This is a genomic window from Flavobacterium sp. (genome assembly GCF_046073885.1).
Taxonomy (GTDB): Bacteria; Bacteroidota; Bacteroidia; order Flavobacteriales; family Flavobacteriaceae; genus Flavobacterium.
Map to the genome: position 1 here is coordinate 57,672 of NZ_JBJTND010000011.1, position 57,671 is coordinate 115,342.

Consider the following 57,671-nt stretch of genomic DNA (forward strand, 5'->3'; position numbering starts at 1 on the left):
GGAAACAAAGAAGGAAAAGGCGGGGTTTATAATTTTGTGACCAAAAGAGGGTTGTGCGAAAAAAACGCGAAGATTTCTTGGACTCAAGTTGAAACCGGTTCTGCGGTTACATGGAAATACCCGTCATGTGTGTTGAAAGGTGATAATTCGATAGGTGAATTTTACTCGATTGCAGTGACCAACAATCACCAACAAGCCGACACCGGAACCAAAATGATTCACTTGGGAAAAAACACAAAATCGACTATCATTTCGAAAGGAATTTCTGCAGGTAAATCACAAAATAGTTATAGAGGTTTGGTTCGAATTAGTGCCAATGCCGAAAACGCGCGAAATTTCTCTCAATGTGATTCGCTATTGATGGGCAACAATTGTGGCGCACATACCTTTCCATATATCGAAAGTAAAAATGCTTCCGCAAAAATTGAGCACGAAGCAACTACTTCAAAAATTGGGGAAGATCAAGTGTTTTATTGCAATCAACGCGGTATTCCAACTGAGAAAGCCATTGCCTTAATTGTAAACGGATTTAGTAGAGAGGTTTTGAATAAATTACCAATGGAATTTGCCGTAGAAGCACAAAAATTATTAGAAATTTCGTTAGAGGGATCTGTAGGATAAAATAAACACATATGAATTTAACTAAAAATCAAAAAGTACTTTTAGGAATATTACATTTTCTCCCAATTATTGGGATATTGGCTTATCTAATTTATTTATTTTCATTCTTTTTTGCCAATATTGAAAATTTAGAAAACCAAACTGGAGAAACACCTTCAATAGATTTTTTCAAAAACATTATTGGAGCATTTGCGATATTAATTTTATCTGTTATAATTTCTATTGGGATAAAAATTTTTGATATCATCCATTTAACAAAATCAAATAAAAACGATTACGGAAATAAAATATTGATGTGGATTTTACTTTTTATTTTTGTTGGAGTAATATCAGAAATCGTATACTACTTCATAGAAATTTTACCTGAAAAAAAACAAGATTTTACTCAACAATAAAGACATAATTGTTCATAATAAATAAATCAAATGTTATCAATCAAAAATTTACACGCTTCAGTTGAAGATAAAGAAATATTAAAAGGGATAAACCTTCAAATTAATGCCGGAGAAGTACATGCGATTATGGGACCAAATGGCGCCGGAAAAAGTACGCTTTCTTCTATCATTGCCGGGAATGAAAACTACGAAGTTTCAGAAGGCACTATACTTTTAGACGGAGAAGACATTTCTGAATTAGCGCCTGAAGAAAGAGCGCATAAAGGAGTTTTCTTGTCGTTTCAATATCCAGTTGAGATTCCAGGAGTATCGGTGACTAATTTCATTAAAACTGCTATCAACGAGAAAAGAAAAGCCAACGGGCAAGAGGAAATGCCGGCAAATGAAATGTTGAAAATGATTCGTGAGAAATCGGAATTGTTAGAAATGGACCGTAAATTTTTATCTCGTTCGTTAAACGAAGGGTTTTCGGGAGGAGAAAAGAAACGTAATGAAATCTTCCAAATGGCCATGTTGGAACCAAAAATTGCGATTCTTGATGAAACCGATTCAGGTCTTGATATTGATGCACTTCGAATTGTTGCCAATGGTGTAAATAAATTAAAAAATGAAAACAACGCGGTACTTGTAATCACGCACTACCAGCGCTTGTTAGATTATATTATCCCAGATTTTGTTCATGTTTTAATGGATGGAAAAATCGTAAAATCAGGTGGAAAAGAATTGGCTTACGAGTTGGAAGAAAAAGGATACGATTGGATTAAAAACGAGTTGGTGTAACATGGATTTGAAAGAAAAATTAGTATCCTCGTTCATGGCTTTTGAAGAACAAATTGATGTTCATTCAACGCTGCACGATACGCGTACGGCAGCGATAAAAAACTTTGAAAATAAAGGATTCCCTACAAAAAAAGAGGAAGCTTGGAAGTATACCTCGCTGAATTCGATTTTAAAAAATGACTATTCTGTATTTCCAAAAAATGAAAATTCTATTGAATTTGCCGATGTAAAAAAATATTTTTTACACGAAATAGACACTTACAAAGTGATTTTTGTTGACGGAAAATTTTCTTCTTTTTTATCTTCTACTACTCATGACGGATTGGATGTTTGTCTTATGTCATCGGCATTAACCAAGCCAAAATACAAGATGGTTATTGACGAATACTTCAATAAAATTGCTAACAAAGAGGAGTCATTGACTTCCTTAAATACCGCTTTCGCAAATGAAGGAGCGTACATTCACATTCCAAAAAGTAAGGTTGTTGAAAAGCCAATTGAGATCATCTATTTCTCTACTGGTGTAGAAGCTGCCTTAATGGTGCAGCCGAGAAATTTGGTTGTGGTTGGTGAAAATGCGCATGTTCAAATAATTGAAAGACACCAAAGTTTAAACGAAAACCCGGTGCTGACGAATTCGGTAACCGAGATTTTTGCCCAAAAAAGAGCAATTGTAGATTACTACAAAATTCAAAATGATTTGCAATCTGCTAACTTGGTTGACAACACCTATATTTCTCAAAAACAAGAAAGTAGAGTTTCGGTTCATACCTTCTCATTTGGAGGAAACATTACTAGAAACAACTTGAATTTCTATCATTTTGGAGAGCGAATCGATTCTACTTTAAAAGGAATTACCATTCTTGGCGATAAGCAACATGTTGATCATTATACACTTGTAAATCACGCAACGCCTAATTGCGAAAGCCATCAAAACTATAAAACCATTCTTGCTGATAGTTCAACAGGGGTTTTTAATGGTAAAATATTTGTTGAAAAAGAGGCACAAAAAACAGATGCTTTTCAGCAAAATAATAACATTTTAATTGGCGATAAAGCAACAATTAATGCCAAGCCACAATTGGAAATTTTTGCAGATGATGTAAAATGTTCGCACGGTTGTACTATTGGACAATTAGACGAAAGCGCTATGTTTTACATGCAACAACGCGGAATTCCGAAGAAAGAAGCCAAAGCCTTGTTGATGTACGCCTTTTCAAACGAAGTGATAGAAAGTATTAAAATACCCGAATTGAAACAACGAATTACTAAAATTATCGCTACAAAATTGGGCGTTAATTTAGGATTTGATTTGTAATTATTTTATACTCTTAACTACCTCGCTTAACAACCCATTGAAGTCAAATTTTTCGCTCAATCCAAGGTGAACAATTACTAAATCTTTGCTTGGGAATATAGCAACCATTTGCCCTTGAAATCCGCTGGCATAGTACATTTCTTTGGGTACATCTGGGAAATAACCCCCTGAGTTTAACCAAAATTGCGCGCCATATCTTCCATTGGAAGTATTGGTGGGTGTTGCTACATATTTTGCCCAACTTTCCTCAAATAATTGCTCTCCATTCCAATTGCCTTTGTGTAGATATAATAGCCCAAATTTTCCCCAATCTCTTGCGGTTGCCCAGCCGTATGAAGAACCTACAAAATTTCCAGCCATATCAGTTTCTATAATTGCCGAATGCATGCCAATTTTGTCTAATAAAGCGCTGTACCAAAAGTCCAAATACTCTTGGTGTGTTTTAAATTGATTTCTGATAATTCCACTTAATAAATTGGTGGTTCCCGAAGAGTAATTCCAATGGGTATTTGGTGCAAAAGCAGCCGGTTTTTCTAATTGTGATCGGGACATGTCTTCTGCTTGAAAAAGCATTTTAGTAGCGTCACAAATCTTATCGTATTTTTCTTCCCACTCTAAGCCAGAGTTCATATGAAGCAAATCATTCAACGTGATTTTAGCACGATTATCTTTCTTCCATTCAGCAATTGGAGCGGGTTTATTTATGTCTAATTTTCCTTGTTTTTGCAAAATTCCAAATAGGGTTCCAGTGATGCTTTTAGTCATCGACCATCCTAAAAGTCTGGAGTTTTTATTGAAATTGGCATCGTATTTTTCGGCAATAATATGATCTTTATAAACAACTAGAATGGCTCGAGTTCGTTTGTTTTTTTCTCCTTTTTTATCAAAAGAATTGTCAACTGCAGCATTTAATTTTTTGTAATCAATGTTCGAAAAAACCGTGTCTTTAGGTTCTTTATCACCATAAGGGAAAGGTAAATTGATATGGGCATTTGTTCTTCTCGGAACTTCATAAGGCTTGCTAGTATCGAAATGTTCATTAATCAATGTTGCACCTAGACCTACTCGGTAAATTGCTTTGCGCTCTTTGATTCCGTAAATGCTTGAAACAGCAAATTTTCCCGCTTCATTAATAGAATTTGCAGCTAAATTCACCAACGGAATATCATTGTCTCCTTGTTCAATAATTTGTAAAGGGCGGTTGTCTAAAAAATGTCCAGAAGCTGTACTTTTAGCCGAAAACCCAGAAATCAAATCCAATTTAGGATAAGTAGTTATTCCAAAATAAACGAATAAAACAACTATAGCAAGCGCAAAATATTTAAGAAATTTTTTCATTTTTCGATGTTAATTGGGAATGCAATTTAGTAATAAATACACCAACAAAAAGTTTAAATAATTATTAACGGCAAGTTGCTAAATATAATTGGCATTTTTATTACTTTTGTATTTAGAAAAATTCTAAATAACAATGTTAGATATACAAAAAATACGCGCTGATTTTCCGATACTTTCTGAGAAAGTAAATGGCAAACCACTCGTATATTTCGATAACGGAGCAACTTCTCAAAAACCTCAAGTCGTTATTGATGCGATTTCAAAATATTATCAGGAATACAACGCGAACATTCACCGCGGTGTTCACACCTTGAGTCAATTAGCAACCGACGCTTATGAGGTTTCAAGAGGGAAAATACAAAAGCACCTCAATGCTAAATTTCCGCACGAAGTTATTTTTACATCGGGGACAACCCATGCCATTAATACAGTTGCCAGCGGAATTTCATCTATGATTAAAGCTGGCGATGAGGTATTGGTTTCTGCAATAGAGCACCACAGCAATATTGTTCCATGGCAAATGTTATGTGAACGAACCGGTGCTATTTTGAAAGTAATTCCGATGAATGATAACGGAGAATTAATGCTTTCAGAGTACGATAAATTACTTTCGGATAAAACCAAAATTGTTGCCGTTAATCATATTTCCAATGCTTTGGGAACAATTAATCCAATTGAATATCTAATTGAAAAAGCGCACCAATATGGCGCTGCAATATTAATTGACGGAGCGCAAGCAACGCCACATTTAAAACCCGATGTTCAGGCATTAGATTGTGATTTTTATGTTTTTTCTGGACATAAAATTTGCGGCCCAACTGGAATTGGAATTCTATATGGAAAAGAAGCTTGGTTAAACAAATTACAGCCTTTTCAAGGTGGTGGCGAAATGATTGCGAGCGTAACTTTTGAAAAAACCACCTACGCCGAATTACCTCATAAATTAGAGGCGGGAACTCCAAATATTGAAGGTGGAATTGTATTAGGAACTGCTATCGATTATTTGAATGAAATTGGCTTCGACAACATTGCTGCATACGAGCAAGAATTGTTGGATTATGCCACCGAAAAACTACTTGAAATTGAGGGGTTGAAAATCTTTGGAACTGCAGCAAATAAAGCATCTGTAATTTCATTTAATGTAGCAGAAATCCATCCGTATGATATTGGCACAATTATAGATAAATTAGGAATAGCTGTAAGAACAGGTCATCATTGTGCACAACCAATTATGGATTATTTTTCTATTCCTGGAACGATAAGAGCAAGTTTTGCTTTTTACAACACCAAGGAAGAAATAGATATCTTTGTAGACGCCCTAAAAAAAGCAGTTAGTATGTTAGCTTAAAACCAAAATTATGAAAACTATCGCACTATTATTTTTGACTCTTTTTATGACAAAAGGGTGTTCCAATGAAGAGAAACGACAACTTGCAACTGCCGAGATTGTTTATACGACAACCTCTAGAGGGAGCTTCCAAAAAATTACCATCCACAATCAAGAAGTTTCTATCAATAAAGACAAAAATGATGAGGGTCTGGGAGTTACTTCAAAAATTTCAGATGCAAATTGGAGCGATTTAGTACAGTTGTTTGGCAAACTTGATTTAGAAAAATTGAGCACTTATGAAGGGCCAACTCAAAAGCGACTTTATGATGGTGCTGCAATAGCAAATTTAAAAGTGACTAATAAAGAAAAAGAATATAATTCCGCTAGTTTTGACCATGGAAACCCTCCTATTGAAATAGAAGATTTTATCAAAAAAGTACTATTAGTAGCAACAAAAGAATAAATGACTATACAAGAAATACAAGCCGAAATAATAGATGAGTTTTCAATGTTTGATGATTGGATGCAACGCTATGAATTTATTATAGAACTAGGAAAATCATTGCCATTAATTCAGGAGGAATATAAAACAGAAGACAATATTATTCAAGGATGTCAATCGAAAGTTTGGGTTCATGGAGAGTTGGCTGAAGATAAATTGGTTTTTACGGCAGATAGTGATGCCATTTTAACGAAAGGAATTATTGCCATTTTAATTCGGGTTTTTTCCAATCAGAAACCTTCAGATATTTTAGAAGCAAACACCGATTTTATTGATGAAATAGGACTCAAAGAACATTTGTCACCTACCCGCGCCAACGGATTAGTTTCAATGATAAAACAAATAAAAATGTATGCCTTAGCCTACAGTCAAAAATAAATTAAAAAATAAAAAACATATTGCCCAAATCATATCAATTATGGAAGAATACAAGGACGAAATTAATTTAGGAGAATCGGTTGTAAAAGTTTTAAAAAGCATTTACGATCCAGAAATCCCAGTAGATATTTATGAATTGGGATTGATTTATGATGTGATGATTAATGAAGAAAACGAAGTAAAAGTATTAATGACTTTAACCTCGCCTAATTGCCCTGTAGCCGAAACCTTACCTCGTGAGGTTGAAGAAAAAGTAACCAAAATAGATGCCATTAAATCGTGTGAAGTAGAGATCACTTTTGATCCGCCTTGGAGTAAAGATTTAATGAGTGAAGAAGCCAAATTAGAATTAGGAATGCTTTAAACAAATGGAAGAAATAATAAATAAAGTTGCTAATTCTTCGCTTCAAGTTTTTGATTTGGAGGATTATTATGTTGCGGGTATTCGAACGCAGTTGGATATTTCGCAATGGCTTTATGAGGGATTTCTATTAAAAGAAAAAGACTTTCGTGAGGCATTGAAAAATCATGATTGGACTCAATATCAAAACCATTTGGTTTCAATTCATTGTTCTTCTGATGCCATTCTTCCTGCATGGGCAAGTATTTTAGTCACAACTTATCTATCTCCATTTGCCCAAAAAGTAGTTCTAGGAACTACTATTGATATGGAAACTTATTTATATCAAGAGGCACTATCCAAGATAGATTATTCTATATATCAAGATAAGCCAGTCATCTTAAAAGGGTGTTCTAAAAAACCCGTTCCCGAATCGGCTTATGTGATGGCAATTCAAAAATTACTACCATTTGCTAAAAGCATTATGTATGGAGAAGCCTGTTCGGCAGTTCCTTTATTTAAAAGTAAATAGGAATAATTAATATTTTTATGTATCTTAATATTAGTATAATTCTTAATGATAATACCAAGCCCTCAATCAAAACAATTTTTTATTTCTAAATTTTAATTTGTAGCACTTATGAAAAAAGGGGTTTTAGTTTTTAGTTTCTTATTATTAGTAACTAATTTTTATGGTCAAACTAGCGAGAAAGAATTTCTCAAAAAGACAGAAGAGATTATTTCCAAAATAGATGCTGATAGGCCAAATGGATGGTATAAAAAAGGGATGTTTACCTTCTTGGCGAATCAAGCCACATTTGAGAATTGGCTGGCGGGAGGGCAAAGTAATATTTCAGGGAGCCTAGGTTTAAATTATGACATTAATTACAAAGGAGATAGTTGGACTTGGGATAATAAAATAATTGCTGCCTATGGACTTACAAAAATTAAGTATCAAGAAATGCAAAAATCGGATGACCGACTCCTATTTAGTTCCTTACTAGGAAAGAAAGCAGGTGGCGAATGGTTTTATTCGGCTTTTTTAAACTTCAAAACCCAATTTGATTCGGGGTTTGAATCGGGAGTAAAAACCTCTCATTTTTTCTCACCCGCCTATTTTCAATTTGGGCCAGGGATGTTGTGGAAAAAAAGCGATAATTTAAAAATTAACATTGCGCCTGCAACTTCAAAAATTATTCTTGTTGATTCCCGATTTACGCAAAATGGTTCTTCTTTTGGAGTTCTTCAAGGACACTCTAGTCGATATGAATTTGGAGCGGCTGTTAATGCCTATTATAAATTCAAATTAATGGAAAATGTTGTTGTGGAAAACATTTTGAATTTATATTCAAATTATTCCGAAAGCCCAGAGAATATTGATATAGATAATACTATTAATGTAACAATGAAAGTAAATAAATATTTAACGACCAATTTTGCGCTTCAAACTATTTATGATGATAATGCTTTTCCAGGATTACAAATTCGCCAAGTTATTGGCTTGGGAGTAAATTATGGATTTTAAAAACATAAAACGCCCGTTAAGGGCGTTTTTTTATTCTTTATCTTCAAGAGCATCTTTGTAATCGGGGTATAAAAACTTATTGTAAGGAAATCTTGTTATATGTATTTCTCTAACCGCCTCATAAACAACCTCTCTAAATTGTTCAAAATTTTCTTTTTCGGTGGCTGAAATGAAAAGCGCCTTTTTCTTTCCTACATTATTCATCCAGGTTGCTTTCCACTCCTCTAGAGTATAATGTTTGCTAGTTTTTTCAGTTATTAAATCATCCGGCTCAATAGTAAGGTGTTGATAGGCGTCTATTTTATTAAACACCATAATCATTGGTTTGTTATCACTTTTTATGTCTAATAATATTTGATTCACCGATTCGATGTGATCTTCAAAATCGGGATGCGAAATATCTACAACATGAAGTAATAAATCCGCCTCACGGACTTCGTCCAATGTACTTTTGAAAGATTCAATTAATTGGGTGGGTAATTTTCTAATAAACCCAACGGTATCGGAAAGTAAAAAGGGCATGTTTTTTATCACTACTTTTCTAACTGTAGTGTCTAAAGTTGCAAAGAGTTTGTTTTCTACAAAAACATCACTTTTGCCAATGGCATTCATTAAAGTTGATTTACCGACATTAGTATATCCAACAAGTGCAACACGAACCATTGCCCCTCTGTTACTTCTTTGAATCGACATTTGTCTGTCGATCGTTTTAATTTTATCTTTTAATAAACTAATACGATCCCTTACAATTCTTCGGTCGGTTTCAATCTCTGTTTCTCCAGGGCCACGCATTCCGATACCTCCTTTTTGACGTTCTAGGTGCGTCCACAATCCTGATAAACGCGGAAGTAAATAAATACATTGTGCTAATTCTACCTGAGTTCTTGCATAGGAAGTTTCTGCTCTTTGCGCAAATATATCTAGGATGAGGTTGGTTCTATCTAAAATTTTACAATCAATTATTCTAGATATGTTTTTTTGTTGAGAAGGAGAAAGCTCATCATCAAAAATAATAGTAGATACTTCATTTGATTTTACAAAGTGATGAATTTCTTCAATTTTTCCAGTACCCAAAAAAGTTTTCGGATTAGGTTTGTCCATCTTTTGCCAAAATCTTTTTATTACTTCGCCGCCTGCAGTGAAGGTTAGGAATTCTAGCTCATCTAAATATTCGATTAGCTTTTCTTCGCTTTGATTTTGTGTAACAATTCCAACAATTACTGTTTTTTCGAAATTTATTTTTTCTTTTTCTAACATAATAATTTATCTGTTACAAAATTAAGTAATTGTTGCGGTTTATGGGAAACTTTAAAAAATAAAAAGAATAAAAAAACTAATATTTTGCTATTAAATTAAAATTTAAATGCTTTTTTCATATTTTTTTTTAAATTTGGAGATTAAATAAAATCTATCAAGCATAAATATAATTAAAATTAATAAATAATAATGAGAAAAATTACCTTTTTACTATTCGCTTTATTGATTTCCTTTGTTGGATATTCTCAATTTCCAACCCCTGGAACAGAAGGCTTTGAGAGCACAACAGGTCCAGATTTACCTCTTGCAACAGCGGTTTCTCCATGGACATTGGGAACAGGTGTAGCTGGAAACCAATGGGCTGTTTTTGACAATGGAGTTGCTGGAACACCAAAGAAAAGATGGGACCGTGCAACTACCAATTTTTATGCGGGAACTCAGGCAGCTTTTATTAATAGAAAGCAAATAGGTTTAGGAAACACCTCTCAAGATTTTTTGGCCACTCCTTTAATTACTGTACCAGCAAGTGGTCAGTTAACATTTTGGACTAGATTAGGTTTTAATGTGGGTGATGTTGTAGATTATGTAATTAAGGTAAATACAAATACCGCTGCAGGTTCTCAAACAAACCCAGCCAATTATTCTACTACAGTTCAATCTTGGAATCAAACCAATCTTGTTGCTACCTATAATATATATGAACAAAAAACGGTAGATTTATCTGCTTATGCGGGTCAACAAATATACTTAGCTTTTGTTAGAGTTTTTACTCAGCCAACAGGATCCTTAGGAGGGAATAGCTGGTATGTTGATGATGTAAAAATTGTTCAACAATGTTTGGCACCAAATAATTTAACTGCAACAAATATTACGCAAAATAGTGCTGACTTAAACTGGTCTAACCCTAGTGGATCTACCTCTTGGGAAATTGAAGTAGTTCCTGCAACAGGAACTCCTACAGGGGCAGGAGATATTTATAATGGTGCTTTACCTTATCCTGCAGTTGGATTGACACCAGCTACAGGCTATGTTTATTATGTAAGATCAAAATGTCCTGATAGTGATAGTGTTTGGGTGGGACCATTCAATTTTACTACATTAACTCCTGGTTTATATTGTGCCTCTGCAATCGTTGTTCCGCCAGCCTTACCTTACAGTACCACAGATACTACTGCAAATTATAGTGATACTACAGATACCACACAACCTGCCGGATGTATTACTTCTGCTACGAATTATATGACTGGTAACGATGTGTTCTACACCTACACCGCAGATACAACAGGAGCAATTAGTATTACAATGACACCACAGGGTGCAACCGCTACCAATTCAAGTATGTTTGTTTATGATGGTTGTGCAAATGTTGGAGTATCCTGTTTAGCTGGAGTAGCAAATGCTACGAATGGAGTAAGAGACATCCCAAGTTTAAATGTAACAGCAGGGCAAACCTATATTATTGTTCTTTCTTCTACTTCTGCAACACAAACGTATCCATATAATCTGGTTATCCAACAATTAAATTGTGCCGCTCCTACTGGTTTAGCAGTTTCTGGGACAACATTTGATGGAACTAATTTATCTTGGACAAGCCCTGCGGCAACTTCATGGGAATATGTTGTTCAAACCGCAGGTTCTGCGATACCTTCTGGATCAGGAACAACAACTACCTCTAGCACTGTAAACCCTATTACTGGATTAAATGCTGATACAGCATACCAATATTGGGTAAGAGCAGATTGCGGTGATGGAACATTTAGTGCTTGGACAGGACCATTTTTATTTACAACAGCTGTTGCACCACCAGTTTGTGGTGGTCAATTTATTGACGATGGAGGTCAAGCTGGAAATTATACTAATAATGCAAATACAATTTATCCAATTTGTCCAGTAACAGCTGGAGACCAAGTTACAGTAACTTTTACAGCATTTAATACTGAATTAAACAATGATACTTTAAAGGTATATGATGGAAATGGAACAACAGGTACCTTATTAGGTACTTATTCTGGAACAACTATCCCAGCTCCGATAACTTCATCATCACCTGACGGATGTTTAACTTTTGTATTTACATCAAATGGAACAACAAATGCAGCTGGATGGGTCGCGAATGTTACATGTTCGCCTGCACCTGCTTGTCAGAAACCAATCTTATTAAATACACCAACTGTACTTTATAATTCTGTTCAATTAGCATGGACTCAACCAGCTAATCCAGACACTACTGTATCAACAGCTTGGGAAGTAATTGCATTACCATGTGGATCTCCTGCTCCTACAGCATCTTCTACAGGGGTAATTGCAGCGCCAACAAATCCTTTTACTGTAACTGGATTGGCACCATTAACTTGTTATGATTTTTATGTTAGAGCAGTTTGTGCTACTAATAGTGAATGGACAGGACCTACAAATGCTACAACTCCAATAGCACCACCTATTTGTGGAGGAAATTTTGTAGATACAGGAGGATTAACTGGGAATTACGCAAATAATGCGAATTACTCTACTCCAATTTGTCCAATAAACCCAGGTGATCAAGTTACCGTAACGTTTACAGCTTTCAATACTCAATTAAATAATGATATTTTAAAAGTATATGATGGAAATGGAACTACTGGAAATCTTTTAGGAACCTTTTCAGGAACCACAATTCCTCCAGCAATTACATCATCCTCACCTGATGGTTGCTTAACATTTGTATTTACATCTAATGCTACTACAACTTCCGCTGGTTGGTTGGCAGATGTTACTTGTGCTCCAGCACCAGCTTGTCAAAAACCAATTTTATTAAACGCACCATCATCTACAGTATTATATAACTCTGTTCAATTAGCATGGATACAACCTGCTAACCCAGATACAACAGTTCCAACTGCATGGGAAGTATTAGCTTTACCATGTGGATCACCTGCTCCAACTGCTTCTTCAACTGGAGTAATTTCAGCATCTTCAAATCCATTTACAGTTACTGGTTTAACTCCATTAACTTGTTATGATTTTTACGTAAGAGCAGTTTGTTCTTCTACTAGTGCAAGTTCATGGACTGGTCCAACAACTGCAACAACTCCAATCGCACCACCTATTTGTGGAGGAAACTTTGTAGACCCAGGAGGAATTGGATCAAACTATGCTAATAACATTACAGCTGCTACAGGTACAACTACAATTTGTCCTACAAATCCAGGCGATCGAGTTACAGTTACTTTTACATCTTTCAATACAGAATTAGGTAATGACCTATTAAAAGTATACAGTGGGAATGGTACTACAGGATTATTGTTAGGAACTTATTCAGGGACTACTATACCTCAACCTGTAACTTCTGTTTCACCTGATGGATGTCTAACTTTTGTATTTACATCTAATGGAACTACAAATGCTGCTGGATGGGTTGCAAATGTTAGTTGTGCTCCAGCTCCGGCATGTCAAAATCCAGTAGTAATTAATGCTCCTACAGTTCAAAGTACTGCAATAACATTAACTTGGACACAGCCAGCCAATCCTGATACTACTGTAGCTTCTGCATGGGAAATACTTGCATTACCTTGTGGCTCACCTGCGCCTACAGCAACTACAACTGGCGCAATTTCAGTTTCTACAAATCCATACACAATTACTGGTTTATCAATATCTACTTGTTACGATATTTACATTAGAGCAGTTTGTTCGTCTACTAGTTCTAGCCCTTGGTCTCTTCCAAAAACCGTAACAACTACCCCTTGTGATAATGCATGTAATTATATTTTCACTGTAAAAGATTCATTCGGTGATGGATGGAATGGAAATACTATGAGCGTAATTCAAAATGGAGTTACTGTAGCTACCTTAACTGGGCCAACAGCTGCTCAAGGAACTACTCCTCAGAATGTTTCTGTAACTTTATGCCCTGGGCCTTTCCAATTATTTTGGAATGCAGGCGGTACGTTTGCTACAGAAGTTGGTGTATCTATTACAAGTTTCTTAGGTGATGTAATTTACACACATGCTCCTGGTTCTGGGTTACAAAATACTTTACTATTCACTGATAATACCATCTGTACTCCACCTACTTGTCCTAAACCTACTGCAGTTTCTGCAGGATCTACTTCAGATACTACGGCAACAGTAACTTGGACAGAAAACGGAACGGCAACGCAATGGGAAATTATTATTTTACCTCAAGGTTCTCCAGCACCACTTCCGGGAGCAACAGGAACTATGGTAAACACTAACCCATATACCCTTACTGGATTAACAATAGGAACTTTTTATGATGTTTATGTGAGAGCAGTATGTTCTCCTACAGATTCTAGTTTCTGGTCAACTGTAACACCATTATATATTAATCCACCATTACCAAACTGTGCAGGGGTTAATTTAAATTTAACAACAACAAGTCCAGGACAATTAGATATATGTCCAGATAATAACTGTGTTAACTTAACAGCTACCTATACAGATTCTCATGATACAAGCGCCTATAATGTTTATTCTACAACTTATGCGCCTCCATTCCCATTTATTGGAGGGACGCAAGTTTCTGTTAATGTAGATGATGTTTGGTCTGGAGATTTACCTATTCCATTTAAATTTTGTTTCTATGGAAATGCGTATAATGCTTTAAATATTGGTTCAAATGGTGTAGTTACTTTTAACTCACATGCACCAAATTCAAATTGTCCTTGGGCTTATACAGCACAGATACCAAGCACAACTTTCCCAATTTTAAATGCTATTTACGCACCATATCAAGATACTAACCCTAGTATCACTACACCTCCAGCAGCTCCAAATATTAATTATCAGGTATTAGGTATTGCTCCATGTAGAGTATTTGTAATTAATTTCACTAATGAAGCTCAATTTAGTTGCGGAATTAATGTTGGATTACAAACAAGCCAATTGGTGTTGTATGAAACTTCAAATGTTATTGATATTTATATTAAAGATAGAACAGCTTGTACAACTTGGAACTCTGGAAGTGGAGTAATAGGTATTCAAAATGCAGCTGGAACTAATGCTGTTGTGCCACCTAATAGAAACACGGGTCCTTGGGAAGCACATAATGAAGCATGGAGATTCTTACCAAGTGGAAACTCAAATGTAACTTTCCAATGGTTACAAAATGGAGCTCCACTAACACCTAATTTATCTACTTCAGTTTGTATTACACAAGACACAAACATGACTGCACAAGCAACTTATACAGCATGTGATGGAACGCAAGTAATTAAATCAGAAAATGTATTATTACATTTATTGACACCAGTTACACCTACCTTTGCTCCAATCGGGCCAATTTGTCAAGGATCAACTGCACCACTATTGCCATCGATTTCTAATAATACTACAGGTATTACAGGAGTTTGGTCGCCTGCTACTATAGATACTTCTGTATCAGGAACTGTTCATTATACATTTACACCAAATGCAGGTCAATGTGCAGTACCTACATCAATGGACATTACGGTAAACAATAATGTAGCACCTTTATTTACTACACCAGCACCAATTTGTACTGGTACACCAGCACCGGTATTACCAACATTGTCTAACAACACGCCAGCAATAACTGGAACATGGAATCCAGCAGTTGTTAGCAACACCACCTCAGGAACTTATACATTTACACCTGACGCGGGTCAGTGTGCTTCAACAGCAACTGTTCAAGTAACCGTTAATAATAGTTGTGCATTAGGAAGTTACGCAAGTGCAGTTTGGTTAACAAATTGTGCAACTTCTAATTTCTTTAATACTGTTGGTTCAGGCGCAGACTTAATAGGTCCTGCAGCCAATGTATTTGCCAATACTGATTTTGGAACTTACGTTCAAAACTCAAATAATTTTATTTTAAGAGGAGCAGAAGTTAAAACTTTTAAATCTACATCTTCAAACTTTTGTAGTGCAAGATTAAATTATAGAGTTTATCCTGCTGCAACTACACCGGGTGCTTTCCAAGTAATGGATTTACCTTGGTTGGAAGATTGTTCAGGAAGTACTTTCCCTTCAGGTGGGCCTTGTAACCCAGGAGATCAAAAATGGCAAAGAGTAGTTGCAAATGGAACTACTACTCCATATGCACCTGTAAATTTAACTGCATACCCTCCAGGAAACTATGTGCTTCAAGTATATTATGATTTAACTGGTAGCGATTCAAGTGCTTCAGGTTGTAACCAAAATTTCTTAATAGATAATAATGGTGCTTATTATACAGCTACCTTTACCATTCAAGCACAACCAAGTTATGCGAGTGTAAATCCTTCTACATGTGGAGGTGCAAATGGATCTATTTCGATTTCTGGTTTGGAACCAAATACTTCATACGGTCTTTCTTATAACCAGGGAACTACTCCTGTTGGTCCTAATAATTTAGTTTCGGATGCATCAGGTACAATTGTAATTAATGGTTTAATTGCAGGTAACTATTCCAACTTCTCATTAACTTTGAATGGTTGTACTTATCCTTATTCAACACCAATTGTATTAGTTGACCCTAGTATTCCAACTGTAACTGTTAATAGCCCAACAGTTTGTGCAAGTGCTTTGGCTACAATCACAGCAACTCCTAGTATAACAGGAAATTACTCTTATTCTTGGACTGTCCCTTCTGGATTTACAAACCCAGGAAATGTTGCTACGTTTACAACATCAGTTGCTGGAGTATATTCTGTGATTATTACAAATACAGTTACTGGATGTTCAAGCACAAGTGCTTCAGGAACAGTTGTTGTTAATCCTATAATAACACCTACATTTAATGCAATTGCACCTATTTGTTCAGGAACTGCTGCTCCAATATTACCAACAGCTTCTACAAATACGCCAACTGCTATTAATGGAACTTGGTCTCCTTCTGTTGTAAGTAATACAACAACTGGCACCTATACATTTAATCCAAATACAGGGCAATGTGCTGTATCTACAACCATTAATGTTACTGTAAATTCAGTACCGGCTCCAGTGGTTAATGTGATTACTCAGCCTACATGTGCAGTGCCAACAGGAACTGTAGAAGTTACTTCTCCGCTTTCGGTTACTGGAGGGGTAGCACCAACAGATTTATTTATCTCTGAAGCTACCGATTCTAATTCAGGATCTTTATCCTATGTAGAACTATATAATGGAACTGGAGCATCAATTAACTTATCTAATTATTCAATTAAAACTGCTAATAATGGAAATGCCTACGGATTTACATTGCCATTAAACAATGTTAATCTTGCTTCAGGCTCAACTTATGTAGTTGCTTTAGGTTATAATATGGGAACTGCATGTTCTAATCCTGGAGGTGATGGATCATTGGGAGCACAAAATAATGCTTCAGGATCTGTAAACTTCTCTGCTAATGGACATGACCATTATGGATTATTTAATGGCACTACATTAATTGATAGTTGGGGTGAATTTGGAAATAACAATTGGGCTCCTTCAAGTGTAGGAACTGAAGGTGCAGATTTTAGAAGAAAAAACAATGTTACTCCACTGCCAAATGCTACATTTAATAATAATGATTGGGATGCATTAGATTATGCTGGAAATACTCCTGCAGATTGTGCTAATAATGATTACTCAAATATTGGAGTTTATTCTATGAATACTTCTACAACTACTAGTTATCAATATAATGTAGATGGAGGTGCATATCAAACAAGTCCAATATTTACAGGTCTTACTCCTGGAGTTCATAATATTACTGTTCAAGATATGTTAACAGGATGTATTTCTGTAATTACTAATGTAACAATCAATACTCCTCCGGTTGGACCTACAGTTACAGTGAATAGTCCATCAGTATGTGGTGTAAACGCAACAGTTACTGCAACACCAGGAACACCAGGAACTTACACTTATGTTTGGACAGTTCCAGCAGGAGCAGTTAACCCAGGAAACGTTGATACATTTGTTGCAACTGTTTCAGGTTCTTATTGTGTTGTTATTACTAATACTGTTACTAGTTGTTCAAGTTCTAGCGTTTGTGGTACAGTAACTCTTAAACCAATACCAACAGTTACTGTTTCAAATCCAGTAAATTGTGGTGTAAGCGCTACAATTGCTGCAACTCCTGGAACAGCGGGTACTTATACTTATGCTTGGACAGTTCCAGCAGGATCATCTAACCCAGGAAACGTTGCTTCATTTAATGCTACTGTATCAGGGACTTATTCTGTTGTAATTACAAATACCACAAGTGGTTGTGCTAGTGCTTCTGCATCTGGCGTAGCAACAATAAATGCATTACCAACAGTATCGGTAAATAGTTCAGTTGTCTGTAACGGAACTTCTTCTACAGTAACTGCTACTCCAGGTACTGCAGCAACTTATTCTTATGCATGGACAGTTCCAGCTGGAGCTGCTAATCCTGGAAATGTTGCTTCATTTACATCAACTGTAGCAGGAACTTATTCAGTTATTATTACAAATACTTCAACAGGTTGTATAAGTAGTAGTGCATCTGGAACTATTGCATTTGTTCCTTCATTTGATTATACTTTATTTGGGGAGTGTGTTGATAATAATTTTACATTAGAAATTATACCTTCAGGAAATTCATTTGATCCAAGCACATCAACATTTGCCTGGACCGTTAATAGTAATACATCAACAATTGGTACTAATTCAACTTTTAATTCTACTGCATACTTTACAGATCCTGCAGTAACCACTCCAATGCCGGCTACATTCCATGTAAATGTAACTACAGTTGATGGTTGCCAGCAAAGTCATTCGATTTTAGTTGATAGAATTTACTGTGATATTCAAAGAGGTATTTCTCCTAACGATGATAATAAAAATGATTTCTTTGATTTAAGATTAATGAATGTTCAACAATTAGAAATCTTTAATAGATACGGAACAAAAGTTTATTCTAAGATGGATTATACCAATGAATGGATAGGACAATCAAATTCTGGTAGTGAACTACCTGATGGAACTTATTACTATGTAATTGAGTTTAAAAACAACCAACCTACAAAAACCGGTTGGATATACATCAACAGAGATTCTAAATAATTAGTAACGTAAAATGATAAATCTTCATAAAATGAAAAAAATATATTTCCTAATTGCGTTAGCATTATTCACAATTGTTGATGTAAATGCGCAACAAGATCCTCAATATACCCAATACATGTATAACATGAGTATTATGAACCCGGCTTATGCAGGTTCTAAAGAAAACATGACAGGAGGGATATTATACAGAAAACAATGGCTTGATATTGAAGGAGCTCCTACTACAGGAACCTTCTTTATTAACTCGCCTGTTGGTAAAAATGTAGGTTTAGGACTTTCTGCCATTAATGATAAAATTGGTCCTGTAGAAGAAACGAATGTTTATGCAGATTTCTCTTACACTTTAAATCTTGGTGGCGATCGTAGATTGGCATTTGGTTTAAAAGGTGGAGGAACCTTTCATAAAGTTGGATTGTTTTCGGAAATTGGTGACGGACACGTTCCTGATTTAAATGACCCTGCCTTCCAACAAAATTCTAGTAAATCATTTTTAAATCTTGGTTCTGGATTCTTTTATTATACCAATAAATATTATGTTGCAGTTTCACTTCCAAATATGTTAAAATCAAGTTATTTAGATTATAATGGAAGACGATTTGGAACAGAAACATTACACTACTTTATTACTGGAGGTTATGTGTTTGATATTAACCCAGACTTAAAATTCAAGCCATCTACTATGATTAAATCGGCAATGAATGCACCTATTTCTGTAGATTTATCTGCCAACTTCTTATTCAATGATAAAATTGAAGTTGGAGGAACTTACAGACTACAAGACTCTTTTGGTGCAATTGTAAATTATGCGGTTAATCCAAATTTAAGAATTGGATACGCCTACGATCACATTGTTTCAGATTTAAAGGTAACTACACCTTCTTCTCACGAGATCATGATTTTATTTAATTTGAATTTCCCGAAAAAAGTATCCCAATCTCCAAGATATTTCTAACATAAACCAAGTATAAAAATGAAAAATCTATATATAGTATTAAGTTTTTTAGCAATAAGCACTTCTATTATTGCTCAAAATCAAGACACCAAAATTGCTGATAAATTATTTCAACGTTATGAATATGTTAAAGCAATTAAAGAATATCAAAAACTGGTTGATGGAGGTAGTTCTGATGGATATGTATTTAAACAAATAGCTGATGCTTATTACAATATGTTTAATACAACAGAGGCAATAAAATGGTATGCAAAAGCTACTACTTCAAAGCAGGATGCAGAAACGTATTATCGTTATGCCCAAATGTTAAAATCAAATGGAAAATATGAAGAGTCAAACAAGCAAATGAGCAAATTTGCAGCTTTAGCTCCAAATGATTTAAGAGCTAAATCGTTCAAAGAAAATCCAAATTATGTTCCAAAACTTGTACAAGGAGTTACATACGCCGTAACACCTGTAGCAATTAGTTCAGATAAATCTGATTTTGGAGCGGTTTTATATGATAAAACACTTTATTTTACAAGTGCTAGAAATGGTTCTAGAAAAAATTATGGTTGGAGTGGTGAGCCGTTTTTAGATATTTACACATCAATTATGGCCGATTCAGGAACTTTTTCAGAGCCAGTTCCATTAGAATCAGTTAATCATAAAAGACATGATGGTCCTGTTACAATTAGTGCTGACGGAAACACTATGTATTTTTCAAGTGATAGCTTCAGAGAAGGGTTATATGAAAAAGACAAATCAAACCACTTAAAATTAGGTAGAAATAATTTATATGTTGCTACTAAATCGGGTGAAACATGGTCTAATATTAAGCCATTACCTTTTAACAGTAAAGACTATTCATTAAGTAACCCAAGTTTGAGTAGAGATGGTAAAACACTTTATTTTTCTTCAAATATGCCTGGAAGTATTGGCGGTGTTGATATCTGGAAAGTTTCTATTAATGGTAGCGAATTTGGTAAACCTGAAAATTTAGGTCCAAAAGTGAATACTGAAGGAAATGAAAGTTTCCCTTTTATTGCAGACGATAATACTACACTATATTTTGCATCTAGTGGTAAACCGGGATACGGAGGATTAGATATTTTTCAAATTGACTTAGCTAAAGGAACTGAGGCGGTTAATATGGAAAAACCACTAAATACCGAAAAAGACGATTTCGACTTTACTTTTAATAAAGCAAAAAACATTGGATTCCTTTCTAGTAATAGAAACGGTACAGACGATTTATTCTTAGCAACTCCACTTTGTTCCGTTGATTTATTAGTTATTGTTACAAATGCTAAGACAGGAGAAATATTGGACAATGCTAAAGTTGCAATTTTAGATTCTAAAAATAATGTAATTGCTACTGAATATTCAAACAATAAAGGAGAAGTAAACTTTAAAATAGAGTGTAACACTCCGTATTCAATTCAGGCATCGAAAGATGGATTTGAAGGAAATGTTTTTGCTGTAGAGAAAAGCAAAGGACCAACTGCTAAATTACCAGCGCCATTGCAACCAATTGATGTGATTATTACACCAACAGAAATTGTATTGAAACCAATTTATTTTGAATTTGATAAGAGTAACATCACACAACAAGGTGCTTTTGAATTAGATAAATTAGTTCAGGTAATGAAAAACAACGATAAGTTGGTAATATTTGCTAAATCACACACTGATAGTAGAGGAAGCGATACGTATAACCTTTCATTATCAGACAGAAGAGCACAAGCAACTGTTCAATATGTAATTTCTAAAGGAATACCTGCAGAGCGTATTAGCGGTAAAGGATTTGGTGAAAGCGAACCAGTTGTTCCTTGTAACCCATGTACGGAAGAAGAATATGCTAAGAACAGACGTTCAGAATTCCTGATTGTTAAATAATCAAAGAGTTCCTAATTATAAAAATGCCCTGATGAAAATCAGGGCATTTTATTTTTAAGCCATTAGTGAGGTAAAATTACATCAATAAACTAAATATATTTAAACCCGCTAATCGTGTCTTATTTTAGACTTAATTAGGCTTATTCACGGCATCAATAATCAATTATCATTTAATTAATCGAGACGTTTTCAATTTCAATTGAATAATAAGCTATGTCCACAATACACTTTTATATTTTCATGTCAATACATACATAAACAAAGAAAGCCGCTGTACAGCGGCTTTCTTTATAGAATAAAGCTAAATTAATTAGCAGTAATTAATACATTATCCACCTCCCATGTTGCCGCAGCAGAAGTGGTTGAAGTATATTTAAATGCTATTCTTACGTTACTTTGATTAGCAGCAGTACTAGAAATATTAATTGCTCCAGAATTTGTCCAAGCAAAATTACTATTTACAGGTGCCATAGTAGCTGAAACTAAGGTCCATGTAGCTGCAGAAGGAGCCCCGCCTGTATAATTTGTAGAAATATACACTTGAAGACTATTACCATTATATTTAGTAGCGCTATCGAAAATTAATTTTCCAATTGTTTTATTTGTGAAATCAATGCTTGGAGAAATTAACCAATCTTCATTGTTTTTATTTCCACCCGCGTATCCCGAAATAGTTGCACAAAACGAAGGATTACCATACGAACTTCCTGTCCAAATTTCATTTCCAACTACACTAACACTTGTCCATGCTCCAATTCCTGTTGTGAAATCTTCAATAAATTGACGCGGACTTGAAAGATGTAAATCAGCAGATTTTCTAATCATAAATTGATAATCGGAATTGTATTTAGTCATTACTCCACGAATACTTCCAGCTCCCGAAGGAACACTTTCTGTTGAAAAAGTTGCATACTGACTAACTCTAATGATTTTAGGAGCGCCACCATTTTGAGAATCTACAAATGTATGGTTGGTAGCATACCCTCCAGAGTTAATATCATAAAGCGTTCTCCCTAATGAACTTGATGAAAATTGAACATTATCAATTTCAATTAAGGTGTTTTGATTTACATCTAAAATAGCATTAGCTAAAGACATATGTCTTAATAAAGCACTTTCGTCTAAAACAGTATTTGATGGGAAAAGATAATTTAAATAATCTGTTCCTTCAATTCCAGCAATTCCCGAATTAGTTGTTGCATCCGCAATTCCTATTTGCATAGATCCAAATACTTTTGCAATTGCTAATCCTTTTAATTTGATATATACTTTTCTTCCTGGAGTAAATCCGTCTGCAAATAACATTGGTTTATTTACAGAAACACTAAATCCAATAGGAGCAGTGGCTCCACCTGATGGAACACTTTGAAAAGAAATAGATTTGTAGAAATTACCATCTTTATCACTTGAAGTAACATACGCCTCAATGATGTCGTCTGCAGTATATACTGTAGCTGTAGTTGTTACAGGTACTGCTGCTACTTGAATAGTTGGTGTTAATTCGTAGGTTTTTATGTTGGCCGTAGCGCCCCAATCTTCTTTATCTGCAATTGAACAACTTCCTGCAATAAATAATAAGGCAACAACAGCTACAATATTTAATAGATTCTTTTTCATTTTTATATTATTAATTATTAATAAACAATTCTTACATTATCTACTTGATATGCACCTGTTGATGGGTTTATACCAGTATATTTAAAAGCAAAATGTATGTTTCCAGTAAGATAAGATAAATCAATTTTTCCAGAATTCACATAAGCATAAGAAGATGTTAATGGATAAGGTAAAGTAGAAGTATAGCTAACTTTAGTCCAATGTGAAGCACCGAAATTGCCATTATAATCTTTTGAAATATAAACTTCAAGACTATTACTTGTTGAAGTTACATATTTATCATGACAGGTTTGAAATGACAAACTCTCACCTTCGTGTTGGTCTAAATCAATAGCGGGAGAAATTAACCAACTAATATTTGCCGCATCTCCACTGCCATATGCAGTAAATGTTGCATATCCATCTCCTGCATATACACCACCTGACCATAATTTTGAACCAATTTCAGCATAGGAATTCCATCCACTTGGCAAAGCAGTTCCTCCAGCATTATCGAAATTTTCGGCAAAATATACTTGCTTTAACGTAGGATATTCAATATCACTACTACTCGTACAACTAGAAAATACAACGGCAATTACCGCTATAAAAATTAGTTTCTTAAACTGTAATGTTTTCATATTTTAATAATTAAAAATTAATATATAAGTTGATCAAGAAAGTTCTTCCGTATCCATAAAAGTATTTAGATCCAAATACCGGAGTTGCTACTGCACCTGCGCTTGGGTTATTTGGGTTAACATGTGGAGTATAGTCTTGATCTAATTGTTTAAAGTTACCATTTCTAGCTTGTTCATAACCACCAGATTTATATTTAACATCAAAAAGGTTATTAATATTTGCAGTAAAACCAATTGTAGATTGTTTAATTTTCCATGATTTACCACCAATTAAATTAACTAAAACAAAATCATTAAGTTTTTCTTGTTTTAATAATTCTTCCCCTCTTACTGTGTTTGCTCCCGAATAAGGTACCCCAGGAGAAAAAACTTCATCATCATAAAAGTGCTCGGTTCTAGTAATTGGCGCAATATCTACGTAGTTTCCTCCTAGGTAATTTGCATTTGCACCTACCCACCAAAATTTAGGATCTCTATATTCTAAGCCAATTGAAGCCGCTTGTTGTGGCGTTCCAGATTGTCTGTAATTTCTAATTTTTGCATTTCCATAATCCAAAATTGGTTTAGGGTTGGTTGCAGATGCATTTGCATCAACACTCACCGCTACATCTGGGTTGCTGGTGTAAATATATTCTCCATAAGCAGCACAAAAAGTTGCTTTTAATGTAGAAGTAATAGGGTATTCTGCTCCAAATTCTAATCCAACATTTCTTTTGTCTATACCAGTTAAAGTTTCAGCTACAAATAAACCTGAAGTACTTCCTGAACCAATAGCATCAGCAAAGAAAAAACTAGTTTCAGTTTGGTTTTGTATTTGTGAAAAATAAGCAGTAAACCTAGTTTTTAATTTAGGTGAATTAATAATGTAGCTAATATCTGCACTAGATACCAATTCGCTTTGAATTCCATCTACCGTATTGTTATTTAGACGGGCATTATTGAAAACATTTTTAAGTCCAGGAGTTTTAGTCATATAGGCTCCATTAACAGATAAAAATTGTCTTCCAGTTATCTTATAAGTTATACCACCTTTAAACCCAAAATTATCAAATGAATATTTGTCACTTTTTCCATAAGAGTTCGTAGGATAATATCCGTTTTTATATAATCCTTCTCTTTGATATTCAGAACGAGAGAACGATTGAGTCATGAAAAAGTCAAATTTTTTGTAAACAAACTTGAATTGGGTAAATGCATCAATATTATTCGAAAACAAATTGTAATTGTATCCAAAAGTATCTCCAACATGAATTTGACGATTAGGATTATTCAAGTCCTGTTGTTGTTGATCTGCACCAACACCATATAAGGATTTATCTAAGTAATAACTTCCTCCTAATAAATCCAACATGTTTTGGAAATTATGCGATTTTAAGTTTCTAAAAGTAATTCCACCGTTAAATACGATATTTTCAGATAATTGTGAATTAATGATTGTATTTGCAGTGAATGTTTTATCGTCTGTACGATCTTCATATAAGGTGTAAACACTTTTTCCGTTTGGTTCATTTGCATTAATCATTTGTTGCCAATTCAATTGACCGTCTGCTAATAATGCTACTTTATTAGCTTCTGCTTGTGCAAAATCTGGACTCCAGTTTCCAGCAGAATCATAATAAGAGATTTCATAACTTGGCATGTTGTGATAATAAGTTGGATCTGGATTAGTTACACCTTGATAAGTTAATCTACTATTTCCAACTTTTCCAAATTGATAGGAAACATTGGTGTTGATATTTGTTTTAGGACTAACTTTCCAATAATCACTTAAAATAAAAATCGGCTCTTCAACGGTTTTCATTCTAGAGTTTCTTCTTTTACCATCCATATAACCCCAATATGAATTATACTGAGATCCTTTTAAGTCAATAACTTCTTGAGTATTTGGCGAAGTCTTCCCTTTTGTATCTTTATCATAAATGGTAGTAAAGTTGATAGAATGGTTTGAGCTGATTCTTTTTTCAACACTAGCCAAAAACGAATTTGCCGACATGGTAGTTCCTTCAAAATAACCATCATCACCAAATCTTCTTGAAGCAGAAATTGTATAAGCCCATCCGTTTTTTCTCATCCCAGAAGAAGTAGTACCCATAATTCTTCCATTATAATTGGTATTGGTACCAGCCATAGATATTCTATTTCCTGGACGGTATAAAGAAGCTCGGGTATTAATTTCATTAGTTCCTACAATTCCACCAAATGCATAGTCGGAAGGCATAAGACCTGTAGTAAATTCTTGATTTCTAGTGGCGTCATTTAACCCTCCCCAATTGCTATATTGTGGTCTTCCGTCAAAAGCTTTATTCATGATTACACCATTAATTAAAGTGGTGCCATATTCACTATCTAATCCACGAAGTCTGTAGTGTGCAGCACCCCAGTTAAATGCAACCGCTTGGTTAAATGCATCTCTAGAAGCTTGAAGCAAACTAGAAGTACTTTCAGACCCACTGTTATCATCGCTTAGATCATTATCATTAATAGAAATTAAATTAATTTGAAGCTCTTGAGTAATATCCTCCTCTAATACAACTACACCCAAATCTAAATTTTGCCCTTTTACAACATTTATTGTAAGCAATTGGTCTTTATATCCGGCGCTTTTTACATAAACTAGGTGACTTTCTTCAGAAACATTTTTAAGAACAAATTTTCCTGAAGCATCGGTGATTTCTGTTAAATTACTATTTTGAACAGATACAACAACATCTTGTAATGGTTTTTGTGTTTTTGAATCCACCACTTTTCCTGTAATATTTGTAACAGATTGGGCAAATACAAAACACACTTGCATCACAAATAACAAACTAATGACAAGTTTTTTCATAAATTGATTTAAATTAATTTTCTTTTAACTGAAGTCTTAATAAAAACTTAACAGCCTACAAATGTACATTAATTTAATAAAAATAGTACTTTTGGTGCAAAGTTTGTAAAAACTTCACCATAATTTAATATTCAATTTATGAAATTAAAAACCTTTTTTGTACTCCTGCTTGCTTTGATAGCAATACAAAGAGTAAACGCTCAAGCAAAAAGCTATATTTTACACACCGTAGCATTTTACAATTTTGAAAATTTATTTGACACCATTAATGATTCGAATATAGATGAAGAATGGTTGCCAGATGGAGCGCAAAATTGGACCTCCAAAAAATACAATCAAAAGCTTGAAAATTTAGCCCGAGTTCTTTCTGAAATAGGAACCGGATCCATTCAAGATAAAAAAAATCCAAATTCTCCAACCCTTATTGGAGGTGCCGAAATTGAAAATCGTGGCGTATTAGAAGATTTAGTAAAACAGCCAAAATTAGCAAGCTCCGATTATGGAATTGTACATTTTGATTCGCCAGATAAAAGAGGAATAGATGTAGCTTTATTGTATCAAAAGAAACATTTCAAAGTTACCAGCGCTATCAATATTCCATTAATAATTTACAAAAAACAAATGGATGCTTCAGCAAAAAAGAAAAACGAAGCCGATGATGCATCCGATGATAAATCGGAAGTTGAATTAAATTCCGAAAGAGTGTATACCCGAGATCAATTATTGGTTACTGGGTTTTTAGATGGTGAAGAAATCAATGTTATTGTAAACCACTGGCCTTCTCGTTCTGGAGGAGAAAAGAAAAGCTCTCCTTTTAGAGAAGCAGCCGGAGCTTTAAACAGAAAAATAATTGATTCCTTAGTGAAAATAAACCCTAATGCTAAAGTCATTACGATGGGCGATTTAAATGACGGGTCCTATAATAGAAGTGTTAAAGTAGCCTTGGGCGCCAAACTTAAGAAAACCGAATTGAAAGAATCAGGAGATATTTACAATCCGTTTGAGCAAATGGCCAAAGACGGAAACGCCTCCTTATTTTATAGAGATGCCGGAGACATCTTCGATCAAATCATGATTTCACAACAATTTACGTTACCTGATTACAATTCTTTTAGATATTGGAAAGCCGGAATTTATAACATGCCCTATATGATTCAAACGGTAGGACAATATAAAGGCTATCCCCTACGACATTCAATAAACGAAGTCGGTTTTAGCGATCACTTTCCGGTTTATATTTACTTAATAAAACAAATCAATTAAATTTTAAAGGTTAGCCGAGCTAACCTTTTTTATTTTTAGTATTTTCGTAAAAAAAAGACATGGCAACGTTAAAACCATTTAATCTTTCGCAGTGGATTGAGCAAAACCGACACCTATTGGTTCCTCCTGTAGGAAATAAAAATCTATATGTAGATTCGGGCGATTACATTGTTATGGTTGTTGCAGGTCCCAATGCACGAAATGATTATCATTACAACGAAACCGAAGAATTGTTTTACCAACTTGAAGGCGACATTACAGTTTATATTCAAGAAGAAGGACAAAAAAAAGGCATGCACCTTTCTGCAGGGGATATGTTTCTACTTCCTGCCAAAACCCCTCATTCTCCTAGCCGAACCGAAAATTCCATTGGCTTAGTAATTGAAAGAAAACGTGCCGGAAAAGGTTTCACTGATGGGTTATTATGGTTTTGTGAAAATTGCAATACCAAATTACATGAAGCTTACTTTGAGTTGCACGATATTGAAAATGATTTTCTGCCTCATTTTACAGAATTTTATAATTCTCAAGAAAAGCGAACCTGCACAAATTGTGGTACCATTATGGAAACCAACCCAAAGTTTGCAACAAAAGAAAACAAATCTTAATTCAATAATTTGGTCAGCCTGAGCTTGTCGAAGGCCAGTAGCCTTTCCAGCTCTCCATTTCAAGTCCTCACAAAAAAATAGTATTTCTAATGCGTAATAATGAGCTTCCGTTGGTCGCTATGATTACACAAGAAATAGATTATTTTTTTGTTCCGGGCTTTCCATTTCCATCTGGGCTAATTATCAATAATTCAAAATAAACTACTATTTTTGTATAAATTATAAAAGAACCAAACAAAATAACATACAATGGCAACAATTGCACAACAATTCGGAATGGTGGAAGCACTTGAAATTTTAGGCGTAAAAGCCGTAAACGAAGGTACTTCAACTGGAAACAATCATTTTTCTAACGGATCAATTATTGAAAGCTACTCGCCAGTAGACGGACAATTAATTGCAAAAGTAAAAACAACCACTCCCGAAGATTATGAAAAAGTAATGCAAACTGCTTCCGAAGCATTCAAAACATTCCGATTAATGCCTGCTCCAAAAAGAGGAGAAATTGTGCGCCAATTTGGAGAAAAACTAAGAAAATACAAAGAACCTCTAGGCAAATTGGTTTCTTACGAAATGGGGAAATCCCTTCAAGAAGGGTATGGTGAAGTTCAAGAAATGATAGATATCTGTGATTTTGCTGTAGGGTTATCACGTCAATTACACGGTTTAACCATGCACTCAGAGCGTCCAGGGCACCGCATGTACGAACAATACCATCCATTGGGAATTGTAGGAATTATTTCTGCTTTCAACTTTCCAGTTGCGGTTTGGTCTTGGAATACAGCATTAGCATGGATTTGTGGTGATGTATGCGTTTGGAAACCATCTGAAAAAACACCTCTTTGCGGAATCGCTTGTCAAAATATCATCGCTGAGGTATTAAAAGAGAACAACCTTCCTGAAGGAATTTCATGTTTAATTAATGGCGATTATACTGTAGGAGAATTAATGACGCACGATAAACGTGTTCCTTTAGTTTCTGCAACAGGATCTACTAGAATGGGTAAAATTGTAGCGCAGGCATGCGCCGCAAGATTAGGAAATTCATTATTAGAATTAGGCGGGAACAATGCCATTATTGTAACTCCAGACGCCGATATTAAAATGACCGTTATCGGTGCTGTATTTGGAGCCGTAGGAACAGCAGGACAACGTTGTACTTCAACAAGACGTTTAATTATTCACGAAAGTATTTACGATAAAGTAAGAGACGCAATTGTTGGCGCTTACGGGCAATTACGAATTGGGAATCCATTAGACCAAAACAACCATGTTGGACCACTTATTGATACGCAAGCAGTTCAATTGTACCAACATGCATTAGAAAAAGTAGTTGCTGAAGGCGGAAAAATATTAGTTGAAGGCGGAGTGCTTTCAGGGGAAGGTTACGAAAGTGGATGTTATGTAAAACCTGCTATTGCTGAAGCTAAAAATGAATTTGAAATTGTGCAACACGAAACTTTTGCACCGGTATTGTATTTATTAAAATATTCAGGTGATGTGCACGATGCCATTGCAATTCAAAACGGAGTAGCACAAGGATTGTCTTCTGCAATTATGACCAATAATTTGCGTGAAGCAGAAGCCTTTTTATCCGTTGCAGGTTCTGATTGCGGAATTGCAAATGTAAACATCGGAACTTCAGGCGCAGAAATTGGTGGTGCTTTTGGAGGAGAAAAAGAAACAGGTGGTGGTCGCGAGTCGGGTTCAGATGCATGGAAAGTGTACATGAGAAGACAAACTAACACAATCAATTACACTACAAGTTTACCTTTGGCACAAGGAATTAAGTTTGATTTGTAGTCTTACATAATGAAAAGAAATAAAAAAAGCGTCCAGAATAGGACGCTTTTTTTATTTTTATGGCAAGGGATAACTTACTTGGTTTTCTTAACGTATTGAGTTAAGATATAAATATGTTGTCCTTCAACACGGCCTTCAATAAGTGTAGCATCGTCCCAAACTAATTTGATGTTGTGCACTGCAGCACCACGCTTGGCTGTGAAAGTAGCTCCTTTTACATCTAAATCTTTAATTAACACTATAGAATCTCCGTCTTGAAGGATATTCCCGTTTGAATCTTTGTGTACAATTTTCCCCTCATCGTCATCATTTTCACCTGTTGCAGCCGCCCATTCTAAGGCATCTTCGTCTAAATACATCATGTCTAATGAATCTTGTTGCTTTAATCGAGCCAACATTCTCCAAGAAACAATTTGCACCGGAAGGTGTTCATTCCACATACTATCACTCAAACAACGCCAGTGGTTTTCATCGGTTGTTTCGGGATTTTCTATTTGACCTACACAGGTTTTACATGCTAATATACTATCTTCGGGAGTCGCCTTTGAGTTAGGCGGAATGTGATAAACAACTAAATTTTCATCGGTACCACACAATTCGCATATAGAACCGCTACGATCCTTCAATCTTTTTTCTGTTACAATACTCATTTTATTTTTATTAAATTATAAATTAAAGGAAGCGCCTATATTAAATACGAATTGGTTGTTTAAATTTTCATATAAAATTGGGCTCGTTTTATATTTTGCTATTGGAAATCCGATCTCAGAATATACCCCAAATCCATTGGTAAAGAAATAACGCGCTCCAAGATGTGCTCCAAAGTTGCGCAATCCCAGATCCAATCCTGGATAGATATCAATATTATTTTTTAATTTAAATACGTTGCCAATATTGGCATTAAATCGTGCTTTTACATCAAATCGATCTTCAAATTTTGGTGTCCCAAAATCTTCGCTTGTATTTAACAAATAGGAAGTAACAAAACCATACGACATGTTTTCACCAATTCCAAAATCGTTAGCAACCGAAATTCCAGAACCCCATTTTTGAATATTCGCTCCTACTTGAAATTTAATATCTCCTTTTCCTTTGTAAGCCTGTGCACTTACAAAGCCAGAAATAGCCAGAAACAGAACAATAAGTGTTTTTTTCATAAAGCGATTTGTTTAGAATACAAAGATAGAAATTCAATTGCAAAGTGCATTTTAATTTCTTCCCTTTTCTAGCGGATACAATTCAGGCAGCAAATCACTTTGCCAATATTCCTTTGTATCTACATCCATAATTGTTAACGGACCTTTAAATGCCGCTCCGGTATCTACATTCCAAATACAAGCTTTATTTACTGGAATCGTTTGATTTATTTTCGTGACAGGGGTATGCCCAATAAATATCTCTTTGTAGAGTAATAATCTTCTTGGGTAAAGTAAGGACTCTTTATCTAGGTTTTTATCTAACGCTAACGCAGTTTCCCATAGTGTTCGATCCCAATAAAATAATTTCGGGAAATATTCAAAAGCAATCCCATTCATATTGGTAAATCCTGCATGAATAAACAAGCGGTTTTGGGAGTCGAGATAATAATTTTCTAATGAAGAAAAAAATGCCTTATGAATCGTTTTCGTGTTTTCTGATACTGAAGCATAGGCTTTCACTGTAGCCTCCCCACCATGATTATACCACATGGATTCATTAAAATTTTCAAAATTTTCAGAGAGCCAATCCAGTACCAACTCATCATGGTTGCCTTTAATAAAAATACATTTTTGACGCTTCCCAAGTTCAATTAAATAATCAATTACCTGAGGAGATTCACTCCAACCATCTACATAATCACCTAAAAAAATTAAAGTATCTTTTTGAGTTACTTGCGCGCGATCCATTATTTGAAGTAAGGCACGCAAGCCGCCATGAATATCTCCGATAACTAGTGTTCTGCTCATAATGGATACAAACTTATACAAAGTAGGCCAAAAAACAGCAATTTGTATTTGTTTAAATTAGGTTAAATAATTTGGCATTTCTTTTTTCATTTCAAAAGAAGAAGTATATTTGAAAAACAAAAAATTTTAAATGTTATGAATTCAAAAAATCCATTTTTTAAATCTGATACTTTTAGTAGTAACAAAGTTCATGATGCAGTAATTATGGACATGGATCAAACCATGACAGTTGCAGGCACAATCAACAAAAGTTTTATTCTTTTATTATTGTTAGTACTGGGTGCTTTTGGTACTTGGAACATGGTTTCTAATGCTCAAAACCCTATGATTTTTACCATTGGAGGTGCTATAGTAGGTTTTATTTTAGTATTAATAACATCATTTAAACCGCATCTTTCATCTTATTTATCTCCTGCTTATGCAGTTTGTGAAGGGTTATTTATTGGTGGGATTTCTGCGATTTTAGACCAAGTTTACCCAGGTATAGTAATTCAAGCAGTATCGTGCACTTTTGTAACGTTTTTAGTTTGTCTTGGATTGTATAAATTTAAAATTGTTCAAGTAACCGAAAGATTCAGATCTATTGTAATCGCTGCTACTGCTGCTATTGCAATCTATTATTTCTTCTCTTGGGTATTGACCTTTTTTATTAGTTTTCAGCCTATTCACCATGGAAATTCTATGGCGAGCATTGGAATTAGCCTTTTTGTAATTGTAATTGCTGCTTTGAATTTATTTTTAGATTTCGATCAAATCGAAGAAGGTGCCGCTCAAAGAGCTCCAAAATATATGGAGTGGTATGGTGCCATGGGATTAATGATTACTTTGGTTTGGCTTTATGTTGAATTCTTAAGATTATTATCTAAATTATCTAAAAGATAATATTAAAATAGATTTGTATAAAAGCCGTTCTTTAGGGAATGGCTTTTTGTTTTTTATCCCTTTTTTATGTCTAATAACTATTTTTTTGCATTCTTATTTGTGCTGTTTAGTGCAGTGCCTTTACGTGCACAAAAAATAGAAGATTGGAATCCAAAAAAAATTGACACTACCTTAAATACCGCTGTTAACCTTTCAAAAAACACCCTCGAGAACAACAACTCTTTATTTCCGCTTTTAGCTAAATTGTATAAGATTAAACATTACAGCAAGGAAAACGCGGTGTTTGTTCATATTGGGGATTCTCATATCCAAGGGGATGTAGCTACTTCGGTAATTCGGAATGAATTGCAAAATTATTTTGGTAATGCCGGCCGCGGAATGGTTTTTCCGTATCAAGTTGGAAAATCAAATGCGCCTTATGATATTTTTTCAAGTAGTAACAGCGAATGGAAAAGCAGTAGATTGGCTCGCCCCGACACTACAATTACGTGTGGCGTTTCGGCTTTTGGAATGCAATCTCAATGTCCAGATCCAGAATTTAACTTTGAATTACGCCCTCTTAATGGTGTCAAAGATTCGTTTGATAAAGTACAATTGTTTTTAGGAGGTCCTGTATCCGAATTGTATTTGGAATACAACGATTGTGATGCCGAAAATGGCTGCTTTGCTTCGGCTCCAGATCATACCATATTAAATTTAAAGGCACTCACTTCGGGTTTCCGACTTGCGTTTCCTACCAACGACACCATTCATTTTTTTGGCGCTTCTTTAGAAAAAAGAGATGCTTGCGGAATTATTTATCACAGCATTGGTGCCAATGGAGCTAAATATTCGGATTTTAATAAAACTTCTCAATTTTGGAAACATTTAAAGAAATTAAAAGCCGATTGTTTTATTGTTTCACTAGGAACTAATGAGGCTCAAGACCTAAATCTAACTTCAGAAAGTTTTATAAATGATGTGAAAATTATGGTTTCTAAATTGCGTATGGCCTCACCGGATGCCTGTATCATTCTAACCACTCCTCCTGTTTCTTTTTTTAAGAAAAGTAAACCAAACCCAGCTTTAGAAACTATTACCGCTTCTCTTATAGAGTATTGTAATGCAAATAATATAGTTTATTGGGATTTATATTCTATTTCAAATGGGATAGAAGGTGCTTCAATTTGGAAGAAGAAACAATTGCTACGACAAGATTTAGTTCACTTTTCTAGAGAAGGTTATACGCTACAAGGTAATTTGTTTGTGGCTGCTTTCGCAAAAGTTTGGAACGAGTTTTTGTGTAAAAACTACTAAAACTGTAAATAGATCGGCATTACCGGTTTTGCGCTTTTAAATACTGAATACAGCACAATAAAAACATACATTCCTACCAAGTAATACACCATTGGAAAGTGTTTTTGTCTTTCGATAAATTTTTCTGAAATGCTATCCGGAATTAAATGAATGGCATAGCCAATTCCAATCATACTGATTACGTATTTATAATTTTCTACATATTCGTAGGCACCATCAAAAGTGAATTGATACATTATTTGATGGATGAATTGCAGTGCAGTATCCAAATTACTTGCCTTGAAGAAAATCCAACAAAAACAAACAAAATGGAAGGTAATTAGTGCAAAGAAAAAGTTACTCAACCCAGAAGGCAACAACTTTACTTTTCCGAAAAGGGAGGTCCACATTTTATTGATCATTAACCCCGTACCGTGAAGCGCTCCCCAAATGATAAAATTCCAGCTTGCACCATGCCAAAAACCTCCGATAAGCATGGTTAAAAATAGATTTATATTGGTTCTGAATTTACCCTTACGATTTCCTCCCATGGAAATATATAAATAATCACGCAGCCAACTCGAAAGCGAAATGTGCCATCTGCGCCAAAATTCACTCACCGATTTACTTTGATAAGGCGATAAAAAGTTGGTTGGGATTGTGATCCCCATCCATTTTGAAATACCAATTGCTACATCACTATACCCACTAAAATCGCAGTAAATTACAATAGCATATCCGTACAAAGCCACCAAACATTCCAGTCCATTATGAAGATGAGGTCCGTCAAAAACATAGTTTACGAGATTCACCGAAATATAATCGGAGATGATTAATTTTTTAATCAATCCAGTGATGATTAAATAAAATCCCTTTGAAAAATCGGTGTCACTTACAAAATAATCTTTCTTTAATTGCGGTATAAAATCTTTGGCCCGAACTATTGGACCCATTACTAGTTTTGGAAAAAATGAAAGGAATAATATATAGTTTACAATTCCTTTTTCGGGCTCAATTTCTCCTCGGTATACATCAATGGTATAACTCAGATTTTCGAAAGTAAAAAAGGAAATTCCTATTGGCAATAAGATGTGTAAGACATTAAATTTTAGTTCGGAAAAATTATTCCATACTTCAATAAAAAAATTGGTGTACTTAAAATAAAACAGTAATCCGAGGTTGAAAATAACACTCAAAAACAATAAAAATTGTTTGCCTCCCTTTTTTTGTACTTTATAGATCCAATTGGAAATTCCGTAATTAAAAAACGCAGATAGAATCACAATAGAAACAAAACTTCCGCTCGCTTTATAGAAAAAATAAAGAGAAAATAAAGAAAGTACTATAGCTCTGTGCTTATAGTTTTTTCTAAATAAGTAATAAAATAAGATGAATGCCGATAAGAAATACACAAAGAAACCATTGTTAAATAACAATGGATTATGAGCATCATACAAAAGCTGATCTTTTACGCTATTCCAATCTATTTCTATCATATAGAGTCGGCTTTTATTGTAGGTGTTTTCGGACCTGTTACGTTTATTTCTTTAGGTTTACTAATAGGAGCTTTTGGGGGTTTTATTTTTGGAGTATCCTGTTTTAGCTTAACAGTTTCTTTTTCATTTACTGTTGTTTTCTGAGAAACCGGCAGCTTAGATTTTTTATAAGCTACTGCTTTTTGATAATCACCTATAAGTGCCTTGAAAATGGTTTTACTTACTGCTTTTGCTCCCCTAAAGTTAAAATGAATATAATCTTTATTTGCCAATTGAACAATGCTGTCAGCCCATTTTACAATAGTTCCGTTGCCACCAATTGATTTATAGAAATTATAAAACGGAATGTTGGTATCATAAGATAAACGAGCCTGAGTTTGAATTAAAGAATCAATTCCGATGGCGGTTTTCCATTGTCCGTCATAATTAAAAGCTCTATCGGAACAGCTAAACAATAAAAACTCCGTATTTGGCATATTGTTTTGAAACTTCTTAATAACAGGGCGCATCCCTCGATAGTAATAATCGTAATTGGTGTCATTAGGTTGGAACATTAAATTCACTCCATATTGAAAAACAATTAAATCATAATATCCCGACTTATCTAATTTTGCCAATAAACCACTGTTTATTTTTTTAAGTTCAACTCCTGTAATTCCACGGAAAGAGTAATTGTCCAAAACTATCCCCGTTTGTGGCTCAGAACTTACTCCGTAAATAGGTGTGTTCTTTGCATATACAGTAAATTTTGCTTTATTTGAGGTTCCGGTTTCAACTAAAACTCGATTGAATTCGGAGTTGGCAGGAATTTTTCTTACAAAATCATTAATTTTTAAAGCAATGGAATCTCCTTTTCCGTAGAGCAGCCATTTTTCAGTTGCTTGAGCGCTATTTTTCTTCACATTGTCTCTAAAATCAACTTCCAAATTGGAGCTGTAAAAAGAATACCCGGACAGAAACAATCCAGCTCCATGTTCTTGTTTTTTAAAATTATCAACTTTAAAATCTCCACTAGTAAAAACTTTGGCGGTTCTTCTAAAATCGGATGAAACGCAAGATATAGGCACATAACCAACGCCTTTTTGTTGACCAAAATAATTTTGAAGTTGCTCTCGAACATCTTGAGTGATAAAATCGCCTTCTATTTGGCTGTCGCCAAACCATGCAATTCTAATTTTAACTTTTTTACCTTCTGCAAGTTGCATAAGTTTTTGGCTAATTTTAGGTAAAGCTGGAGCTAACGTATCTGCGTTAAAGCGAATGAGTGTATTTTTCTTTTGATAGGCATCCAATTCATTGATTACAAATCCTTCTATTATTGCAGTTTTAGAATGCGGCTTTGTTTTAATTGTGCCTTTTTTAGTTTTCTCTTTTACTATAATATCCGAGATTAAATTCACATTTTTAAAATAAGGATAATAGGCACCAATCTCTTTTGAAAAAACAGATAAAATCAGCTGAATGCTTGTGACCAATAAAATAAATAGGATTACTTTTTTGCTATGGTTCATGAACCTTAATTAGAATTGGGTTGTCTTAAATAGCTTTGTTTATCGGTTCAAAAAAATATGAATTTCTCGGCAAAAGTAAAAAAAAGGAAGCGTGTTTTACATTTTATGCAAAAATAATTTTGATATCAGTTTTAAAATTCAAATCGCAATTGCACTACGACCGTTTTTTTAATTTCGGTATTTAAATTATTCAAGGAGATACCTAGTAATCGTACCGATTCTTTCATGCGATCTTGGTATAATAATTCTTTGGCCGTTTCTAATATCAACCCTTTATCGGAAATAAAATAAGGCAGGGTTTTACTGCGTGTTTGGGTTGTAAAATCGCTGTATTTTATTTTTAAAGTAACTGTTTTACCAGATATAGAATGTTTTTTTAATCGCCTTTCTAACTCGGATGCAATGCGTTCTAACTTTTCCAACATGAAAATCTCTGAGGTTAAATTTTCATTAAAAGTATGTTCTGCACCAACCGATTTCGATATACGATTTGTTTTTACCTCGCTGTTATGAATGCCTCTTACTATGTTGTAATAAAATTTTCCGCTTTTGCCAAAATGCTGTTCTAGGTATTCTTTTGATTTTGATTTTAAGTCTTTCCCGGTAAATATTCCGTGTTTGTACATTTTTTCTTTAGTGACTTTCCCAATGCCGTAAAACTTCTTAATGTCTAATTGTTCTAGAAAATCTACTACTTCATCTGGATTTACCGTTTTTTGTCCGTTAGGTTTATTGTAGTCACTTGCTATTTTTGCCACAAACTTATTGATAGAAATACCTGCCGAAGCGGTTAATCCTACTTCCTCAAAAATTCGTTTTCTTATTTCTTGAGCAATTAGGGTGGCGCTGGGATTTCCTTTTTTATTTTGGGTAACATCCAAATAGGCTTCGTCTAGAGAGAGTGGTTCTACTAAGTCGGTATAATCCAAAAATATCTTCCGAATCTTCTTAGAAATTTCTTGGTACCTTTCAAAGCGAGGTTTTACAAAGATAAGTTCGGGGCAATTTCGCTTGGCCTGAATGCCACTCATTGCACTACGAACACCATATTTCCGAGCTTCATAGCTCGCCGCCGAGACCACACCTCGCGTTTCGCTTCCGCCTACGGCTAATGGTTTCCCTTTGAGTTCTGGATTGTCCATTTGTTCAACCGAGGCATAGAATGCATCCATATCTACATGGATGATTTTGCGTTGTATGTTTTCTTCACACATACTACAAATTTAGTTTTTTAATAGTATTTTTGAAGCAAATAGTTGGAATTATGATTGAAATAGAACGTAAATTTTTAGTTACTTCAATGGATTTTATTTCAGAGTCTTTCAAGCAACACAGCATTGCTCAAGGCTATCTTAACTCCAATCCGGAACGCACAGTGCGCGTACGAATAAAAGGCGAAAAAGGATTTATTACGATTAAAGGAGCTGGCAATGAAAGTGGTCTTTCTAGAATGGAATGGGAAAAAGAAATTCCATTTGAGGAGGCTCAATCGCTTTTGCAATTATGTGAAAAAGGAGCTATTGAAAAAACCCGATATGAAGTTAAATCTGGGGATCACATCATTGAAATTGATGTATTTCAGGGAGAAAACCAGGGTTTAATTTTGGCCGAAATAGAGCTTCAAAATGAAAATGAATCCATTGAAAAGCCAAATTGGTTAGGGGAAGAAGTAACGGGAGACATTCGCTTTTACAATTCCTATCTTAGTTTACATCCCTTTAAAACTTGGTAAACTAGTTTTGTAAAATATCTAGCGAAACATTTATATAACCTGCTCCACTGCTTGATGCAATGGTAAAGAACGCTTTTTTAGATAAATCAATTTCACGCCCTCTTACAAATGGCCCCCTGTCGGTAATTTCTACTACAACCGTCTTTCCGTTTGAAATATTGGTAACTCTTATTTTGGTTCCAAATGGCAAAGTTTTGTGAGCGGCTGTAAGTTTATTCATATCATACACTCTTCCGCTTGCGGTTCGACGTCCATGAAATTTGTTTGCATAATAAGAGGCTCTAGCTGTTTTTTTGTAGGGCTTAAATTTATCTTTATTAGCTGCTAATGAATCAGCAATAACTAAATCTTTATCAGAAAGTTTTACTTTTTTAACCGAATCTTTACTTATTGTTTTAGTATCTTTTTTCCCAATTAGAATGGACTGTGCAAAGAAACTGGTGCCTAGAAGCACAATAAATAGTACAAGAAGTTTTGGAATTCTTTTTTTCATCTTTGATGTGTTTCAATTTAATATTGATTCTTTTCGTCTAAGGATAGACCCAATAGAATTTATTAATTAGAACCATAAATGCCAAGGAATTCTGGCTAAAATTAGTAATAACCCTATTCCATAAAAGATGGAAATAGTTTTAAATTTTGCTTCGCTTGTAGTTGCTTTTTTATGTTTAGACCAACCAATTGTGATTAATATTATAGCTAAAATATTTACATAAGGATGATCAGCATTTACTACTCCTAATTTTTGTTCAGGTAAAAAATAAAGCACCAATCCTACAAGTAATTGAACGTGAGAAAAAATCAATCCAAGTAAAGCAATTGTTCTGTCTTTAGAAGAGAATTCCTTTTTTGAAACCATTCCTAATACCGAATTAAGAACTGTTATTACTAATAATAAAAGCGCTAAATAAGCCCAACCAGAGTGAAATTTTTGAATAAACGCGTACATATAATTTTGTTTTGTTTTAACAAATATACAGAAAATATAGAATAAAAAAACCTCTTCGGTTAAGAAGAGGTTTTAAATATTAGGAAAGGGACTTATTAGAAATTATAAGTAATTCCAAAGTTCCACGTTCTTCCATATCCGAAGAATACTTTATTTGCTGTAGCAACACCATTATAAGTTGCACCTGCTTGCTGGTAAGTTTGAGTACCAGATTTGATATCATCTGCAAAAATGTTAGTGCTAGACTCAGCAATATAGATTTTATCAAATACGTTGTTCATGTTAAATCTGAAGTTTACAGAATCAGACTTATCTTTACCAACTAACATCTTATATGAGAAACCTGCATCTGCAATACCAAAGTTTGGCAATTGTAATGTTCCTTTGTTTACTTCTGTACCAAAATTGTTTGGAGAAATATTTGCATATAATTTATCATAATAGTTGTAGTTAGCATCTAATGTAAATCTTTTTACAATTTCATAACTAGCTCCAATTGCAGCAGTTAATTGTGCAGCATTACCAACTTTTACTTTATCTAAATATAATGTTTGTGCTGTACCCCCTGAAATAGGATTGTTATTTACGTCAAAACGATTACTTGTAGCGTTACCTGAATAAACCCAGTTTCCAACAGAAACCATTCCGTTTAATTTTAATTTAGATAATAATTTAGCATTCATATCTAATTCAACACCAGTGTGTGTTTCATTTACTCCAGAGAAAGTGTAATATCCACCTGGGTTATTTGCTTGGTCTGAATCTACACCTGTTGTAAATCTGTTTTGCCAAGTTGTGTAATATAAATTCAAGTTTGCATTAAATACAGATGAGTGGTATCCGTAACCCGCTTCTGCTGATTGAATTTTTTCATTAACTAAGTTATCATTAACAATATTAGCATTGTTTGGATATACAGCATTTAAGAAAGGTTGTTTAGAATACATTCCAGCGTTAACAAAAACATTCATTTTAGAATTTAAGTTATAGTTAACTCCAGCTTTAATGTTACCTCCAATTAAGTTTTTATAACCTGTTTTTGCTAAAGGATTAGAAGCTAAATATTTAAAATAATCATCTCTTTTATATCCTTGTTGAGAAACAGCACCTTGAATAAAGGCAGAAATATTATTTTTCGAATACTCTAATTGAGTAAATGCACCATACCAATTTACATTAGAGGTATTATAGTAGTTGATTTTTTGTTGGTAATCAGTATCAACAAATGGATTTCCACTTGGTTTAGGAGCATAAACTGTAGAATAATAGTTATAAACACCTAATTGATTTGCATCTGATTTATCTTTGAAATTATTAGCACCGAAAAGGTTTACTAAGTTTTGGTAGTGAATGCCTTTGTATAATCTTCCTTCTACACCAAAATCTAAAGTTAAATTATCAGTTAATTTTTTATCTAAATTAATCACACCACCATACCAGTCATGAGAATTAACAGAAGCAATTTGAGAAACCCCAGTACTTAAGTCAGTAGCAGAACCAGTAGCAGAACTGTTTGTAAAGCTTCCTGCAGAAGCAGTTCTAGTTCCAATTGGAGTAACTTGACCTGAATTCCAAGCGCTAATTAAATCAAAATTGATTAAACCATTAGCGTCTCTTAAAGCATTATTAGCAGAATATGGGTTGTTACCTTTAATACCTCCCACAGAAGTTGTTCCTCCACCACGACCCCAAGAGCCATAAACTACAGTAGATAATGAAGTTTTTTCATTTATTTTGTAATCCCAGTTAAAAGAGGCAACTGGCTTGTGGTAATAGTTAGTTTTTAAACTTGCTTGTTGTCCGTTTAAATAACCCCAATCAGCATTGTATTTAATGTTTGGCTCATCAATACCATTTCCGTATTTAATATATTCAGTAAGAGCAACAGAAGTAGACCTTTGGTTATGCCATTGAGGTGCTCCTGTGAATGTAATTTGGAAATTATGTTTTTCGTTTAATTTGTATCCTAATGCAATAAAGTAATTAGCACCTTCAAATTTGGTTCCGTCTGCAAACATGTTTCCAGCTGTTCTGCTTAATAAAACAGAAGCAGATAAACCATTTTTCATAAGACCAGTATTGTAAGCAGCTTGTGTTTTTAAATAGTCATTATTAGCAACCATTGTTGAAACAGAACCACCTTCCTTCATATCTGAAGTTTTGGTTATTACATTAATTGTACCACCTACAGATGAAATAGCTAATTTAGAAGCTCCAAGACCTCTTTGAACTTGCATTGCAGAAGTCACATCAGATAAACCTGCCCAGTTACTCCAGTATACAGAACTATTTTCCATATCGTTTACTGGAACTCCATTAATCATTACTGCAATATTTTTTTGATCAAATCCACGAATTACTACTCTTGAATCTCCAAATCCACCACCTGCTTTACTTGCGTAAACTGAAGGAGTGCTTTTTAAAATTTCAGGAAATTCTAAGTTTCCTAATTTTTGTTGAATTTCTGAAGCTCTAATAGTAGAAACTGCTACTGGAGTTTTTCTGTCTTTAGCAACGTCAATTACACTGCTTTTAACAACGATATCTTCCAATTGATTAGATATAGACACTAATTTAATAGCACCTAAATCTACAGTTTCACCTTTGTTAACTTTAAAGCTAACAGTTTGTGTTTGAAATCCTACATAAGAAATTACTACTTGACCTGAAGCAGCAGTAGTATTTAATGTAAATTTACCATCCATGTCTGTTGAAGCTCCTGTTGTAGAACCTTTAACAATTACATTTACACCTGGTAGAGCACTTTTAAGCTCATTGTCTAATACAGTTCCTTTGATTTTCCCTTGAGAAAACATGGTCGCAGCCATTAATAGAAACATCATAGAAAATAAATTCAATGTGATTTTTTTCATGTTTTTTGTTTTGTTTAAATTTTTTGCAAATTTCATATATAATTTCATCTTAAATGTTAAATAAATGTTAACAAAAAGATTTTCTGTGTATAATTACTATTTAACCAATCATTTTTATAAAATCTCTAAATAATTAATAACAAATTAATTAAATCAATAAAAAAACCTCAACACTAGTATTTAATATTGAGGTTTTTAAACGAGATTTTATCAATTATTATTTTTTTAGAAAATGATTCAGCAATAATGATGTAGAACTATCGTGTTGAGCTATTGTATTACTATTAATTTCATCTAATATGGAGTTGGCCAATTGTTTGCCTAATTCAACTCCCCATTGATCGTAACTAAATATATTCCAGATAATTCCTTGTACAAATATTTTGTGTTCGTACATAGCCACTAAACTTCCTAAACTTTCAGGTGTTAATTTATCGATTAGAATAGTATTTGTAGGTTTATTCCCGGTAAATACTTTAAAAGGTTTTAAATAAGCTGCTTTTGCTTTTTCTATACCTTGTTTGTCAAATTCTTCTTGCACTTTTTCTGGAGTTTTTCCATTTAGCAAAGCTTCAGTTTGTGCGAAAAAATTAGACATTAATTTATTGTGGTGTTCTTGATCTCCATAGAGCGGGGTTACATACCCAATAAAATCGGTTGGAATTAATTTGGTTCCTTGGTGAATTAATTGAAAAAACGCGTGTTGTGAATTGGTTCCAGGCTCACCCCAAATAATGGTTCCCGTTTGATAATTTACAGGCTTACCATCTCTACCAATACTTTTTCCGTTACTTTCCATGATGCCTTGTTGTAAATATGGAGCAAGTTTTTGTAGGTATTGGGTATAGGGAATAATCGCTTCGCTTTCAGCGTCGAAAAAGTTGTTATACCAAATGCTTATTAATGCTAATAATACCGGAATATTTTTTTCGAAAGAAGCTGATTTAAAGTGTTCATCCATTTGATTCGCACCTTTTAATAATTTATCAAAATTATCAAAACCAACAGCCAAACTTATTGATAATCCCACGGCAGACCAAAGTGAAAAACGACCTCCAACCCAATCCCACATTGGGAAAATGTTATTGGCATCTATTCCAAATTCGGTTACTTTTTGAATATTTGTGGAAACGGCAACAAAATGTTTGGCTACATCTTCTTGTTTAGCAGATTGTAAAAACCAACTTCTAATGGTCTCCGAATTGGTAAGTGTTTCTTGCGTGGTAAAAGTTTTTGAAACAATCACAAAAAGAGTGGTTTCTGGATTTACTTTTTTTATGATTTCATTTACATGGTCACCATCTACATTGGAAACAAAATGAACGTTCAAATGATTTTTATAATATTGTAACGCTTCCACTACCATTGCAGGGCCTAGGTCGGACCCCCCAATTCCAATATTTACCACATCGGTAAAAGGTTTACCTGTGTAACCCGTTCTTATTCCCGAAATAACTTCATGAGAAAATTTTGCAATGCTGTCTTTCACCGCATATACTTCTTCCATTACATTTTTTCCATCAACGATAAATGAGGCCGATTTAGGAGCTCGTAATGCAGCATGTAAAACTGCACGATTTTCGGTTTGATTAATCAATTCTCCATTGAAACATTGCTCAATTGCTTTTTTTAATTGCACCTCTTCGGCCAATTGCAAAAGCAAATCAATAGTTTCAGAGGTAATGTTGTTTTTAGAATAATCAACTAAAAAATCATTCCATTTAAGATGAAAATTAGAAGCTCTTTGTGCATCATTTTGAAATAGTTCTTTAATGGAATTGTTTTCCATTTTAGAAAAATGATTTTTTAAATTTTGCCAAGCTTGTGTATTGGTTGGATTGGTGTTTGGTAAAGCCATACTTTTTTATTTGAGGGACAAAATTAGATAAAAGAATACATAAAAAGTTATCAATTGATTAATAAAATACGATACTAATAAATGCAAACGATGTAGTTGATTCTTTTTTATTATTTGGATTTTTTTCTAAAAGTAACTTCGGCAACACTATCTAATTCTCTTTTTAGTGGGCGTATGATTTCTTTATATCGAGGTAAATTTCTTCCCTCCATAGTTTGAGAATTGGGTAATTTTAACTTTAAAGCATCTACTTGTACTCCGTTTTTCCAGAATCGATAACACACATGAGGCCCCGAAGCCAATCCGGTGCTTCCTACTTTTCCAATAATATCTCCTTGTTTTACACGTTGCCCTCTGCGGACTAAAATCCTCGACATGTGTAGGTATTGGGTGGAGTAGGTTTTGTCGTGTTTTACTTTTACAAAATTTCCATTTCCAGTGGTATAACCTGCTTGTTCAACAACACCTGCCGCAGTGGTCATAATAGGAGTGCCGGTAGGCGCTGCATAATCAGTACCTTTATGAGCTTTCCAGATAAGTTGTACAGGATGGAATCTGTTTTTAGTAAAATGAGAGGTGATATTTACAAATTTAAGCGGTGCTTTTAAGAAAAAGTTTTTTAATGCTTTCCCGTTTTCATCGTAATAATCTGTTTTTCCATTTCGTTCTTGAGCAAATGGGAAGGCATAAATTTTTTCTCCTTTGTATTCAAAAAATGCCGCTCTTAAACTATCAACGCCATCATAAACAGTATCGTTAATGTATCTTTCGGTAAAGCTCAAGGCAAATTTATCGCCTTTTCTAGATTTGAAAAAGTCAATAGACCATGCAAAAACTTTGGTCAACCTGCCCGAAAGTGTAGGTTCTATTTTCATACTTCTTAAAGTTTGGGTTAATGAACCGGTTAGTTCACCTGCTACAGTTCGAACTTTAAAAGTAAGCGGTCTTGTTTTTTTATATCCAATAATTGAATCGGTTAAATCAATAAGGTAGTAATCTAATCGAGTAGGTTGGTAAATAAGATACTGTAATTTATGGTATTTATCTTTAGATCGTAAACAAACATAAGGTCTTTCAAAGCGCACGCTTGTAGAAAACGAATCTTTTACTATTCGAATAATATCAGCCGCTTTTCTTCCATTAAGATTTTGTTTTTTTAGAATTCTTTCAAAAGTATCTTGACTTTGAATGGTGTCGTAATGCACATTAAATTCGTCATAATGGAAGCCAAAATCAACGATTGGTTTTTGAGGTTCGGCATCTTCAATAACAAAATCTTCTTGCGAATTTTTACAAGAAGTTAGCGCTATTACTACACAAAAAAGAAATGCAATTTTTTTCAAAATGCCGGTTTTACTTTAACAATTTTCTCCCCAATTTTTTAATTCTTCCTCACTCCATAATTCAGGAAAGAAAATTCTTCTTTGGTATTTTGGATGCATGTATTTTTTCCAATCGCTTCCTCCAGTTGCTTCTCCAGATCCTTGACCGCTTTCAATATATTTTTTTGCGGCATTTAAATGCCCCATAACCCAAGTAATATTAACCGTTTTGTCATAGTGTCTCATGGCAGCAATCAATTCGGTGTTTTTTTGATCGGCCTCCGGAAGTTGTTTGAATTTTTGCCAAAGATTACTAGTGTTATGTTCTTCCATATAGCGTAAAAATTCGGCTTTGTATTTTCTTTCAAATTCAAGAATCAAATAAGACTTTTCTCCCGTTTTATAATCTTTCCCTGCTGCCTGCCAGTATAAATGTTCAAAGGCATGAGAGTAAGGTGTATTGCGATCAATAGTAGCTCTAAATCGGTGATCAATTAAATTAATTAAATCGGTAGAAGCAAACTCAATTAATCGATATTGCGCACTTTGAAAACCACTTGCTGGAGTTAGCGTATTTCTAAATTTCATATATTGATCTACTTCCATTCCATCACCCATAATAGTAAATGAAGTGGTTAACATATCAAAATAGCGGCTAATTCGCATTAATTTTTCAGCAAAAAAATGTGTTTCTGGCTTATCTAAATTGCAAACTTGATCTATTTCCCAAAGAATCATTTTGAATAACAACTCATTTACTTGATGGTACATAATGAAAACCATCTCATCAGGCAAAACCGTTCTTTGTGTTTGTAGATTTAATAATGCATCGGTTTGAATATAATCCCAATAAGTTATTGGCTTAGACCAAAGAAACCCTTCAAGATGGGTGTCGGTTTTTTGATTTATTGCATCAAATTTATTTTCTAAATCGGCTAATAATTTTGCTGTTTCTGGTGTCATTGGGTTACTTTTATTGTAAACGGATTGGATAATCCTTTAAATGATTCTAAATCTGCTTTTAAAGATCCTATTGCTAAACTCGCTTTGATTCTAAGTGGTAACTTATTGGCATCATCTGACACCCAAACGGTTACACTTTCTTGCTCTTTAAAAACACGCCCAGCTTGAACTAAAGGTCTAAAAATCATACAAGGAACAACGCCAAATTTACTGTCTAAATCTTCTTTTCCAATGTATTTTAACTTAAATTTTGTGGTTTCCTGATCAAAAAACATGTCAATTGCTATTGCTTCTCCCACTTTTAATTTATCCACATTTGGGTGTTTTCTTAAATAATAAAAAGTAGAAACAATATCTTGAATATTCTCTGGTGTTGTAAAAGTTTGGCTGGTATTGTTTTTATAATCTTTAACCACGATGGTGTTTTTTTCCTGATTAAAAAAACCTTCTTCGTTTTTAGTATATCCTCCTTCATCTATTTTTCTAACATATTGGTAAGGTTTACCAGTAACTTTGTCAAAATAGGTTTCGTAATTATCTTCTACATTAAAAAACCATTTAGACATCCCGGTAGTGTAACCTCTTCCCACGGCGTGGTATACTTTTTTGTTATTTTTTACAGCTTCTTTAACTTCTAGTGTAGCATAACCAGCAGTTACCATACCATAATGAATTCTAAATTTAAACCATTCGCCAGTATCAAAAGCAGAATCTTGAAGGGTGTCAAAACTTACAGTGAGGAAGAATAGGGCAAGGACAATTATTTTTTTCATAGGAAATAGTATTTAGGGCTTACCTATAATAACGCAATTTCTGTTCCAAATATATTAAAACAAAAAAACTCCATCAAATTTATGATGGAGTTTTTGTACTATTAACCAACCTAAAAACTATAAATTATGAAAATTTATATAAAAAATTAATGGAAACCACTCCTTCAATTTTTTTGTTGGTACAAAGATAGAAAAGTCGTTAGATTATTCTCAGCAAAAATTCAACTTTAACATATTTTTATTAATAATATCGTTACTACAACGATATATTATGATAATTTTCTAATAAAATTAGCAATTTACAAAGTTCCTCTTAATGCTTGTTCTCTTTCAATTGATTCAAAAAGTGCTTTAAAATTACCTGCACCAAATCCTTTTGCCCCCATTCTTTGAATTATTTCAAAAAATAAAGTTGGTCTATCTTCTACGGGTTTTGTGAAAATTTGCAACAAATAACCATCCTCATCAGCATCCACTAAAATAGAAAGTTCTTGCAGTTTTTTAATATCTTCTTTCATCATATCCATATGAACACCAAGTCGTCTTGGAATATCATCATAATACGCTTGTGGTGGTGGAGGTAAAAACTCTACGCCTCTTGCTTTTAATCCGGATACTGTTTTAATAATATCGTCTGTGGCAACTGCAATATGTTGAACCCCCGGACTTTCATAAAAATCAAGGTATTCTTCAATTTGAGATTTTTTATTTCCTTTGGCTGGTTCGTTAATCGGGAATTTAATTCTTCCGTTGCCATTAGACATTACTTTACTCATTAATGCAGAGTATTCGGTATGAATTTGGGTATCATCAAAAGATAAGAAATTTTCAAATCCCATAACCTCCTCGTACCATTTAACCCATTGGTTCATTTCGCCCCAACCTACATTACCAACCATATGGTCAATATATTTCAATCCCAATGCTTCTGGGTTGTAATCGGATTTCCATTCTTTAAATCCTGGTAGAAATAGGCCATTGTAATTTTTTCTTTCTACAAAAATGTGTACCGTTTCACCATAAGTATAAATTCCAGAGCGAATTACTTCTCCATTTTCATCTTTCTCAACGGTTGGTTCCATAAATGATTTTGCGCCACGTTTTGTAGTTTCTTCCCAAGCAGAAGTTGCATCTTCAACCCATAACGCCACCACTTTCACTCCGTCTCCATGTTTGCGCAAGTGCTCATTAATTGGAGAAGCACTATTTAAGGGAGTCGTTAATACCAAACGAATTTTATCTTGTTTTAAAACATAGCTTACTGCATCACGAGATCCAGTCTCTAGTCCGCGATAAGCATACGATTGAAAACCAAATGCTGTTTTGTAATAGTGAGCCGATTGTTTTGCATTACCTACATAAAACTCTACATAATCGGTTCCTAAAAGTGGTAAAAAATCTTGTGCCCCACTAAATATTTTTTCTAGTCCGTATTCTACGGATTTTACTTCTTTTGACATAGTTATATATTTTTTATTTTCGAATTTTGGCTTCGAAAAAGTTGCCATTATTAATTTATTCTACCCACGATTTATAATATTTCCCATCGTCTATTCCCATGGCTTCTTCAGTAACCATTAACGGACGGAACGTATCTACCATCACCGCCAATTCTTCGGTTAATGTTTTTCCAATACTTCGTTCCATTGCTCCCGGAGCTGGGCCATGCGGAATCCCTTTTGGATGCAAAGTAATATGTCCTTGTTCTATATTATTTCTCGACATGAAGTCGCCGTCTACATAATACAAAACCTCATCAGAATCGATATTGCTATGATTATAAGGCGCCGGAATTGATTTTGGGTGGTAATCATAAAGTCGAGGTACAAATGAGCAAATTACAAAAGTCCCTGTTTCAAATGTTTGATGCACCGGTGGCGGTTGATGTACTCTTCCTGTTATAGGCTCAAAATTATGAATAGAAAATCCATAAGGGAAATTATACCCATCCCAGCCAACTACTCCAAAAGGGTGTGTTGCATAAATTACTTCATGCATCATTCCTTCTTTTTTCATTTTAACTAAAAAGTCCCCTTTATCATGGTGGGTTTCTAATTCTGTTGGTAATTTAAAGTCTCTTTCACAAAATGGTGCATGTTCTAAAAGTTGCCCTGATTCATTTTTATATCTTTTTGGAGTATAAAAAGGCGCAAAACTTTCTACATAAAACAATCTATTGTCTTCGGTATCAAATTGTATTTGATAAATCATTCCACGTGGGATAATTAGATAATCTCCATATTCAAAAGAAATATTCCCCATCATGGTTCTTAATTTCCCTTTTCCTTTATGGATGAAAATCATTTCATCCGCATCGGCATTTTTATAGAAATATTCGGTTAATGATTTTCTAGGCGCTGCTAATCCAATGGTACAATCATTATTAACCAGCATGGCTTTTCTGCTGTCTAAAAAATCATCTTCAGGTTTTAAATCAAACCCTTTTAGTAATAAAGATTTTATGTTTTTACCGATTGCTATTTTAGGCTCAACCGAATACGATTTTAGAATTTCTTTTATTTGAGTTGGACGATGCACCTCATACAATAAAGAGGAGTGACCACTAAATCCCTCAGTTCCGAAAAGTTGTTCGTAGTACAACCCTCCATCAGGATTTTCAAATTGAATGTGGCGTTTGGGAGGAATGGTCCCTAGTTTGTGATATATTGGCATTTTTCAAAATTTAGTAATTAAAGAATTTCAATATGTAAAAATTAAGTAATTAGTACATAAATTAATGGCACATTTTACCAACTCATTCCGGATTTCTCTTGATGAGGTATTTTAATAGAAGCGGTAAATTGTCCCAATTTTTCATTAAAACAAATATTTGAAAAAACCCCAAAAGTCAAATCAAGTTGACTTTTGGGGTTTGTATTAATTTATTCTGGATTATTTAATTTAGCTTTTCTTTTTCCGTAAATGAAATAAATAAATATTCCAATTACTAGCCATCCTAGAGATAGCATTTGTGCATCAACACTTAAATTAATCATTAAGTAGGTATTGATAACAATTCCGAAAGTTGCGATTACCGGTAAGAAAGGCACTTTAAAAGGTCTGATTAATTCAGGTTGTTTTTTTCTTAAAATCCAAACTGCGATACACACCATAGTGAAAGCAAATAAGGTTCCGAAACTAGTCATATCGGCTAATTTATTAATTGGAGTAAAAGCAGCCACTACCGCTATTACTGCTCCAAGAATCAATAAATTGGTTTGAGGGGTACCTGTTACTCCGTGAATTTTAGAGAATACAGGCGGGATTAATCCGTCTTTAGACATTCCTAAAAATATTCTAGATTGTCCCATAATCATAACCATTAATACCGATATTAAACCGATTGTTGCGGCAATAGTAACTACATATCCAGCCCAAGCTTGACCTGCAATATCAAAGGCATAAGCAACGGGTGCTTTTATCGCTTCAGGATATTTTCCTAGTGGATTAAAATCACTATAATTCATCATTCCGGTTAATACTAACGATACCAAAATGTATAAAAATGTACATACCAATAAAGATGTGATAATAGCAAAAGGCACGTCCTTTTTCGGGTTTATGGCTTCACCTGCTTGAGTGGAAACGGCATCAAATCCTACATAAGCAAAGAAAATTGCCGCCGCACCAGAAATTACTCCAGTGATACCATAGGCTTCATGTGATTTTCCAGCTCCGTCAACAATGCTAGTTGCTTCTGGAATAAATGGGTGCCAATTGGCTGTATTGATAAAGAAAGCACCTGCAATAATCACAAATAAAACCGCAGAAACTTTAAGCATTACAATTAAATTATTTGCTTTGGCAGCTCCTTGCGTACCTTTAATTAAAATTGATATTACAAAAATAACAATACAAAATGCCGGTAAATTCATAGAGAAACCTTCTCCAGTATAACTAGCAGGATCACTTGTAAGCCAATCTGGAAGGTGCAAGCCAAACATTTTTAATAGTTTATTGAAATAACCCGACCAGGATACGGCAACCGTCATCGATCCCATGGCATATTCAAGAATTAATCCCCAGCCAATTATCCATGCAAAAAGCTCGCCGATGGTTCCATAGGCATAAGCATAAGCCGAACCTTCAACGGGTAAAATAGAGGCAAATTCTGAATAACATAATGCTGCAAAAACACAGGCAACACCTGCAATAATAAATGACAGTGCTAGAGCTGGTCCTGCATGATAATAGGCTCCAGTTCCGGTAAGAACAAAAATTCCGCCACCAATAATAGCACCAATACCAATTGCGGTAAGACTCCATTTACCTAATACTCTTTTTAATTCACTTTTTTTCATATCTGCTTCAAAGGCAGAAACAGGCTTAACTCTCCAAATAGACATAGTGTGTGTTTTTTATTTATATTTCAAATATACTTTTTTTGTTTAATATTTTTACGAAAATAGAAAATTTCTGTGGTTTTAAAACCAAAAACCAATATTAAAACCAATAAATCCTTTAGGTAATTCGGGAGACCAAGAGTATTTCATTTCAATTGGGCCCAATACAGTTTCAAGTCCGTATCCAATTGCATAGCCAGAATGTCTTGGTGTTGCTAGCCAATTTCCAGTGCTGAATAATTTATCTTCTGCATTGGCATAATTAGCCGAAAAATTAATGTGGTTTTTTTTATAAAATTCGACATCCAATGTAGCAAGTGCTTTCACATAACTATCCGATGTAATACTTAAAAAATCATATCCATAAAAAGATCGGATGTTGTTAATTGGATTAAAACCAAACCCTCCAAGTGAAAAATCTAAAAAATGAGTGCTAGTTTGTCCAAATGATACTCCAGCCTCTGACTCGAATTTTAGATTAATAAATTTATAAAAAGTACGCGTAATTCCAACTTGTGAGCTGGCTATATTATACCTGTTAAATTTGTTTGTGTAATTCGATGAAAGCAAATAAGATTGAACAGTACTGTTAAAATACCATCCTTTTTTTGGAAAATATTTATTGTCTAAAGAGTCGTATTTTAAGTATCCAAAAACACTCGTGTAATTACTGTTTTCAAAAACTGGGTTGTAGTTTTCAATTGTTTTTGATCCGATTTTTAAGCACTTAAATTCAACTCCTGCTCCAAGTAAAAATTTTTCAGCAAAAATGGTTTGTAAATACGCTGCATTGGTCCAATCGGAATAATCTAAGTTCAATGAATTGATTCCAAGCTGATTGAAAAGGAGTCCGTCATTAAAGTCATTAGAAACATTTTTATTAAACTGATTGAAATAAGATTTAAATCCAAAACTGAAATAAAATCCGTTATCAATATAATAATCGAGATTGTATCTAAAATTATCACCAACCCCTAAATCTAATGACATAACGTCGTTTCTAAACACTGATTTTTTTTGGGTAATATTCACTAATGCAGCACTTTTAAAGAGTCCGTCAAAGTGAAGTCCAAATTTTAGAAAAGTACTGTTTTCACTTTCTTTTAGAGATAATATTAATTCATCTCCCAAATTAAATTCTCTAAATTGATAATTAATTACCGAAAAGTTCCCGGTTGCATTTAGTGTGTTGATGCCGTCTTTAATTTGATCATAACTCACTTTCATCCCTTCTTTAAAACCTAATTTTCCTAAAACATAAGAGCGGGTGTAATCTTTTAAATCATTAAAGACCACATTTGTTATATACACGCTTTTATTTTGAAGTGTTTTAACCTGAAAAGGTATAAAGTTTTGTGATAAATTATTTATTTTATCAATTACTTTTTGAGTTGCTTCTTCCCCTTTTTGAATGATTTCGTTTTCTTCATCAAATGAAATTACGGTATAGTTTGAAATATCTGGTTTTATGTAAATATCGGTTTTACTTATTTTGTCTTTCATCCCTTTCATTACCTGAAGATTAGAAATTTGAAGTAATATTTGGGTTGCTTCTCTCAATGAATTTCGACTTTTTAAATCGTCTTGAACGTCTACTCCTATAATGATATCGGCGCCCATATTGCGAACCTCATCAATAGGGTAGTTGTTGGAGACCCCGCCGTCAATTAATATTTTTCCATTAATTTCTACTGGTGAAAAAAGTGATGGGAAGGCCGAACTTGCTAGCAAAGCTTGAGGCAAACTTCCTTGGTTTAGTACTTGCTGTTCTCCAGTTTCAATATTGGTTGCGATGCATAAAAAAGGAATAGGTAATTTGCTAAAATCTCTTACATGTCTTACCGGATGCGTTAACTTATGCAATAAATTATAGTTGTAAATCCCTTTTGACAAGGCAATTGGCACTCCAATGCTTAATTTTTTAAATGGCAAGGTAATCGCATAGAGTTCATCGTTGCGTTTTTCGTAAAAACTTTTATTTACCCTTGGAGTATAATCGGTAAGGAGTTCATTAAAATTGGTATCATGAAAAATCGAATCAATTTGAGTGGCGCTATAGCCCGTAGCATAAAGTCCGCCCACAACTGCACCCATGCTCGTTCCGCCAATGTAATCTATTTTTATTCCTGCTTTTTCGAGCACTTTTAAAACGCCAATATGAGCAAATCCTTTGGCGCCTCCACCAGTTAAAACCAATCCAATTTTAGGTCGTTTTATAGAATCTTGAGAATAGGTATTTGAAGAATTAAGTAATGAAAAAATAAAGAGCAGACTCAAAAGACCTCTAATTGCTAGCCCCAACCGCAATGAATACCGATTTTTGGTGGGAGAAGTGAAGGGCGGTAAAACAGATTTTAAGTTGGCCTTAAACATTCGCTGCAAATATTAATTGTCTATTTTATGGTAAAAGTCGGAAATTTTTTTGGCTTTTGATACACCAATGACTTCTGAAATTTCTTTTTCGGTAGCTAATTTTAATCTTTTAACACTTTTAAAATGTGTGATAAGTGTTTGCATGGTCTTTTCACCTATTCCTGGAATGGTTTCAATAGATGAATTAAGAGCCGATTTACTACGTTTATCACGGTGAAAAGTGATGCCAAATCGATGGGCTTCGTTTCGCAAATACTGAATCACTTTAAGTGTTTCCGATTTTTTATCGAGGTACAAAGGCACCGAATCGCCGGGATAAAACAATTCTTCCAATCGTTTTGCAATACCAATGATGGCTATTTTTCCGCGCAAACCTAAATCATCAATACTTTTTAGCGCAGAAGACAATTGCCCTTTCCCTCCGTCAATGATAATTAGTTGCGGTAGGGGTTGGTTTTCGTCTAAAAGGCGCTTGTATCTTCGATACACCACCTCTTCCATGGAGGCAAAATCGTTAGGGCCTTCCACGGTTTTTATGTTGAAATGACGGTAGTCTTTTTTAGATGGTTTCCCGTCTTTAAAAACCACACAAGCCGACACCGGATTGGTACCTTGTATGTTGGAATTATCAAAACATTCAATATGTCGTGGCTCCACAGAAAGACGTAAATCTTTTTGCATTTGCGCCATAATTCGGTTGGTGTGCCGCTCTGGATCTACAATTTGGATTTGTTTCAATTGATCCATTCGGTAGTATTTGGCATTGCGCTCGGAGAGTTCTAAAATTTGTTTTTTATCACCCAATTGCGGAACGGTAACTTTGATTTTGTCGCCAAAATCTAGGGCAAATGGCAAAATTATTTCTTTGGAAGTTAAATGAAAACGCTCCCGAAGCTCCACCACAGCCAATTCTAAAAGCTCTTCATTGGATTCTTCTAGTTTTTTCTTTAATTCTAAAGTATACGATCGGATGATGGCGCCATGTGAAATTTGAAGAAAATTAACATAGGCCACAGCCTCATCAGAAATAATTGAGAACACATCTACATTGGAAATCTTCGGATTTAATATGGTAGATCTTGATTGGTATTGTTCTAAAATTTCAATCTTTTCTTTAATTTTTTGGGCTTCTTCAAATTGCATTTCCGCAGCCAATTCCTGCATTTTTAATTTAAATCCACGCAAGCTTTCTTTGAAATTTCCTTTTAGAATTTCTCGAATGGCATCCACTTGTTTTTGATAATTTTCAAGCGTTTCATGACCTTCACATCCGCCTTTGCAATTGCCAATATGGTATTCCAAACACACTTTATACTTGTGGTTTAGAATATTATTTTCAGATAAATCGTAATTGCAGGTGCGTAGCGGATACAATTCTTTTATTAATTCTAAAACGGTATTTACCGTTTTGAAATTGGTGTAAGGCCCAAAATATTCAGAGCCATCTTTAACCATTCTTCTGGTAGGAAATATTCTAGAAAACGGTTCTTTTTTGATGCAAATCCAAGGATAGGTTTTATCATCACGTAACATTACATTGTAACGTGGCTGCAGTTTTTTTATTAAATTATTTTCTAACAGTAAAGCATCTTGCTCTGAAGAAACGACAATGTGTTTTATTTCGACAATTTTTCGAACCAATAAATTAGTCTTGGCATTGTCATGGACTTTATTAAAATAAGAAGCAACCCTTTTTTTAAGATTTTTTGCTTTTCCTACATATAGGATTTTTCCTTCTTTATCATAATACTGATACACCCCAGGATTATCGGGTAAGGTTTGTATTTGAAGTTCAAGTGAAGGATTGTTCATTGTATGTAAGGAACGAATTCGTTATTAAATCCAAACAAATTTAACTTTAAATTCTTCACAAAACAAATTCAAATTTTTCTATATTTACTTTATGTTTAAAAGCGAATTAAGAAAAAAATATAAAGCGTTACGAGCCGCTTTAACCCCCGATTTAATTGAGGCTCAAAGTTTGGCGATTGCCAATCAATTGCATTCGTTGGATATTTGGAACAACACCTATTTTCATTTGTTTCTAACTATTGCAGAACAAAATGAAATTGACACCGAATATATTTTACCCATTTTATCAGGTAAAGACAAAGAAATTGTAGTGTCAAAAAGTGATTTTGCAACCCATAAGATGACCCATTATTTGCTTACAGACAGCACCAAGTTTAGAAAAAACGCCTATAATATTCCCGAGCCAATAGATGGAATAGAGGTGCCTGTTTCTAAAATTGACGTGGTTTTTGTACCGCTTTTAGCCTATGATAATAAAGGAAATCGAGTGGGTTATGGCAAAGGATTTTACGATGCTTTTTTATCGGAATGCAAACCAGAAACGATTAAAATTGGGTTGTCTTTTTTCCCTCCTGAACTTGAAATTAAGGACGTTACTTCAGATGATATTAAATTAGATTTTTGTGTTACGCCAGATAGCGTTCACGCCTTCTAGTCTAATTGGAATGAGCAAAAGCTTTTTTATTGAAGAAAATCAAAATTCCTACTCCAGTTGAAATTGCAAAATCGGCTACATTAAAAATAGCATTGAAGAAGGTGATTTGTTTTCCACCCATAAAAGGCACCCAACTTGGCACCATATAATCTTCAATAAATGGAAAGTAAAACATATCCACTACTTTACCATGAAACCAGGTTCCGTAGGGTTTATCTGAGAAATAAGAGGCTAAATGGCGGTGGCTATCGTCAAACATAATTCCGTAAAATACCGAGTCAAAGATATTGCCTAAGGCTCCTGCAAAGATTAAACAAATCGCAACAATTAAATAGTTGGATCTGTTTTTTCTAGTAGCATCCCAAAGCCAATAACCAATTGCGCCAACAGCAAAAATTCGGAAAACAGTCAAAAATAATTTACCATATTCACCCGGAATTACTGTCCCCCAGGCCATGCCTTCATTTTCAATAAATAATAATTTAAACCATCTAAAAACTTCCACTTCTTCACCCAATATAAAATTGGTTTTAACATACATCTTTGACCATTGATCAAT

44 protein-coding genes (2 of these 44 cut by a window edge) are annotated in these 57,671 nt (G+C 34.2%); 20 read left to right on the top strand and 24 right to left on the bottom strand.

The genetic code is table 11. The features are described 5' to 3' along the window. The 4 genes in view from sufB to sufD are tightly spaced (at most 30 nt apart) and all read left to right on the top strand, a layout consistent with a single transcriptional unit that may run on beyond the window. Window positions 1-621, top strand: partial view of a Fe-S cluster assembly protein SufB gene (gene sufB, locus ACKOWY_RS01495; protein WP_408939670.1) — the 3' end only. 828 nt of this gene lie to the left of the window's left edge; only the last 621 of its 1,449 coding nucleotides appear in the window; the start codon falls outside the window, past its left edge; its stop codon occupies window positions 619-621. An 11-nt stretch (window positions 622-632) separates the two neighbouring features. Further along, window positions 633-1,016 carry a hypothetical protein gene (locus ACKOWY_RS01500; RefSeq protein WP_408939671.1) on the top strand — a complete coding sequence of 128 codons (384 nt, stop codon included), beginning with the start codon at window positions 633-635 and terminating at the stop codon, window positions 1,014-1,016. Window positions 1,017-1,046: 30 nt separating this feature from the next. Further along, window positions 1,047-1,796, top strand: a complete 750-nt coding sequence (gene sufC / locus ACKOWY_RS01505) for a Fe-S cluster assembly ATPase SufC (protein WP_408939672.1) — start codon at window positions 1,047-1,049, stop codon at window positions 1,794-1,796. Window position 1,797: 1 nt separating this feature from the next. Further along, on the top strand, window positions 1,798-3,114 hold the full coding sequence (gene sufD, locus ACKOWY_RS01510; RefSeq protein ID WP_408939734.1) for a Fe-S cluster assembly protein SufD: 1,317 nt from the start codon (window positions 1,798-1,800) through the stop codon (window positions 3,112-3,114). Here sufD and ACKOWY_RS01515 read toward each other — a convergent pair whose 3' ends face one another. Further along, window positions 3,115-4,452 carry a serine hydrolase domain-containing protein gene (locus ACKOWY_RS01515; protein ID WP_408939673.1) on the bottom strand — a complete coding sequence of 446 codons (1,338 nt, stop codon included), beginning with the start codon at window positions 4,450-4,452 and terminating at the stop codon, window positions 3,115-3,117. Window positions 4,453-4,585: 133 nt separating this feature from the next. Here ACKOWY_RS01515 and ACKOWY_RS01520 point away from each other — a divergent pair, with 133 nt between their 5' ends. The 6 genes from ACKOWY_RS01520 (at window position 4,586) to ACKOWY_RS01545 (ending at window position 8,527) form a co-directional block, all read left to right on the top strand. Next, window positions 4,586-5,800 (top strand): aminotransferase class V-fold PLP-dependent enzyme, encoded by a 1,215-nt coding sequence (locus ACKOWY_RS01520; protein WP_408939674.1) that lies wholly within the window; start codon window positions 4,586-4,588, stop codon window positions 5,798-5,800. A 10-nt stretch (window positions 5,801-5,810) separates the two neighbouring features. Next, window positions 5,811-6,245 carry a hypothetical protein gene (locus ACKOWY_RS01525; protein ID WP_408939675.1) on the top strand — a complete coding sequence of 145 codons (435 nt, stop codon included), beginning with the start codon at window positions 5,811-5,813 and terminating at the stop codon, window positions 6,243-6,245. Then, the gene (locus tag ACKOWY_RS01530) at window positions 6,246-6,662 is read left to right on the top strand and encodes a SufE family protein (protein ID WP_408939676.1); all 417 of its coding nucleotides are present in this window, start codon (window positions 6,246-6,248) and stop codon (window positions 6,660-6,662) included. Window positions 6,663-6,702: 40 nt separating this feature from the next. Next, a complete protein-coding gene (locus ACKOWY_RS01535; protein ID WP_353083378.1) occupies window positions 6,703-7,026 on the top strand; it encodes an SUF system Fe-S cluster assembly protein in 324 nt (107 codons plus the stop codon). Between the two features lie 4 nt (window positions 7,027-7,030). After that, window positions 7,031-7,534, top strand: coding sequence for a DUF2480 family protein (locus tag ACKOWY_RS01540; RefSeq protein WP_408939677.1), 504 nt, complete (start codon window positions 7,031-7,033; stop codon window positions 7,532-7,534). A 108-nt stretch (window positions 7,535-7,642) separates the two neighbouring features. Further along, window positions 7,643-8,527 carry a DUF3078 domain-containing protein gene (locus ACKOWY_RS01545; protein ID WP_408939678.1) on the top strand — a complete coding sequence of 295 codons (885 nt, stop codon included), beginning with the start codon at window positions 7,643-7,645 and terminating at the stop codon, window positions 8,525-8,527. A gap of 30 nt (window positions 8,528-8,557) precedes the next feature. Here ACKOWY_RS01545 and hflX read toward each other — a convergent pair whose 3' ends face one another. Continuing rightward, entirely contained in the window at window positions 8,558-9,784 is a 1,227-nt protein-coding gene (gene hflX, locus ACKOWY_RS01550; RefSeq protein WP_408939679.1) for a GTPase HflX, read from the bottom strand. Between the two features lie 189 nt (window positions 9,785-9,973). Here hflX and ACKOWY_RS01555 point away from each other — a divergent pair, with 189 nt between their 5' ends. Genes ACKOWY_RS01555 through ACKOWY_RS01565 form a run of 3 tightly spaced genes read left to right on the top strand, consistent with a single transcriptional unit; the run spans window position 9,974 to window position 21,611 of the window. Then, window positions 9,974-18,778, top strand: a complete 8,805-nt coding sequence (locus ACKOWY_RS01555) for a fibronectin type III domain-containing protein (protein ID WP_408939680.1) — start codon at window positions 9,974-9,976, stop codon at window positions 18,776-18,778. Between the two features lie 31 nt (window positions 18,779-18,809). After that, a complete protein-coding gene (locus tag ACKOWY_RS01560; RefSeq protein WP_408939681.1) occupies window positions 18,810-19,733 on the top strand; it encodes a type IX secretion system membrane protein PorP/SprF in 924 nt (307 codons plus the stop codon). Between the two features lie 18 nt (window positions 19,734-19,751). Further along, window positions 19,752-21,611, top strand: a complete 1,860-nt coding sequence (locus tag ACKOWY_RS01565; RefSeq protein ID WP_408939682.1) for an OmpA family protein — start codon at window positions 19,752-19,754, stop codon at window positions 21,609-21,611. A gap of 306 nt (window positions 21,612-21,917) precedes the next feature. Here ACKOWY_RS01565 and ACKOWY_RS01570 read toward each other — a convergent pair whose 3' ends face one another. From ACKOWY_RS01570 to ACKOWY_RS01580, 3 genes are read right to left on the bottom strand one after another with little or no spacing between them, the layout of a single operon-like run. Further along, window positions 21,918-23,228 carry a DUF5689 domain-containing protein gene (locus ACKOWY_RS01570; RefSeq protein WP_408939683.1) on the bottom strand — a complete coding sequence of 437 codons (1,311 nt, stop codon included), beginning with the start codon at window positions 23,226-23,228 and terminating at the stop codon, window positions 21,918-21,920. 17 nt (window positions 23,229-23,245) lie between these two features. Further along, the gene (locus ACKOWY_RS01575) at window positions 23,246-23,848 is read right to left on the bottom strand and encodes a choice-of-anchor J domain-containing protein (RefSeq protein ID WP_408939684.1); all 603 of its coding nucleotides are present in this window, start codon (window positions 23,846-23,848) and stop codon (window positions 23,246-23,248) included. Between the two features lie 10 nt (window positions 23,849-23,858). After that, the gene (locus ACKOWY_RS01580) at window positions 23,859-26,675 is read right to left on the bottom strand and encodes a carboxypeptidase-like regulatory domain-containing protein (RefSeq protein WP_408939685.1); all 2,817 of its coding nucleotides are present in this window, start codon (window positions 26,673-26,675) and stop codon (window positions 23,859-23,861) included. Between the two features lie 138 nt (window positions 26,676-26,813). On the opposite strand from ACKOWY_RS01580, the gene ACKOWY_RS01585 reads away from it, so the two are divergent. The 3 genes from ACKOWY_RS01585 (at window position 26,814) to ACKOWY_RS01595 (ending at window position 30,349) form a co-directional block, all read left to right on the top strand. Continuing rightward, window positions 26,814-27,938: an endonuclease/exonuclease/phosphatase family protein gene (locus tag ACKOWY_RS01585; protein ID WP_408939686.1), complete on the top strand. Its 1,125-nt coding sequence runs from the start codon at window positions 26,814-26,816 to the stop codon at window positions 27,936-27,938. A gap of 59 nt (window positions 27,939-27,997) precedes the next feature. Beyond that, entirely contained in the window at window positions 27,998-28,546 is a 549-nt protein-coding gene (locus ACKOWY_RS01590; protein WP_408939687.1) for a 3-hydroxyanthranilate 3,4-dioxygenase, read from the top strand. A gap of 249 nt (window positions 28,547-28,795) precedes the next feature. After that, window positions 28,796-30,349 (top strand): aldehyde dehydrogenase family protein, encoded by a 1,554-nt coding sequence (locus ACKOWY_RS01595; protein ID WP_408939688.1) that lies wholly within the window; start codon window positions 28,796-28,798, stop codon window positions 30,347-30,349. A gap of 74 nt (window positions 30,350-30,423) precedes the next feature. Here the strand turns inward: ACKOWY_RS01595 and ACKOWY_RS01600 are convergent, their stop codons facing one another. From ACKOWY_RS01600 to ACKOWY_RS01610, 3 genes are read right to left on the bottom strand one after another with little or no spacing between them, the layout of a single operon-like run. Next, window positions 30,424-30,999 carry a PhnA domain-containing protein gene (locus ACKOWY_RS01600; RefSeq protein WP_408939689.1) on the bottom strand — a complete coding sequence of 192 codons (576 nt, stop codon included), beginning with the start codon at window positions 30,997-30,999 and terminating at the stop codon, window positions 30,424-30,426. A gap of 15 nt (window positions 31,000-31,014) precedes the next feature. Continuing rightward, the gene (locus tag ACKOWY_RS01605; protein ID WP_408939690.1) at window positions 31,015-31,506 is read right to left on the bottom strand and encodes a DUF6646 family protein; all 492 of its coding nucleotides are present in this window, start codon (window positions 31,504-31,506) and stop codon (window positions 31,015-31,017) included. Window positions 31,507-31,557: 51 nt separating this feature from the next. Next, window positions 31,558-32,295: a metallophosphoesterase family protein gene (locus ACKOWY_RS01610; RefSeq protein ID WP_408939691.1), complete on the bottom strand. Its 738-nt coding sequence runs from the start codon at window positions 32,293-32,295 to the stop codon at window positions 31,558-31,560. A 135-nt stretch (window positions 32,296-32,430) separates the two neighbouring features. Here ACKOWY_RS01610 and ACKOWY_RS01615 point away from each other — a divergent pair, with 135 nt between their 5' ends. Further along, window positions 32,431-33,177 (top strand): Bax inhibitor-1/YccA family protein, encoded by a 747-nt coding sequence (locus ACKOWY_RS01615; RefSeq protein ID WP_408939692.1) that lies wholly within the window; start codon window positions 32,431-32,433, stop codon window positions 33,175-33,177. A 66-nt stretch (window positions 33,178-33,243) separates the two neighbouring features. Beyond that, window positions 33,244-34,473: a GDSL-type esterase/lipase family protein gene (locus ACKOWY_RS01620; RefSeq protein ID WP_408939693.1), complete on the top strand. Its 1,230-nt coding sequence runs from the start codon at window positions 33,244-33,246 to the stop codon at window positions 34,471-34,473. Here ACKOWY_RS01620 and ACKOWY_RS01625 read toward each other — a convergent pair. The 3 genes from ACKOWY_RS01625 to dinB all read right to left on the bottom strand — a co-directional run bounded on the left by ACKOWY_RS01625 (window position 34,470) and on the right by dinB (window position 38,673). Further along, on the bottom strand, window positions 34,470-35,948 hold the full coding sequence (locus ACKOWY_RS01625; protein ID WP_408939694.1) for an MBOAT family O-acyltransferase: 1,479 nt from the start codon (window positions 35,946-35,948) through the stop codon (window positions 34,470-34,472). The genes ACKOWY_RS01620 and ACKOWY_RS01625 overlap by 4 nt on opposite strands. Beyond that, window positions 35,945-37,459: a hypothetical protein gene (locus tag ACKOWY_RS01630; RefSeq protein ID WP_408939695.1), complete on the bottom strand. Its 1,515-nt coding sequence runs from the start codon at window positions 37,457-37,459 to the stop codon at window positions 35,945-35,947. Before ACKOWY_RS01630 ends, ACKOWY_RS01625 begins: the two co-directional genes overlap by 4 nt. A 131-nt stretch (window positions 37,460-37,590) precedes the next feature. Continuing rightward, the gene (gene dinB, locus ACKOWY_RS01635) at window positions 37,591-38,673 is read right to left on the bottom strand and encodes a DNA polymerase IV (protein ID WP_408939696.1); all 1,083 of its coding nucleotides are present in this window, start codon (window positions 38,671-38,673) and stop codon (window positions 37,591-37,593) included. A gap of 50 nt (window positions 38,674-38,723) precedes the next feature. Here dinB and ACKOWY_RS01640 point away from each other — a divergent pair, with 50 nt between their 5' ends. Continuing rightward, window positions 38,724-39,191, top strand: a complete 468-nt coding sequence (locus tag ACKOWY_RS01640; RefSeq protein WP_408939697.1) for a CYTH domain-containing protein — start codon at window positions 38,724-38,726, stop codon at window positions 39,189-39,191. Between the two features lies 1 nt (window position 39,192). Here the strand turns inward: ACKOWY_RS01640 and ACKOWY_RS01645 are convergent, their stop codons facing one another. From ACKOWY_RS01645 to uvrC, 12 genes are all read right to left on the bottom strand, one after another. Then, a complete protein-coding gene (locus ACKOWY_RS01645) occupies window positions 39,193-39,684 on the bottom strand; it encodes a septal ring lytic transglycosylase RlpA family protein (RefSeq protein ID WP_408939698.1) in 492 nt (163 codons plus the stop codon). 66 nt (window positions 39,685-39,750) lie between these two features. Then, on the bottom strand, window positions 39,751-40,140 hold the full coding sequence (locus tag ACKOWY_RS01650) for a hypothetical protein (RefSeq protein WP_408939699.1): 390 nt from the start codon (window positions 40,138-40,140) through the stop codon (window positions 39,751-39,753). A 95-nt stretch (window positions 40,141-40,235) separates the two neighbouring features. Further along, entirely contained in the window at window positions 40,236-43,013 is a 2,778-nt protein-coding gene (locus ACKOWY_RS01655; protein ID WP_408939700.1) for a TonB-dependent receptor, read from the bottom strand. Between the two features lie 217 nt (window positions 43,014-43,230). Next, window positions 43,231-44,871, bottom strand: coding sequence for a glucose-6-phosphate isomerase (gene pgi, locus ACKOWY_RS01660; protein ID WP_408939701.1), 1,641 nt, complete (start codon window positions 44,869-44,871; stop codon window positions 43,231-43,233). Window positions 44,872-44,981: 110 nt separating this feature from the next. After that, window positions 44,982-46,214 (bottom strand): peptidoglycan DD-metalloendopeptidase family protein, encoded by a 1,233-nt coding sequence (locus ACKOWY_RS01665; protein WP_408939702.1) that lies wholly within the window; start codon window positions 46,212-46,214, stop codon window positions 44,982-44,984. 15 nt (window positions 46,215-46,229) lie between these two features. Then, a complete protein-coding gene (locus tag ACKOWY_RS01670; RefSeq protein ID WP_408939703.1) occupies window positions 46,230-47,156 on the bottom strand; it encodes a tryptophan 2,3-dioxygenase family protein in 927 nt (308 codons plus the stop codon). After that, a complete protein-coding gene (locus ACKOWY_RS01675) occupies window positions 47,153-47,929 on the bottom strand; it encodes a DUF3108 domain-containing protein (RefSeq protein ID WP_408939704.1) in 777 nt (258 codons plus the stop codon). The genes ACKOWY_RS01670 and ACKOWY_RS01675 overlap by 4 nt, the downstream gene beginning before the upstream one ends. 299 nt (window positions 47,930-48,228) lie before the next feature. Next, a complete protein-coding gene (gene hppD, locus ACKOWY_RS01680) occupies window positions 48,229-49,389 on the bottom strand; it encodes a 4-hydroxyphenylpyruvate dioxygenase (RefSeq protein ID WP_408939705.1) in 1,161 nt (386 codons plus the stop codon). Window positions 49,390-49,444: 55 nt separating this feature from the next. Continuing rightward, window positions 49,445-50,602 carry a homogentisate 1,2-dioxygenase gene (locus tag ACKOWY_RS01685; protein WP_408939706.1) on the bottom strand — a complete coding sequence of 386 codons (1,158 nt, stop codon included), beginning with the start codon at window positions 50,600-50,602 and terminating at the stop codon, window positions 49,445-49,447. Between the two features lie 209 nt (window positions 50,603-50,811). Further along, on the bottom strand, window positions 50,812-52,275 hold the full coding sequence (locus ACKOWY_RS01690; protein WP_408939707.1) for an APC family permease: 1,464 nt from the start codon (window positions 52,273-52,275) through the stop codon (window positions 50,812-50,814). Window positions 52,276-52,353: 78 nt separating this feature from the next. Beyond that, window positions 52,354-54,645 carry a patatin-like phospholipase family protein gene (locus tag ACKOWY_RS01695; RefSeq protein WP_408939708.1) on the bottom strand — a complete coding sequence of 764 codons (2,292 nt, stop codon included), beginning with the start codon at window positions 54,643-54,645 and terminating at the stop codon, window positions 52,354-52,356. A 12-nt stretch (window positions 54,646-54,657) separates the two neighbouring features. Then, complete coding sequence (gene uvrC / locus ACKOWY_RS01700; protein ID WP_408939709.1) at window positions 54,658-56,457, bottom strand: excinuclease ABC subunit UvrC; 1,800 nt, start codon at window positions 56,455-56,457, stop codon at window positions 54,658-54,660. 91 nt (window positions 56,458-56,548) lie between these two features. On the opposite strand from uvrC, the gene ACKOWY_RS01705 reads away from it, so the two are divergent. Next, window positions 56,549-57,112, top strand: coding sequence for a 5-formyltetrahydrofolate cyclo-ligase (locus ACKOWY_RS01705; protein ID WP_408939710.1), 564 nt, complete (start codon window positions 56,549-56,551; stop codon window positions 57,110-57,112). A 1-nt stretch (window position 57,113) separates the two neighbouring features. Here the strand turns inward: ACKOWY_RS01705 and ACKOWY_RS01710 are convergent, their stop codons facing one another. Further along, window positions 57,114-57,671, bottom strand: partial view of a lipoprotein signal peptidase gene (locus ACKOWY_RS01710; protein ID WP_408939711.1) — the 3' portion only. Its footprint extends 45 nt past the window's final position; 558 of the gene's 603 nt are visible here — the last part of the coding sequence; the start codon falls outside the window, past its right edge; the stop codon is at window positions 57,114-57,116.

Excerpts from the sequence above, each read along its gene's own strand:
- ACKOWY_RS01690 (WP_408939707.1), bottom strand. The coding sequence starts at position 52,275 with ATGTCTATTTGGAGAGTTAAGCCTGTTTCTGCCTTTGAAGCAGATATG.
- ACKOWY_RS01540 (WP_408939677.1), top strand. The coding sequence starts at position 7,031 with ATGGAAGAAATAATAAATAAAGTTGCTAATTCTTCGCTTCAAGTTTTT.
- ACKOWY_RS01610 (WP_408939691.1), bottom strand. The coding sequence starts at position 32,295 with ATGAGCAGAACACTAGTTATCGGAGATATTCATGGCGGCTTGCGTGCC.
- dinB (WP_408939696.1), bottom strand. The coding sequence starts at position 38,673 with ATGTGTGAAGAAAACATACAACGCAAAATCATCCATGTAGATATGGAT.
- ACKOWY_RS01605 (WP_408939690.1), bottom strand. The coding sequence starts at position 31,506 with ATGAAAAAAACACTTATTGTTCTGTTTCTGGCTATTTCTGGCTTTGTA.
- ACKOWY_RS01575 (WP_408939684.1), bottom strand. The coding sequence starts at position 23,848 with ATGAAAACATTACAGTTTAAGAAACTAATTTTTATAGCGGTAATTGCC.
- ACKOWY_RS01530 (WP_408939676.1), top strand. The coding sequence starts at position 6,246 with ATGACTATACAAGAAATACAAGCCGAAATAATAGATGAGTTTTCAATG.
- ACKOWY_RS01565 (WP_408939682.1), top strand. The coding sequence starts at position 19,752 with ATGAAAAATCTATATATAGTATTAAGTTTTTTAGCAATAAGCACTTCT.
- ACKOWY_RS01615 (WP_408939692.1), top strand. The coding sequence starts at position 32,431 with ATGAATTCAAAAAATCCATTTTTTAAATCTGATACTTTTAGTAGTAAC.
- ACKOWY_RS01655 (WP_408939700.1), bottom strand. The coding sequence starts at position 43,013 with ATGAAAAAAATCACATTGAATTTATTTTCTATGATGTTTCTATTAATG.
- ACKOWY_RS01560 (WP_408939681.1), top strand. The coding sequence starts at position 18,810 with ATGAAAAAAATATATTTCCTAATTGCGTTAGCATTATTCACAATTGTT.
- ACKOWY_RS01580 (WP_408939685.1), bottom strand. The coding sequence starts at position 26,675 with ATGAAAAAACTTGTCATTAGTTTGTTATTTGTGATGCAAGTGTGTTTT.
- ACKOWY_RS01675 (WP_408939704.1), bottom strand. The coding sequence starts at position 47,929 with ATGAAAAAAATAATTGTCCTTGCCCTATTCTTCCTCACTGTAAGTTTT.
- ACKOWY_RS01640 (WP_408939697.1), top strand. The coding sequence starts at position 38,724 with ATGATTGAAATAGAACGTAAATTTTTAGTTACTTCAATGGATTTTATT.
- ACKOWY_RS01620 (WP_408939693.1), top strand. The coding sequence starts at position 33,244 with ATGTCTAATAACTATTTTTTTGCATTCTTATTTGTGCTGTTTAGTGCA.
- ACKOWY_RS01595 (WP_408939688.1), top strand. The coding sequence starts at position 28,796 with ATGGCAACAATTGCACAACAATTCGGAATGGTGGAAGCACTTGAAATT.
- pgi (WP_408939701.1), bottom strand. The coding sequence starts at position 44,871 with ATGGCTTTACCAAACACCAATCCAACCAATACACAAGCTTGGCAAAAT.
- ACKOWY_RS01590 (WP_408939687.1), top strand. The coding sequence starts at position 27,998 with ATGGCAACGTTAAAACCATTTAATCTTTCGCAGTGGATTGAGCAAAAC.
- ACKOWY_RS01520 (WP_408939674.1), top strand. The coding sequence starts at position 4,586 with ATGTTAGATATACAAAAAATACGCGCTGATTTTCCGATACTTTCTGAG.
- ACKOWY_RS01630 (WP_408939695.1), bottom strand. The coding sequence starts at position 37,459 with ATGAACCATAGCAAAAAAGTAATCCTATTTATTTTATTGGTCACAAGC.
- sufC (WP_408939672.1), top strand. The coding sequence starts at position 1,047 with ATGTTATCAATCAAAAATTTACACGCTTCAGTTGAAGATAAAGAAATA.
- uvrC (WP_408939709.1), bottom strand. The coding sequence starts at position 56,457 with ATGAACAATCCTTCACTTGAACTTCAAATACAAACCTTACCCGATAAT.
- ACKOWY_RS01645 (WP_408939698.1), bottom strand. The coding sequence starts at position 39,684 with ATGAAAAAAAGAATTCCAAAACTTCTTGTACTATTTATTGTGCTTCTA.
- ACKOWY_RS01535 (WP_353083378.1), top strand. The coding sequence starts at position 6,703 with ATGGAAGAATACAAGGACGAAATTAATTTAGGAGAATCGGTTGTAAAA.
- ACKOWY_RS01685 (WP_408939706.1), bottom strand. The coding sequence starts at position 50,602 with ATGCCAATATATCACAAACTAGGGACCATTCCTCCCAAACGCCACATT.
- ACKOWY_RS01650 (WP_408939699.1), bottom strand. The coding sequence starts at position 40,140 with ATGTACGCGTTTATTCAAAAATTTCACTCTGGTTGGGCTTATTTAGCG.
- ACKOWY_RS01695 (WP_408939708.1), bottom strand. The coding sequence starts at position 54,645 with ATGTTTAAGGCCAACTTAAAATCTGTTTTACCGCCCTTCACTTCTCCC.
- hppD (WP_408939705.1), bottom strand. The coding sequence starts at position 49,389 with ATGTCAAAAGAAGTAAAATCCGTAGAATACGGACTAGAAAAAATATTT.
- hflX (WP_408939679.1), bottom strand. The coding sequence starts at position 9,784 with ATGTTAGAAAAAGAAAAAATAAATTTCGAAAAAACAGTAATTGTTGGA.
- ACKOWY_RS01500 (WP_408939671.1), top strand. The coding sequence starts at position 633 with ATGAATTTAACTAAAAATCAAAAAGTACTTTTAGGAATATTACATTTT.
- ACKOWY_RS01705 (WP_408939710.1), top strand. The coding sequence starts at position 56,549 with ATGTTTAAAAGCGAATTAAGAAAAAAATATAAAGCGTTACGAGCCGCT.
- sufD (WP_408939734.1), top strand. The coding sequence starts at position 1,798 with ATGGATTTGAAAGAAAAATTAGTATCCTCGTTCATGGCTTTTGAAGAA.
- ACKOWY_RS01570 (WP_408939683.1), bottom strand. The coding sequence starts at position 23,228 with ATGAAAAAGAATCTATTAAATATTGTAGCTGTTGTTGCCTTATTATTT.
- ACKOWY_RS01545 (WP_408939678.1), top strand. The coding sequence starts at position 7,643 with ATGAAAAAAGGGGTTTTAGTTTTTAGTTTCTTATTATTAGTAACTAAT.
- ACKOWY_RS01585 (WP_408939686.1), top strand. The coding sequence starts at position 26,814 with ATGAAATTAAAAACCTTTTTTGTACTCCTGCTTGCTTTGATAGCAATA.
- ACKOWY_RS01670 (WP_408939703.1), bottom strand. The coding sequence starts at position 47,156 with ATGACACCAGAAACAGCAAAATTATTAGCCGATTTAGAAAATAAATTT.
- ACKOWY_RS01525 (WP_408939675.1), top strand. The coding sequence starts at position 5,811 with ATGAAAACTATCGCACTATTATTTTTGACTCTTTTTATGACAAAAGGG.
- ACKOWY_RS01555 (WP_408939680.1), top strand. The coding sequence starts at position 9,974 with ATGAGAAAAATTACCTTTTTACTATTCGCTTTATTGATTTCCTTTGTT.
- ACKOWY_RS01600 (WP_408939689.1), bottom strand. The coding sequence starts at position 30,999 with ATGAGTATTGTAACAGAAAAAAGATTGAAGGATCGTAGCGGTTCTATA.
- ACKOWY_RS01515 (WP_408939673.1), bottom strand. The coding sequence starts at position 4,452 with ATGAAAAAATTTCTTAAATATTTTGCGCTTGCTATAGTTGTTTTATTC.
- ACKOWY_RS01625 (WP_408939694.1), bottom strand. The coding sequence starts at position 35,948 with ATGATAGAAATAGATTGGAATAGCGTAAAAGATCAGCTTTTGTATGAT.